Source organism: Methylobacterium oryzae (assembly GCF_036441375.1).
GTDB lineage: Bacteria > Pseudomonadota > Alphaproteobacteria > Rhizobiales > Beijerinckiaceae > Methylobacterium > Methylobacterium oryzae_A.
Genome location: NZ_MLCA01000001.1, coordinates 295,140 through 350,408 on the forward strand (window position 1 = coordinate 295,140; position 55,269 = coordinate 350,408).

Here is a 55,269-nt window from a genome sequence, read left to right on the forward strand (position 1 = left end):
CTGCTCTGGCTCAACATCCTGGCCGCCACCGGCGAGCGCGCCGACGCGCTGGTGCGGGCGCATTGGCGCGCCTACGGGCGCGACTACTACGCCCGCCACGATTACGAGGAGGTCGATTCGGACGCCGCCAACGGCCTGATGGACGCCCTGCGCGAAAAACTCGCCGGGCTGCCGGGCACGCGGATCGGCGACCTCACGGTGTCGACGGCCGACGAGTTCGCCTACCGCGACCCGGTCGACGGCTCGCTGACCGAGCGCCAGGGCATCCGGATCGGCTTCGCCGAGGACGCGCGGGCGGTGTTCCGCCTCTCGGGCACCGGCACCGCCGGCGCGACGCTGCGGGTCTACCTGGAGCGCTACGAGAGCGCGCCGGACCGGCTCGACTTGGCCGTGGCCGAGGTGCTGGCCCCGGTCGCGGCCGCGGCCCGCGCGATCGCCGAGATCGAGCCCCGCACCGGAAGGCCTGAGCCGAGCGTGGTGACCTGAGGGAGCGGGGCGACGCCCCGTCTTTGCGAGCGCAGCGAAGCGATCCAGAGGCGCCAGACTCTGCGGCGGCGCGCCACCCTGGGTCGCTTCGCTGCGCTCGCGATGACGGCAGGGCCGGCGCCGATGCCTCAAACCAGGTCCTTCACCATGTGCACGGTCACGTCGTCGTCGCGGGTCCGGCCCGGCCCGTCGTAGAGCGCCTCCCGCTCCACCCGGTAGCCGAGCGCGCCGTAGAGGCGCAGGTTCGCGACGTACTTCTTGTTGGTGTAGAGGCGCAGCCGCGCGAGCCCGGCCTCGGCCGCGACGGCGTCGGCCCGTCCCATCAGCCGGCTGCCGAAGCCCCGGCCCTGGAAGGCCGGGTGCACCGCGACGTTGACGACCAGCAGGTGGTCGGCCTCGGCCCGCGTCTCGATCAGCCCGGCGAGATCCGGGCCGGCCAGCAGCAGGTCGAAGCGGTGGTCCCGCACCGCCCGCGCGTAATCCGCCTGCATGGGAATGGGCAGGCGGCCGATCACCGGGATCCACTTGGTGTAGGCCGCCGCGACCAGCACCCGGATCGCCTCCGCGTCCGCGGGCCCACCGCGCCGGACCGCCACTGACTCGTCCATCTGACCTCTCACGGTTGACCGCGGCGGCTCCGTCCCCTAAAGACCCGCCCGTCGATGGGGCTCCGAGCGGGGCCCCGTCGCGTTTTCACACGCACCCGTGGGCGGGATCCTCCCGCCCTGTCGTCCCGGACCGCGAAGGGCCGGGAAAAGGAGGGCGCGTTCCTCATTCTCGTCACGAGAGGACGCGAAAGATATGTCGAAGCGGATTCAGGCGAAGCACAAGCTCGACCGCCGCATGGGCCAGAACATCTGGGGCCGCCCGAAGAGCCCCGTCAACCGCCGCGAGTACGGCCCCGGCCAGCACGGCCAGCGCCGCAAGGGCAAGATGAGCGACTTCGGCACGCAGCTGCGCGCCAAGCAGAAGCTCAAGGGCTACTACGGCAACATCACCGAGAAGCAGTTCCGCCGCTACTACGCCGAGGCGATCCGCCTGCGCGGCGATTCCGGCGAGAACCTCGTCGGCCTGCTCGAGCGCCGCCTCGACGCCGTGGTCTACCGGGCGAAGTTCGTCGCGACCCCGTTCGCCGCGCGCCAGTTCGTCAACCACGGCCACGTCAAGGTGAACGGCGTCCGCGTCAACATCCCGAGCTACCAGGTGAAGGCCGGCGACCTGATCGAGGTCAAGGAGTCGTCCCGCCAGCTCGAGATCGTCATCGTGGCGACCCAGCTCTCCGAGCGCGACGTGCCGGACTACATCGAGGCCGACCACGCCAAGATGACCGCCCGCGTCACCCGCATCCCCAGCCTGTCCGAGGTGCCCTACCCGGTGCAGATGGAGCCGAACCTCGTCATCGAGTTCTACTCCCGCTGATCCTGTCGCCCCGGCGACCGGTGGAGGGGCTGCCCGTTCGGGCGGCCCCTTCGCGTTTCGAGAGCCCCGTCGCGAAGGCCGGTCTCCGGCGCCCGGGTCGGGGCAGGCCTCAGCAGCCGTGGCAGATCGAGCCCATCGTGTGCCGCATCTTGCTGTCCCAGGCCTTCGAGCGGGCCTCGGCGGCCTTCTGAGCCTTGATCATCTCGGCTTGGTTCACGGGCTGCGGCAAGCCGGTGACCGCGGCGTTGCCCGGCGCCTTGGTCTGGCCCATGGGGGTCACCCGGCGGCCGCCCACGATGGGACCGGTCGGGGCGGCCGCAGGGCCGGGGCCCGCGCCCGGAGCCGGGCTCTGGGCGAGCGCCGGTGCCGCCCCGAGCAGGAGGCCGAGAAGCAGCGCGGGACGAAGAATTGCCATGGACCTGAGCTCCCCGGCGGAGGATCCTGTGCCGGCCCCGCCTCATCTGGCGGCGATCCTATCCGATCACACCTTTAAAATCATGCCGTCGGCAGATCCCCGGTGAGCGCCGGTCCCCCCCTGAACCGCCGGGAGGCGGTGGCCGCGGCCCTGGCCCGCCTCGCCCCGCGCCTGCCGGACTTCGAGGCGGAGGCCACGCTCGACCGGGCCCTGGCCAGCCCGGGCCTGCGCCGGGCCGCCCCCGAGACGGCGGCCCGCCTCGCCCTCGTGACCTACGCGCGCCACGTCTTCACGGATTACGACGAGCTCCTGGCCGACGGGTACGACCGGGACAGCGCCCGGCACTTCGTCCTCGACGACCTCAACGCCGCGCTCGCCGCCTGGGGCGCCGCGCCGGTCCCCGAGGACGAGCCCGGCGAGCCGCAGGCCGAGCCGCGCTGAGGTGGTCGCGCGGGGCTCCGCCATGCTGTAGGAGACCGGACCGGGCCGCCCCGCGGCCCGTTCCGGGGCCGCTCTTGGAGATTGGCAGCAGACCATGAAGATCAGCGCGCGCAACGTTCTCAAGGGTACGGTCGTCTCGGTGGAGAAGGGGGCGACCACCTCCCACGTGAAGATCGAGATCAGCCCCGGCCAGATGGTCACCGCCTCGATCACCAACGAGGCCGTCGAATCGCTCAAGCTCGTCGCCGGCGGTCCCGCCTACGCGGTGGTCAAGGCGTCCGACGTCATGGTCGCCGTCGACTGAGGGCGCGTCGGCGCGCCGTCCGGGGACGGAGGGCGGCGCGCATCCACCACGCTCCGAGCCCGGGCGGGGGCCGGCCGCCTTCGCGCCGCCGCCGGATAGGATGAGTCCGGACAAGGAGTTCCGCGCGTGCAGAAGACCGTGCTCGGCATCGAGACCACCTGCGATGAGACCGCCGCCGCGGTGGTGTCGATCGACGAGGAGGGTGTCGGCCAGATCCGCGCCAACGAGGTGCTCAGTCAGATCGCCGAGCACGCGGCCTATGGCGGCGTCGTGCCGGAGATCGCCGCCCGCGCCCACGTGGAGGTGCTCGACCGGCTGATCGCCCGCGCCCTCGACCGGGCCGGGACCGGCTTCCGGGACCTCGACGGCATCGCGGTGGCGGCCGGACCGGGGCTGATCGGCGGCGTGCTGGTCGGCCTCGTCACCGCCAAGACCCTGGCGCTCGTGACCCGCAAGCCGCTGCTCGCCGTCAACCATCTGGAGGCCCACGCCCTCACGGCGCGGCTCACCGACGGCATCGCCTTCCCCTACCTGCTGCTCCTGGCCTCGGGCGGCCACACCCAGCTCGTGGCCGTGCGCGGCGTCGGCGACTACGTCCGCCTCGGCTCCACCGTCGACGACGCCATCGGCGAGGCCTTCGACAAGGTCGCCAAGCTCCTGGGTCTCGGCTATCCCGGCGGCCCCGAGGTCGAGCGCGTGGCCGAGGCCGGAGATCCCGAGCGCTTCGCCCTGCCCCGGCCGATGCTCGGCCGCCGCGAGGCCGACTTCTCCCTCTCGGGCCTCAAGACCGCCGTGCGGATCGAGGCCGAGCGGATCGCCCCGCTGGCCGAGCGCGACGTCGCCGATCTCTGCGCGAGCTTCCAGGCGGCCGTGGTCGACGTGGTGGTGGACCGCGCCCGGGTCGCCCTGCGCGCCTTCTCGGACGTGGCCGGGCGGCCCACCGCCCTGGTGGCCGCGGGGGGCGTGGCCGCCAACGGCGCCGTCCGGCGGGCGCTGGCGTNCGTCGTGGCCTTCACGGCGGCCGGCAACGGCCGCTCCCGCGCCGTGATGGAGCGCCTCGGGATGCGCATGGCCGGGACATTCCCGCATCCGGCTGTGCCGGAGGGGCTGCTGCGCGACCACGTGCTCTACCGGCTGGATCGCGCGGACAGGGAGAAAGCGGCATGAGCGCCGAGACCCCGATCAACGTCGTCGGCGGCGGGGCCTGGGGCACGGCGCTGGCCAACGCCGCCGCCGGGGCCGGCCACCCCGTCACCCTCTGGCTGCGCGACGCGGCGGCCGCCGCCGCCCTCCAGGCCCAGCGGGAGAATCCGCGCTACCTGCCGGGCGTGCCGCTCCACCCGGCGATCCGGGCGACCGGCGAGGCCGCCGCCCTCGCGGGCGCCCGGGCGACGCTCCTGGTCGTGCCAGCCCAGACCGTGCGCGGCGTTCTGGAATCCCTGCGCGGACCCCTGGCGACGGCCGGGCCGGTCATCCTCTGCGCCAAGGGGATCGAGCGCGGCAGCGACAGCTTCATGAGCGCGGTGGCCGAGCAGGTCCTGCCGCCCGGAGCGGCCGTGGCGGTCCTGTCGGGCCCGAGCTTCGCCATCGACGTCGCCCGCGGCCTGCCCACAGCCGTGACCCTGGCGGCGTCCGATGCCGGCCGCGCCGCCGCCCTGAGCGCCCTGCTCTCGGGGCCGAGCTTCCGCCTCTACCACACCGACGACGTGCGCGGCGTCGAGATCGGCGGCGCCGGCAAGAACGTGCTGGCCATCGCCTGCGGGATCGTGGCGGGGCGCGGGCTCGGCGAGAGCGCCCGGGCGGCGCTGATCGCCCGGGCCTTCGCCGAGCTCATGCGCTTCGCCCGCACCTTCGGCGGGCGGCCCGAGACGCTGATGGGGCTGTCGGGCCTCGGCGACCTCGTGCTCACCGCCTCCTCGCCGCAATCGCGCAATTTCGCCTTCGGCCAGCGCCTCGGCGCCGGGGCGAGCCCGGCCGAAGCCGCGGGCGGGAAGCTCGCCGAGGGGGCGTTCACGGCCGCGGCGCTCGCCGGGCTGGCCGCCGCCAAGGGCATCGAGATGCCGGTGGCCGAGGCCGTCGCCGCCATCGTGGCGGGCACGGCCAGCGTCGACGACGTGATCGCGGGGCTGCTCGCCCGGCCGCTGCGCGGGGAGANGGTCCCGGCGCGATGAGCCTCACGCCACCGCGGCCGCCGGCGCGGCGCCGTGGGTGTGGGCGGCGAAGCGCGCGATCGGCGCCGGCCGGCCCAGCAGGTAGCCCTGGGCGATGTGGCACTGCTCGTCGGCCAGGAAGGACAGCTCCTCGGCGGTCTCCACGCCCTCCGCCACCACGGCGAGCCCGAGGCCGCGCCCCAGCCCCAGGACGGAGCGCACGATCGCGGCCCCCTGCGGGTTGCTGTGGACCGCCTTGATGAACGAGCCGTCGATCTTGATCCGGTCGAACGGGAAGGAGCGCAGGTTCGACAGCGACGAGTAGCCGGTGCCGAAATCGTCCATGGCGATCCGCACGCCCAGGGCCTTGAGCTGGCGCAGCGTGAGGAGCGCCCGGGCCGGATCCCGGATCAGCGCCGTCTCGGTGATCTCGAGCTCGAGGCGCTCCGCCTTCAAGCCGGATTCGTACAGGGTCCCGTGGACGAACTGGACGAAGAGCGGGTTGTGCAGCTGCACCGCCGAGACGTTGACCGCGATCGCCAGCGGGTTCGGCCAGCCGGCCGCCGCCCGGCAGGCTTCCCGCAGCACCCAGGCGCCGATCTCCAGGATCGCCCCGGTCTCCTCGGCGATCGGCACGAACACGGCCGGGGAGATGCTGCCCCGTTCGGGATGGCGCCAGCGCAGCAGCGCCTCGAAACCCGTGATCGTGCCGGACTCGATCTGAGTCTGCGGCTGGTAGACGAGTTCCAGCTCGCCTCTCGCCACCGCGTGGCGGAGGTCGTGCTCGAGCTGGCGCCGGTCGCGGATCTGCGCGCCCATGCTGGCGTCGTAGCGCCGGCAGGTGCCGCGCCCCTCGTTCTTGGCCCGGTACAGGGCGGCGTCGGCGTGACTCAGGAGCGCGCGCTGGTCCGCGGCGTCGTCGGGATAGACCGCGATGCCGATGCTGGTGGCGACCACCGGTCCGGAGGCGGCCGGCACCGCCGCCAGGGTGGCGAGGATCCGCTCGGCCAGCCGCTCGGCGGAGCCCTCCGCCTGCGGCGTCAGGATGGCGAACTCGTCGCCGCCGAGCCGCGCCATCAGCTGCTTGGGATGGAGGAGGCCGCCGACCCGGAGCGCGAGGTCGCGCAGCATCGCGTCGCCGGCCGCGTGCCCGAACAGGTCGTTGACCTCCTTGAAGCGGTCGAGGTCGAGGCACAGCACCGCGAGCCGGCCGCCCTGGGCATCCGCGGCGCGCATCTCGCGCTCGAGCCGCGCGTGGAAGCTCGTGCGGTTGGCGAGGCCGGTGAGCGCGTCGTGGTGGGCGAGGTAGTGGATCTCGCTCTCGGCCCGGCGCCGGGCGCGCAGGTCGCGCACCGCCACGGCGTGGTGTGGGACCCGCCCGTACTCGGCGACAGGCCGCATGATCACCTCGACCGGAAGGGGTGCGCCCCCCGCCGGGACGAGTTCGGTCTCCAGGGGCTGGTCGGCCGTCCCGGTGCCGGGCACGAGGTCCGGCAGGTAGGCGCTCAGGCTCCGGCCGGTCAGGAGGGGCGCCTCCAGGCCCACGAGCCGGGCGAAGGCCTCGTTGGCGCTGACGATCTCGCCGCCGCGGCAGACGACGAGGCCCTCCACGGCCGCGTTGGCGAGGCTGCGCAGGCGCTCGCGCTCGAGATCGGCGCGGCGGCGCTCCCGGAGGTCGACCATCAGGGCGGCGCCGGCGAGCAGCAGGATGAAGCAGCTCGCCACCGCCACGGCCGCGGCGAGCCACCCGGTCCGGATCGCGCCCGAGGGGATCGCCACGGTGGGATCGGGCAGGAGGGTCACCGCCCCCATGCCGGTGAAGTGGTGGGCGCAGATCGCCAGGATCAGCAGCGCGACGCCGCCGTACCGACCCCGGAACGTGGTGGCCGACAGGCCGACCACCAGGGCGGCGGCGCCCAGCCCCGCGCCGAGGCCGACCGAGACGACGACCAGCGCGGGATTCCAGACGAGATGCCCCGCCACCTGATAGGCGGCCATCCCGGTGTAGTGCATCGTCGCGATGCCGCCGCCGACCACGGCGCCGCCGAGGCCCGCCTGGACCGCCCGGCCGGACGCGGCCAGGGCGAAGCCGAGCCCCGTGATCGCCACGGCGTCCACGTAGGAGAGGAGCGTCAGCCCGACGCCGTAGCCCGACGGCAGCCCCGGCTCGAAGGCGAGCATCGCCAGAAAATGCGTCGCCCAGATCCCCGATCCGCCGGCGGCGGCCGCCACCGCCAGCCAGACGTAGCGGCTGCGGCCGCCGGCCCGGGTGGCATGGGTGAGCAGCTCGATCGCGGTGGCGCTCGCCAGCGTGCAGACCAGGGCCGCGAGGGCCACCAGCCACAGGTTGTGTTCCCCGACGAAACAACCGACGACAGCGAGCATATATGCAACCGAGAATGGGTTGGTTGATGAGTTGTTCAGCTATTGGCATGAAGAATTTAATATTTACCCAAGAAATATGATAGAAGAACTGCGGCGTTTCACGCAGGCTCTGCTTGGCCGGCGGTGCCGCGCCCGGCCGGAGCCGGGCCGGCCTGTCCCCGAGGGGCGAGGCTGGGCTATGGCGAGGCGTGCTGCCCCGCCGGGCGGTCGACGGGGACTTCAGCGATGGCGTACTGGCTGTTCAAATCCGAGCCCGCGACCTGGTCGTGGGATCAGCAGGTCGCGGCCGGAGAGGCCGGCACGTACTGGAACGGCGTGCGCAACCACCTCGCCAAGAAGCAGCTGATGGCCATGCAGGTCGGCGAGCAGGGCTTCTTCTACCACTCGAACGAGGGCAAGGCGGTGGTCGGCATCGTGGCGGTGAGCCGCGCCTACTATCCCGACCACACGGACGAGACCGGCCACTTCGGCATGGTCGACGTCAAGGCCGTGCGGGCGATGCCGAGCCCGGTGACGCTCGAGGCGATCAAGGCCGACCCGGCGCTCGCCGCCATGGTGCTGGTCAACAATTCCCGCCTGTCGGTGCAGCCGGTGACCGAGGCCGAGTGGGCCCGGGTCTGCGCGCTCGGCGGTCTCGGCTGAGACGGGGCGCGCCGCCCGGCGGCCGGCTCAGGCCGCGCGGTTGAGCGGGCCGCGCACGGGGCCCACGAATTCCGGCTCGACCTCGACCGGCGCCAGCGTGTCCATGACCCGTGTGGCCGGCAGGGTCACGACCACCTCGGTGCCCTCACGGGGCTTGGAGGACAGCTGGAACTGCCCGCCGTGCAGCTCCACCAAGCCCTTCACGATCGGCAGGCCCAGGCCGGAGCCCTGCTCGGCGGTCTTGATCGCGAGCGAGCCGCGCCCGAACGAGGACAGGACCGTGCCCAGCTCGTCCTCGGGAATGCCCGGGCCGCTGTCCTGGACCGACACGTACTGCCCGCCCGAGGCGGTCCAGCCGACCTTCAGCCAGATCTCGCCGCCCGGGGGCGTGAACTTCACGGCGTTCGACAGGAGGTTCAGGACGATCTGCCGGAGCGCCCGCTCGTCGGCCCAGAGCCGCGGCAGCGAGCCGTCGACGAGATCGTGGAAGGTCTGGTTCTTCGCCTTGGCCCGCAGGCCCATCATGTGGCGGCACTCCTCCACCACGTGGGCGAGCTGCACCGGCTCCTCGTTGAGCTCGTAGCGCCCCGCCTCGATCCGCGACAGGTCGAGGATCTCGTTGATCAGGTTGAGGAGGTGCATCCCGCTGTCGTGGATGTCGTGCGAGTACTCACGGTAGGACGGCGCCGTGTGGGTGCCGAACACCTCGTTCTTCATCACCTCCGAGAAGCCCAGGATGGCGTTGAGCGGCGTGCGCAGCTCGTGGCTCATCGTGGCGAGGAAGCGCGACTTGGCGAGGTTGGCCTCCTCGGCCCGGCGGCGGGCCTCGTCCGAATTGGCCTTGGCCTGCTCCAATTCGCCGAACACCGCGTCCTTCTCGGCGCGGGAGCGCAGGGCGCCCACCGTCGAGGTGTAGAGGCGGCGGGACAGGCCGAGGAAGAAGATCTGCGCGCCGCCGGCCATCACCACCAGCATCAGCAGGTCCATCCCGCGGGAGAAGGCGGCGAGCGACGCGGTGGCGAGCGCGAGCGGCACCAGGGCGGCGATGGCGGCGAGCGGCACCGTCGCGGCCAGCATGGTGGTGACCGCGGAGGCGATGACGAGGCCGAACAGCGCGAAGGTCCAGCCGCCGGTGGTGCCGAGCCCGATCATCGCGGCCCACGACAGGCTCTGCAGCACCTCGCCGATCAGGAAGCGGCGGCGCCAGCGGGCGAGCGGGATCGTCGCCGGGTCGGCGCGGAGGAAGCGCCGGCTCAACGTCGTGTTGAGCGTGATCATCAGGAAGACGCCGAGCGCCCAGGCCACCGCCACCGCCGGCGCGATCCAGAAGGTCGCCGCCGCGGCCAGCGCCGCCGCGAACCCCGCCAGCGGGATGCCCGCCCCGGCCCGGTACTGGGCGTAGTGGCGCAGGAGCTCGTAGTCGAAGGCCCGCTCCAGGCCGGTCTGCGAGGTCAGCTTCTCGCGGGCCGACCGGATCTCGCGGGCAACCCCGAGGCGGCGCGCCGCCTCCTCCGTCGAGGGGCCGCGACCGCGCTGGACCATCTCGACGGTGAGATCGGACATGCGCGTCTTGAAACTCGGCTCGAATGCGCGGACGGGCGGCGGTGGCTGGGAAGCACTCCGTGAGAATGATGCGGATGTGTTAAGAAGCGGCTGCCGGGATCCCTCCAATCTTAAGCACCGCGGGCTGTATCGAGACTGTCGTGCCGCCGGATCGAAGTGCGGTGCCGCACATCGTGTCCGGGCCTGCGCTCGCTATTCTGACGCGCGGACCCGCTTGCCCGAGCGTGGCGGGACGCCGCGATCCGGGAGGCCCGGACACGCGCGCCGAGAGAGGTCGCCGACCATGCCGAATCTCACCGTCAACGGCGTCACGCACGCGATCGATGCCGATCCGGACATGCCGCTGCTCTGGGTGCTGCGCGACCGGCTCGACGCCACCGGCACCAAGTACGGTTGCGGCATCGCGCAGTGCGGTGCCTGCACGGTCCACCTCGACGGCCAGCCGGTCCGCGCCTGCCAGACCCGTCTGGGCGATGTCGGCAGCGCGCAGGTCACGACCATCGAGGGCGTGTCGGGCCGGGTGGCCGAGGCCGTCCAGGCGGCGTGGCGCAAGCTCGACGTGGTCCAGTGCGGCTACTGCCAGTCCGGCCAGATCATGTCGGCCATCGGCCTGCTCTCGGGCAACGCCAAGCCCACCGACGCCGACATCGACGGCGCCATGGACGGCAACATCTGCCGCTGCGGCACCTATCAGCGCATCCGCGCGGCGATTCACGAAGCCGCGCGCAGCCTCGCCTGATCGGCCTCAGGTCTCACTTTCCCGCCTCACACACCCCGCGGTCCCGACCGGAGCCTCGCCCCCATGCTGAACGCCCGTCGACCGAATCCCCTGCCCGCCCGTCCCAGCCGCCGCGGCCTGCTCGCCGGCGCCGGCGCCTTCGTGGTCGCCTTCCGGCTCGACCCGAAACCCGCCCGCGCCGCCGCCGGCCCGAACCTCGCCGACGTCAAGGCGCAGCCCAACGCCTTCGTGCGGATCGGCGCGGACGACACCGTCACGGTGGTGATCAAGCACCTCGACATGGGCCAGGGGAACACGACAGGGCTCGCCACGATCCTGGCCGACGAGCTCGGCGCCGACTGGTCGAAGGTCCGCACCGAGTTCGCCCCCGCCGACGCGACGCTCTACAACAACAGCCTGATGGGCCCGATCCAGGGGACCGGCGGCTCCACGGCGGTCGCCAATTCCTGGTTCCAGCTGCGCAAGGCGGGCGCCGCCGCCCGCGAGATGCTGATGGCCGAGGCCGCCTTCCGCTGGAAGGTGCCGGTCTCCGAGATCACGGTCGCCGACAATCTCGTGCGCCACGCGCCCTCCGGCCGGCAGGCCCGGTTCGGGGAGCTCGCGGCCTCGGCGGCCTCGCTGCCGGTGCCCTCCGAGCCGCGGCTCAAGGATCCGAGCGAGTGGACGCTGATCGGCCAGAAGGTCCCGCGCCTCGATTCGGTCGCCAAGACCGACGGCACGGCGGTCTACTCCCTCGACATCCGCCGCCCGAACCAGGTCACCGCCGTGGTCGCCCGCGCGCCGCGCTTCGGCGCCACCGTGAAGAGCTTCGACGCGGCCGCCGCCCGCAAGGTCGCGGGCGTGCTCGACGTGGTGCAGGTGCCGACCGGCGTGGCGGTGATCGCCCGCGACACGTGGTCGGCCATGAAGGGCCGCGAGGCCCTCACCGTCGCCTGGGACGACAGCACCGCCGAGACCCGCTCGTCCGACGCGATCCTCGCCGAGTACCGGGAGCGGGCCAAGGGCCCGGGCCTGACGGCGTCCGAGCGCGGCGACCCGCAGGCGGCGCTGAGAGGGGCCGCCAAGGTCGTGGAGGCCGAGTTCACCTTCCCCTACCTCGCCCACGCGGCGATGGAGCCCCTGAACGCCACGATCGAGAAGGGGGCCGACGGCGGCTACGACGTCTACGCGGGCTTCCAGTTCCAGACCGTCGAGCAGGCCACCATGGCGGCGATCCTCGGCGTGACGGCCGACCGGGTCCGGCTGCACAGCAACTGGGCCGGCGGCTCGTTCGGGCGCCGGGCGACGCCCACCGCCGACTACCTCGCGGAAGCCGCCACCGTCTTCAAGGCGTCCGGCGAGAAGGCCCCCCTCCACCTCGTCTGGACCCGCGAGGACGACATGGCCGGCGGCTATTACCGCCCGACCGTGCTGCACAGGGTCCGGGCCGGCATCGACGGCAAGGGCGCGGTGGTCGGCTGGGACCACGTGATGGTCGGCAAGTCGATCATGATCGGCTCGCCCTTCGAGGCGATGATCGTCAAGAACGGCATCGACGCCACCACCGTGGAGGGCGCCTCCGACACCGCCTACGCGCTGCCGGCCTACCGGTTCGGCGTCCATAACGGCCGCGAGGGCGTGCCGGTCCTGTGGTGGCGCTCGGTCGGCCACACCCACACGGCCCACGTGATGGAGGTGATGATCGACGAGCTGGCCCGCGCCGCCAACGTCGATCCGGTGGCGTACCGGCTCTCCCTCCTGACCCAGGCGCCGCGGCTGTCCGGCGTGCTCAAGCTCGCCGCCGAGAAGGCCGGCTGGAGCGCTAAGCCGCAGGATCCGGGCCGCGGCCTCGGCGTGGCGGTCCACGAATCCTTCGGCTCCTACGTCGCCATGGTGGCCGACGTCACGGCGCACGACGCCGCGATCCGCGTCAACCGGATCGTGGCGGCAGTGGATGTCGGCGTTCCGGTCAACCCGGACGTGATCCGCGCGCAGGTCGAGGGCGCGGTCGGCTTCGCCCTGTCGGCGGTGCTGCGGAACCGCATCACCCTCAAGGACGGACAGGTGCAGGAGCACAATTTCGACGCCTACGAGCCGACCCGGATGAGCGAGATGCCGAAGGTGGAGGTGCACATCGTGCCGAGCCAGGTGGCGCCCACCGGGATCGGCGAGCCGGGCGTGCCCGTGCTCGGGCCGTCGATCGCCAACGCGGTCTTCGCCGCGACCGGCCGGCGCCTGCGCTCGCTGCCCCTCGACCTCTCGGGCGTGAAGGGCGCGTGAGGAAACGCACGTTCCGCCCGCCCGGATCGGCGTAGGAAGGACGGGCCTTCCCCCCAAGGCAAGAGACCCGACTGACGACGGCGCGGCGCGACACCGCGCCGTTTCTTTTTCGCGCCCCGCGACGCCATCTCCGGGCCATGCCCGCCTTCGACGACACCGCCGCGCGCCTCCGCGCCTGCCGCCTCTGCCGCGACAGCCCGCTCTACGGCCCGCCCCTGCCCCAGGAGCCCCGGCCGATCGTCCAGGGCTCGGCCACGGCCCGCCTGTGCATCGCCAGCCAGGCGCCCGGCACCCGCGCTCACCGCACCGGACAGCCCTTCACCGACCCGTCGGGCGTGCGGCTGCGCGCCTGGCTCGGCCTCGACGAGGCGCAGTTCTACGACGCAGCCCGGGTGGCCATCGTGCCGATGGGGTCGTGCTTCCCCGGCCTCGACGCCAAGGGCGGCGACCGGCCGCCGCGCCGGGAATGCGCCGAGCGCTGGCGGGCGGAGCTGTTCTCCGGCCTGCCGGATCTCGATCTGATCCTGGTGATCGGCCAGTACGCACAGGGCTGGCATCTCGGGCGGATGGAGGGCGGCCTCACCGGCACGGTGCGGCGCTGGCGCGAGATCCTCGCCGAGCCCCGGCGCCCCCGGGTGCTCCCCCTGCCCCACCCGTCCTGGCGCAACAACGGCTGGCTGAAGCGCGAGCCCTGGTTCGAGGCGGAGCTGCTGCCGGTGCTGCGCGCCGCGGTGGCGCGGGTGATGGCGGGGTGAGGCGGCCGTGCCGGCATTGACCTCGCAGGCGTTCCGCGGGATCGCTGCCGCGACTCCGAAGGACAGCCGATGACCGAGATTGCCGACCCCCGCGACCGCCTGATCGTGGCCCTCGACCTGCCGAGCGTGCAGGCGGCCGAGGCGCTGATCGACCGGATCGGCGACGCCGCGACCTTCTACAAGATCGGCTACCAGCTCGGCTACGCGGGCGGCCTGGCGCTCGCCGAGCGGCTGGCGGGCCGCGGCCTCAAGGTCTTCCTCGACCTGAAGCTCCACGACATCGGCAACACCGTCGAGGAGGGCGTGCGCTCGGCCTCGGGCTCCGGCGCCACCTTCCTCACCGTCCACGCCTACCCGCAGACCATGCGGGCGGCGGTCCGCGGCCGGGGCGCGGGTCTGAAGATCCTCGCCGTCACGGTGCTCACCTCCTACGACGATGCCGACGCCGCGGAGGCCGGCTACGGCCTGCCGGTGGCGGAGCTCGTCGCCAAGCGCGCCGCCCAGGCCGCCGCGATCGGCATCGACGGCCTCGTCTGCTCGGCCGCCGAGGCGGGCTCGGTCCGGCGCGTCGTCGGTCCGGACCGGCTGATCGTCACCCCGGGGATCCGCCCGGCGGGCGCCGAGGCCGGCGACCAGAAGCGGGTCATGACCCCCGGCGATGCCCGCAGGGCCGGGATCGACCACGTGGTGGTCGGGCGCCCGATCACCGGCGCCGCCGATCCCCGGACGGTGGCGCAGGCGATCGTGGCGGATCTCGCCTGATCCGGACAGGGATTGCCTTCGCGCGGACCGGATCCACTTCGCACCGCAGGGCAGGAGACGCAGCATGACGAAGGGCTACTGGATCGCGCGGGTCGATGTCCGCGACGCGGAGGCCTACAAGGACTACGTGGCGGCCAACGGGGCGGCCTTCGCCAAGTTCGGCGGCCGGTTCCTCGTGCGCGGCGGCGCCCACGAGGCGGTGATGGGCCCGGCCCGGTCCCGCAACGTGGTGATCGAGTTCCCGAGCTACGCCGACGCCCTCGCCTGCTGGAACTCCGACCTCTACCAGGCCGCCAAGGCCAAGCAGCGCGGCGGCGTCGAGGCCGAGATCCTGGTGATCGAGGGCTATGACGGCCCGCAGCCCAGCACCTCCGAGCCGGCGCCGGACGCGGGGCCGGCCTCCGAATAGGCAGCGACGGAGGCGCGCGGACCCCGCGAGGGGGCCGGCCCCGGCGCGCTACGACGGGGGCCGGCGCGGCGCGAGGCTCCGCAGCAGGAACGCGGTCATCGCCGCCATGGGCGGCACCGGCTGAAGGGTGGCGCAGCCCACCAGCAGCGGGTGGGTGTAGCGGGCGATGGCGACGTGGATGCAGGCGGCCGCCTCGGCGGGATCGGCCGCCTCGAACTCGCCCCGCGCCACCCCGTCGCGGATGATCCGCTCGAAGCCTGCGGTGATCCGGGCCACGTGGTGGCGGCAGACGTCCCAGCTCTCCGCCATCGCCGCCTCGATCATCTCGTGCAGGCGGGGAAACGTCTCGCAGCGCCGGGTGCAGTCGCGATGCAGGGCCTCGATCGCTGCGGCGAGCCGCGCGGTGGCGTCGAGGCCGGGCCGGTCGGCGATGCCGAGGATCACCGCCTCGCTCTCCCCGATCAGCCGCTCCAGCACCGCCTCGTTGATCGCCTTCTTCGACTCGAAGAAGCGGTAGACGTTGGCCGGGCTCATCTTCAGCGTCCGGGCGATGTCGGCCACGGTCGTCTTCTGGTAGCCGATCTCCCGGAAATACGCGTCCGCCGTCGCGAGGATGCGGCTCCGCGTGTCGGGCGCGCACTCCTCCGCGATCGAGGGGGTCGTATCTTCCAGGGACATGCGTCCTCACTAGGCCATGCGGCGGCGGGGCGTCAAAGACGCCAACTCGGATCGGGTTCCCCTGCGGCCGGTGCGCGCGCCCGGAACCGGCCCCGGCGGCACCCATTGCCCAGGCACCCGGCCGCGACCGCGGCGCCAGCGAGAGATCCGCGATGAGCTTCACCGACACCCGCGCCCTGGTCACCGGGGCCGATTCCGGCATCGGGCAGGCGACCGCGGAGATGCTCGCCCGCGCGGGCGCCGACGTGGCCATCACCTATCACAGCGATGCGGACGGCATCCGCGAGACCGCCGCGCGGGTCGAGGCCGCGGGCCGGCGGGCGCTGGTGCTCCAGCTCGATGTCGGCGACCCGGCGCCGGTCACGGCGGCCTTCGACCGCATCGGCAGCGAGTTCGGCACCCTCGACATCCTCGTGGCCAATGCCGGGCAGGCCATGAGCGGCATGCCGGTCGCCGAGATGGACGACGCGGTGCTGGAGCGGATCCTGCGGGTGAACTTGATGGGGCCGCTGTTCTGCGCCCGCCCCTTCATCAAGATGCGCCGGGCACAGGGCGGGAACGGCAAGATCGTGTTCGTCTCCTCCGTGGCCCAGCACCTCCCGACACCGGAGAGCGCCCCCTACGGCATGTCGAAGGCCGGGCTCGGCTCCCTCTGCCGGTCCCTGTCGCGGGAACTCGCCGAGGACCGGATCAACGTCAACAACGTCGCCCCGGGCCTGATCGAGACGCCGATGACCGCGGACCGGTTCGAGAAGCCGGAGGTTCTGGATCAGTCGCTGGAGCGGATCCCGTGGCACCGGGCCGGCCAACCGGAGGAGATCGCCCGGGCGATCCTCTACCTGGCGTCGGATGCCGCGGCCTACGTCACCGGCCACACCCTGGTGGTCGATGGCGGCCTGACGATGCAGTGGGGCGGCGCCTGAACGAAGACGAGCGGCGCCGGAGTCTCTCCCGGCGCCGCCTCGGCCTATCTTCGATCGGTGGCTGGGGGCGCGCCGCCGGGTCTCAGGACCCGAATTGCGAGCCCAGCCGCTCGAGGTACTCGGCCAGATCGACACCTCCGACGCGCTTGCCGTAGTCGAAGCGCATGCCCTGGCGGATATCGACGCTGGCGTCCCGCGTGGTCAGGGTGAAGGGACGGACGCAGACCCAGGCCCCGTCGCGGCGGTGCTCGAAGTAGCCGAGGATCTCGTGCTTGGCCATAACCTTTCCTCCGGAACCGTGTTCAGCAACATAACGGTCACACCGGCCGTCGGTTCGCGCGGCGCGACTGATTTTCGCGTGCGCAGGCGCGGGGATCGAGTGTTCGTGAGCGGGGAAGCCGCCGGGCACCCCGCGGAGATCTCGCCTGAGCTTGGCTATTACAGGGGGAATGTTCGGGCCCGTCGCGCGGGCTCGCGGCGGGCGCAGTGCCAGCGGTCGAGGATCTCGGCGGTCGTCGTCGTCTCGACCCGGTGGCCATAGCGCGTCCGGTACATCAGCGGGAGGGCGTCGTGCGCCGCGTCGCGGGCGCTGCGCAGGGCGCCGGTGGACGGCACGGTCCGGGAGCCGGATCGACCCCGCCGAGGATGGCGGCCAGCACGCAGACATCCGTCTCGGCAGCGGTGACGGTCAGCGTGCCGACCTCCCGCGCCCGCAGGCGCGCGTCGAGACCCGTCTCGAGCCAGGGCGAGTAGACGGTCTCGTCGGTGAACTCGGCGGTCGGAGCCGGCCGGGCGAGGTCCGGCGTTGCTCGGGACGGCAGCGCGGGGCCGTCCCCGCCCCGCCTCGGGGCCGGGACGGCGGGACCTCAGCGATCGGCCTTGGCGCCGGACACCGTCAGGGAGAGGTAGCGCTCGGTGGTCGGACGGATCAGCCTGCGCACCGCCTCCGCCATGGCCTGCTCCTCCTTCAGCGACTGCTCGAAGGCCGTCCGGTGGCCCTGCTGGCCGGCGGCGTCGCCGATGGTGAGCAGCGACTCGTAGGCGGCGATCTCGAAATTCTCGAAGGCGTGGTTGGCGTAGGTGTTCTTCAGGATCTCGTCCTGGGCCGGCGTGTGGCCCAGCGCCATCATGTTGCCGACGAAGCCCAGGAAGCCCTCCTTGAGGGCCGAGGGGCTGTCGCCCAGGCTCTGGAGCGCTTCCTCCAGCCGCTGGCGCTGACCGTGCGTCTCCTCGATGTGGCGGCGCAGGGCCTGCTCCATCTCGGGGTAGCGCTGCAGGCGCTCGACCTGCCGTTCCATGATCTGCAGCGCCTGCATCTCCACAGCATGGGTGTTCTTCAGGGCCGTGACGTAGATCTCGCGGGCGTCCATGGTCATGGTGTTCACCTCATAGCGGTTGCGAGCTCGGGGGCTCATTCAACCAGCAAACGCGGGAGTCGTGCGGCCAAGTTCCGGTCGGATGGTCGCACCGGCCGCCCGGTCCCGCGCTGAGGACGACGCGTCTAATCCATGTGCGTGCGCCAGAAGGCCGCAATCCCGACGGTGGCGCAACGGCGCTCCATTCGGGAGGCCGGGCCGCGACCGCGTGCCCGGATCCGGGATCGGGGTGAAGGTCCGTCACGCGAGCGTCGCATGCCCCAGTCCACAAACCCGGTCTCCGAACGCGATCCGGCCCCGCGGATCGGCCACCCTCTGGGGGACGCCCCGATGCCGCGCCCGACGCGCCCGAGAAGCCTCGCGATCGCCGCGGCTTGCGGCTTCGGCCTGAGCACCGCGCTCGGCACCGCGCCGGCCCGGGCCCAGAGCGTTGCCGAGATGGCCGCCCGGATGGACGCGATGCAGCGCCAGATGCAGGCCATGCAGCAGGAGCTCGCCGCAATGCGCCGGCAGTCCGGCGCCCAGCGGGCGGCGATCGCCGGCGAGGCCCGGGAGCGCCGGGCGCTGTCGCGGGAGCAGGCCCGCCTCGCCGCCCGGACCGAGCACCAGCAGCGCTCGGCCCAGGTGGGCGGACCCGGCGGGGCGCGGCCGGCGATGGGCGCGCACACGCCGATCATCCTCGCCAACGACCTCGCCTGCAACGCCGGCAGCTACGCCCTCGGGCCGGCGGTCTGCTTCACCCCGGGCGGCTTCGTGGAACTGGCGGGCATCGCCCGCCATCCCAACCTCGTCTCGGATGTCGGCACCGATTTCGGCGGCATCCCGTTCCGCAACGATCCCCGCTCGCGGGAGAACGAGCTCCGCTTCTCGGCCCGGCAGAGTCGCCTGAGCGGCCTGTTCACCGCGAAGGTCGAGCCCACGCTCCAGGTCTCGGGCTATTACGAGATCGACTTCCTCGGCGCCGGGGTCAACTCGAACTCGCGCGAGAGCAACAGCTACACGCCGCGCATCCGGCAGATCTTCGCCACCTTGGACGCCCTCGATTCCGGCTGGCACGTGCTGGCCGGCCAGGCCTGGAGCCTGCTCACCACCGACTTATCTGGGATCACCCCGCTCAAGGAGCAGATCCCGCTCACCATCGACGTGCAGTACGTGCCGGGCTTCAACTGGACCCGGAACCCGCAGCTGCGCGTGGTCAAGGACATCGCCCCCGGCCTCTGGGCCGGCCTGTCGGCGGAATCGCCGCAGAGCGTGCTGCCGCCGAGCCCCTTCGCGGCACCCGGCATCGTCAACCTCGGCAATGCCGGCGACGCGGTCGGCCAGCTCAACACCACCACCACCTACTCGAACAACAGCATCCCCGACGTCGTCGGCAAGCTCGCCCTCGAGCCGGGCTTCGGGCATTTCGAGCTGAAGGGTCTGGTGCGCTTCTTCGACGACCGGCTGAGCGCCACCAACCTGACCGCCACGACCCGCCTGCCCGGCCATTCCGAGACCGCGATGGGCTACGGCATCGGCGGCGCCGCGACCCTGCCGGTGATCGACAAGCGCCTCGACCTCCAGGTCAGCGGCCTCGTCGGCCAGGGTATCGGCCGCTACGGCTCGGCGCAGCTGCCCGACTTCGCCCTGAAGGCCGACGGCTCGATCGCGCCGATCCCGGCCTTCCAGCTGCTGGCCGGGGCGGTCGCCCACGTCCGGCCGGGCACCGACGTCTACGTCTACGCCGGCTGGGAGCACGCCGCCCGGGCCGGCGCGCTGAACGCAACGGGGTACGGCTCGCCGACCCTGGTGGTGACGGGTTGCGACGTCGAGGGCGCCGCGAGCGGGACCTGCCAGGCGGAGAGCCGCGACATCCGCCAGATCACCGGCGGCTTCTGGCACGACCTGTACAAGGGCGGTTTCGGCCGGGTCGTGGCGGGGGCGCAGGTCTCCTACACGGAGCGCGACGCCTTCCGCGGCACCCTCGGGATCCAGCCCTCCACCCACCTCGTCACCGGCCTGACCTCGCTCCGCTACTACCCGTTCTGAGCGTCGGGACCGGCGGCGCGGATCCCCGGGCCGCCCCGCGAGGTTCCCCTCGGGAGCCGTGCCCGACCTGCGCGGCGGTTCACCCGTCGCGACGCGGTCGCAGACCTGGAGAGGCCGATGGATCAGGATCGGGAGATGTCGAAGGAGCCGCCGATCTCGGACGGGCCGAGCTACCGCCCGCGCGACGAGACGATCGCGCAGACGGGCCGCGGCCTGCCGAACGATACCGGTCGGCCGGTGGAGATCGACGAGGACGAGGCGGCGCGCATCGAGCAGAAGATCCGCGACCTCTAGCGCCCGTCCCGGTCAGTGCAGGGCGCCACCGCGCCCGGCGCGCTGGCGCTCCGCGAGGCGCTTGCCGGTCTCGAGGAGCAGCGTCTCGGTCAGGGCCACCAGGGCGGTGTCGCCCACCTGCGAGACCGTGTTGTGCAGCGAGAGGCACAGATCGGCGGTGCGGTTGAGGGCATCGTCGATCGTGTCCCCGTCGCGCTCCGCGAAGGCCGCGCCGGCCGACTTGCTGTCCGAGATCTCGACGATCACGCCCCGTCCGGTGGTCGGCCGGCCCTCCTGGTCCAGGTAGAAGTGCCCGCGGGTGAACAGCCACCGCAGCCGCCCCGCCGACGAGCAGACGCGGTACTCGGCCGTGTAGGAGCCGCCGGCCCGGACGCAGTCCAGGATGACCTGCGAGATATGGGGCTGATCGTCCGGATGGACGGCCTTCAAGAGTTCGGCGAGGCCGACCCCGGCCCGCGACCGGGCCGGGCTGATGTTGAACAGCAGGGCGCTCACCGGATCGGCCCGCGCCTCGTCCCGGAGGATGTCCCACATCCAGAAGCCGACGCCGCCGGAGGCTTCGAGCGCCGCGACCAGCGCCGCCTCGGATACGACGTCATCCGCGTGGTCCATCCGAGACATCCCCGATCTCGCCGCAACCAGAGGCGATGATGCGCCACGATTAGGGTCCTACGGGGATCTTTTTAGCGTACTATAAGTGTTCGTAAAGATCCTATATTCAAATATATGTGCGGTCTCTCCGGTCCCGGTTCGCCTGCCTTCGGCTTGCCTCAGCCTTGCGCGGAGGGGCGGAAAAGAATTTCTTTCTGTTCGGCGCGGTGACGCGCCGTCCCATCCACTGGCCGGTGACTGAATTACGGCGGCGGGGCGGGGGTGCCGTCGCTGGACCCGATGCCGGCGCGCGGGGACCCGGACGGTCCTGCGGCTCGACGATCCTTCGGAGGCCCGGTCCGGCCGGATCGCTCGCGCGCCGCGGACGTCCGCGCGAACGCTGAACGCGGTTCGTCAGCGCATCAAATGACGGCGACCGGCGAACGGGCCGACGCGATCAAGGACAGGTTGGTTCTGCCGACCTCCACGTCCGCTGCCTGGTGGGCCCCACATCTTGTCGGGACGCGGACGTGGATGCAGGGAGGCCCTCGGGGCCGGGCCCCGCGGCGACCTGACGTCCCGCCCGGTCGGCGAGCCGAAGACCGGCGCGGCGCGCTCCGGCAGGTTCCTTCGGTCTGCGCGGCCTCGGCGCGGATCCACCCGCCACGCCAATGGGCCCCCGCACTCCGGCTGCCTGTGCAGTAATGGCGCGAAGTACGCCATTCTATGCAGCTATTTGCGTCGCTTAACGATTGACGAGTCCGCCGGTGTCGGCTCAAATTGTACTTCTGGTGGCGTTTGGACCGGCTCTCAAGTGTCGTCTGGCTCGCTTCAGCAAGGTTCGGTCCCATGAGCTACATGTTCAAGGCCCCCTCCGGACCCGTGGCGGGGGCGATCGCACAGCAGATCACGGCGCGTGGCTACGCGGTTCTTGAGGATTACGTGAGCCCGGAGGACCTGCGTGGCGCTCAGGATTTCGTCGCCCGGGCGGTCTGCGCGAACGGCGGCGAGTACGCGGGCTTTACCGGGACGAAGGATCTCGGCGGCACGTTCCTGGCCGGCCTGCCGGACGACCCGAACTTCATCGCCCTGTGCCGGGGCATCTACGAGAGCGCCGTGGGGCGGCCCGCGCCGGAGGTCGGCTTCTACCAGATCCTGCGCTGTCTGGCGGGCGGCGGCGCCAGGACGCACTCGATGCGGTTCCACTTCGACTCCTACGTCCTGACGGCCCTCATCCCCATCACGATGCCGGACCACGGGTCTCCGGGGCGCCTGATCATCCACCCGAACACCCGCGCGCTGCGTCGGAGCTATCTCGTCAACCTCGTGGACAAGGTGCTGGTCGACAATCCGCTCGCGCAGAAACTCCTGACTCGCGCCTACAACCGCGGCAGCCGCCGCGTGATCCGCCTGTCGCTGAAGCCGGGAAGCCTCTACTTCTTCTGGGGTTACCGCTCGCTGCACACGAACGAGCCCTGTGATAGCGACGCGATCCGCGCCACCGCCCTGCTGCACTACGTCGACCCGCATGCGGGCAGCCGGTTCAAACAGGTGCTGCGGCGGCGCTAGCCCGGCCGGGCGCGGCGGATCTAGTGTTTCCCCCTCCAGGGCACCAGCACGCGTTCCAGGCACCGCATCCCGAGTTCGAACAGGCCCGCGAACAGGCCGATCACCAGGATGCCCATCAGCACCACGTCGGTGCGCAGGAAGTTCGATGCGTTGAGGACGAGCTGGCCGAGCCCGGCCTGGGCGGCCACCATCTCGGCGGCCACCAGGGTGGTCCAGCCCACACCCATGCCGATCCGCAGGCCGATCAGGATCTCCGGCAGCGCCGCCGGGAAGACCACGTGGCGCAGGACCTGCCAGCGGTTCGCCCCGAGGGCGCGCGCGGCGTTGATCTGGTCGATCGAGGCGGAGCGCACCCCCGCCCGCGCGGCGAGCGCCACCGGGGCGAGGCAGGCGAGGAAGATCAGCAGCACCTTCGACAGCTCGCCGATCCCGAACCAGATGATCATCAGCGGCAGGTAGGCGAGCGGCGGCAGGGGCCGGTAGAACTCGATCGGCGGGTCGAGGACGCCCCGGGCGATCCGGCTCGTGCCCATGGCGAGCCCGGCGGGGATCCCCACCAGGGCGGCGAGGCCGAAGGCGCCGAGGACGCGCAGGAGGCTGTCACCGATGTGGAGCCAGAGCGGGGCGCCGTCGATCTCCCCGCGCCAGGCCTGACCGAAGGCCGACAGGACCGCCTCCGGCGGCGGCAGGAACAGCGGCTTCACCCAGCCGGCCCGGGTAGCGACGACCCAGAGGCCGAGGGCTGCGAGAACGGTGGCGGTGCTGACCGCCGGCACCAGGATCCCGCCGCGGCGCCGGGCTCCGGGGCGTGCCCGCGGAGCCGCCGCCGAGTCCGGGGTCGCCGCCGGCGCGGCGCGAGTCAGCCCGCTCATCGGACGGCCTCGGGCCGGGCGCCGGCGCCGTGGCGGATCCGCGCGAGCACGCGCTCGCGCACGGCGATGAAGGCGGGATCCGACTTCACGGCCCGCGTGTCGCGGCCGCCGACCGCCGCCCGGGAGAAGGGCAGCTCCAGCGTCTCGACGATCCGGCCGGGCCGCGGACTCATGATCACCAGCCGGGTGGCGAGGAACACCGCTTCCTCGACGTCGTGGGTGATGAAGAAGGCCATCTTGCCGGTCCGGTGCCAGATCCGGAGGATCAGCTCCTGGATCTGCTCGCGGGTGAAGGCGTCCAGCGCGCCGAGCGGCTCGTCCATCAGCAGGGCGCGCGGGTCTCCGGCGAGCGCCCGGGCGAGGCCGACCCGCTGCTGCATGCCGCCCGAGAGCTCGTAGACCTTCCGGTCGGCGCAGTCGGACAGGCCCACGAGGTCGAGCATCGCGAGGGCGATCCGCCGCCGCTCCGCCCGGGGCACGCCCCGCATCTTCGGGCCGAAGGCCACGTTCTCGGCCACGTCCAGCCAGGGCATCAGCGCGTGGCGCTGGAACACCACGCCCCGCTCGGCCCCCGGAGCGCGGATCGGCACCCCGTCGAGGAGGACGCGACCCTCGGTGGGCGCCAGGAACCCCGCGACCGCCGACAGCAGGGTGGTCTTGCCGCAGCCCGAAGCGCCGAGCGCCACCACGAACTCCCCGGGACCGATGGTCAGGTCGATCCCCGACAGCGCGGCGACCGCGTCGGCGCCCGCCCCGTAGCGGACGCTCAGGTTGCGGATCTCGATCATGGGCCCTCCGGTCCGCGGACAGGCTATTTCCGGGCCGCGGCCACGTACTCCGCCGTGACGAACCGGGCGTAATCCGGCGCCAGCGCCTGCACGCGCCCCTGCGCCTTCAGGAACGCGGCGGTCTCGGTCAGGGCCTTGGCGGCCCCGCCGCCGAGCCAGGCCGGGGAGGCCTGCGCCTCCAGGGTCGGGAACCGGTAGGCCGCGAGGCTCGCCGGCACCTCCGCGGGCGTCGAGCCGGTGATCCTGGCCACCGCCGCCACTTCCGGCGCGTCGGCGCCCCAGGGCTTGGCGGCGTGGGCCGCGTCCTGGGCGGCGATCAGCGTGACGAGCGTCACCAGGAAGTCCCGGTTCCGCGATGCCCAGGCCCGGTCGACCACGAGGCCGTCGAAGGTCGCCTTGCCCCGGCGGGCGAGGTCGCCGGCCGAGACCACCACCGTGCCGGACTTCTTCACCCGGGCCAGAACCGGATCCCAGACGAAGGTCGCGTCGATGTCGCCGCGCTCCCAGGCGGCGGCGATCTCGGGCGGGCGCATGTTGAGGATGCGGACATCGGCTTGGCCCAGCCCGACCTCCGCCAGGGCGGCGATCAGCTGGTAGTGCGCGGTCGACACGAACGGCACCGCGATCGTCTTGCCGCGCAGGTCGGCCACGCGCGTGACGCCGCTGCCGGCGCGGGCCACGAGCTGCTCGGCATCGGCGATCTCGTCGAGGATCCAGAAGAGCTGAATGTCCAGCCCCTGCGAGGCGGCCGCCGCGATCGGGCTCGACCCCGCCTCGCCGATCTGGACGCTGCCCGAGGCCATGGCGCGGATCACGTCGCCGCCGCCGCCGAACTTGCGCCAGCGGATCGTGTAGCCGGTCGCCTTCTCGAGGGCGCCCGACTCCATCAGGGCGCGGAACGGGACCACCATGTCCTGATGGGCGAAGGTGACCTCCCGGTCGGCCGCGCGGGCGGCGCCGGGCGCCTGCGCGCCGAGAACCAGGGCGGACAGGGCGGCGAGCGCGACGGCGCGACGGTGCGGACCGGCTGATGTCATGAGATGTCCCCCTCTCCGGCCGGCCCGACGCGGGTGCGACTCGGGCGGCCGGGGCCAGGGTCGGCCAAGCTGGGCTTCGAAGGCAAGGGTCCGGGCGGACATCCCGCGCCGCGGCACCCGCGCGCGCGCGGGTCGCGCTCCGTCCGAGCCGCGCCCGGGATCTGCGCCGCGGCACGGCCCCCCGCGGTGGAGTGCGGGTCGGGGACCGGCACACCCGTTCGCGCGCGGAGCTCGCGCGTCGGGATTTTCATCTCCTCGAGGCGCGAGAGGTCAGATTCCGGTCTCCGGAGCGACCCGATCGGAGATGCCGCTCCTCGTCAGGCCGGGGGGCTCGGAGCGGCGGCGCGAGGCGGACACGCCGCCAGGCCGGGTCGATGCAGGGTCGATGCCGCGCCTGGCCCGGCACGGTCCGGCGTTCCGGACCTGTGGCCGGGGTCATCGCTCCTGATCGTCGCGCGCGGGAGAAGAAAATTTCGGCGTGCAAAACCCTCGTCCCGGTCCCGCGGAGGACCGCGCCCGATGCTCAGGCGGCGCGGACCGTGGCGAGGAAGCGCCCGACCTCGGCGGCGAGGTGTTCGGACTGGCGCGACAGCGCCGAGGCCGCGCCGAGCACCTGGTCCGCCGCCGCGCCCGTCTCCCCGGCCGCGCCCGCCACGCGCGCGATCGTGCCGGTCACGGCCCCGGTCCCGTGCGCAGCCTCGCCGACATTGCGCACGATCTCCTGCGTCGCCGCGCCCTGCTGCTCCACGGCGGCCGCGATCGACGTCGCCACGGCGTCGATGTCGCGGATCCGCGCCGTGATCGCGTCGACCGCGCCGACCGCCTGCCCGGTCACGCCCTGAACCCGCGCGATCTGGCCGGAGATCTCCGCCGTCGCCCGTGCGGTCTGCTCGGCCAGCGCCTTCACCTCGGAGGCCACGACCGCGAAGCCGCGCCCGGCGGTGCCGGCGCGGGCCGCCTCGATGGTGGCGTTGAGCGCCAGCAGGTTGGTCTGGCCGGCGATCGCGGCGATCAGCCCGGCGACGTCGCCGATCCGGGTCACCGCCGCGCTGAGCTCCTGGACCAGCGCGCCGGTCCGGTCGGCCTCGCCGACCGCCGCCTGGGCGAGGCCGGCCGAGCCCTGCACCTGCCGGCCGATCTCCTGCACCGACGCGCCCAGCTCCTCGGCCGCCGCCGCGACCGTGCTGACGTTCGTGGCCGCTTCCTCGGCCGCGGCCGCGACCGTGCGGGACTGGATCGAGGTCTCTCCGGCCAGGCCCGACATGGAGCCGGCGGTGGCCTGCAGCTCGGTGGCGGCGGCCGAGACCTGACCGATGATGCCGCCGACCGCGGCCTCGAAACCGTCCGCCATCTGGCGCATGCCGGCGCGGCGCTGCGCCTCGGCCGAGGCGCGGGCCCGCGCCGTCTCCGCCTCGAGCTGCCGGGTGCGGATCAGGTTGTCCTTGAACACCTGCACGGCGGCGGCCATCCGGCCGATCTCCTCGGCGCCCCCGGAGCGGGGCACCGCCCGCTCGAGATCCCCCGCGGCGAGGCCGTCCATCGTGTCGGTCAGCGCCCGGATCGGGCGGGCGACGCCCCGGCCGATCAGCGTCGCCAAGCCGGCGATGACCAGCGCGGCGAGGACGGCGCCGGCGAGGAGGCGCTGGAGGGCCGGGCGCAGCTGGTCCGCGGTGTCGTCCGCGTAGATCCCGGTGCCGATGATCCAGCCCCAGGGCGCGAACCCCTTCACGTAGGAGATCTTGGGCACGGGCCGGTCGAGACCCGGCTTGGGCCAGCTATAGGCGACGAAGCCCTCCCCCGCCCGGCGAACCTGCTCGACCACCGCGACGAAGAGGTGCTTGCCGGCCGGGTCGGCGAGGCCGCCGACATCCTGGCCGATCAGCGCGTCCTTCGGATGCAGCAGCATCCGCGGCTGCATGTCCTGGATCCAGAAATACTCGCTGCCGGCGTAGTGCAGGCCGCGGATCTCCGCGATCGCGGAGGCCTGGGCGGTCGCGCGGCTCATCCGCCCCGCCCGCTCCTCGCCCTCGAAATAGGCCAGCACCCCGTGCGCCGTCTCGACGAGGTTGCGGGTCTGCAGTTCGCGCGCGTCGCCGATCACCCGGGACAGGTCCCAGGCCGCCAGCCCGATCAGCACCGCCATGCCGAGCAGGGCCATCGCGGTGATCAGCTGGAGACGGGTGCCGATGCGCAGGGTCATGGGAGTCCAGGCGTCGTGGCGCAGGGCCGCCGCGTCTGCCGCGGGGCGCCTGCGCGAAAAGGGGGGGGCGTCGTGGAGGCTATAAGAGGCTGGAGGGCGCGAAGTTCGGCCGGCAAAGACGGCTTATGACATCACGGATAATAAGAAGTTATGGCAGAATAGGCCAGATTTTGGCGCTAATAGTATGCGTATATAGGGGCAGTACCGGGAAAGGGTGGGCTCCAGGCCGGAGGCCCACACGCGGCCCGGCCGGGCGGAGGGGGCGATCGCTCCCGACGCCGTCGGCCTCGCTTCGGGGCCGTTCCCGAGGCGCGAGAGGCGCGGGCCCCGCCCCGCCCCGCCTGCGGCATCGCGGGCGCGGCGAGATCTTCGTGGAGGAGCGCGTGAGCAGCTCGACCGGCGATTGCGGGTCGGTGAAGCGCTCCAGCCCGCGCACGCGCAGCGGGTTGAAGGTGATGATCTGCGCCCCCCGGCGCCGCGCCTCCTGGAGCGGGTGCAGCATCCGCGGCGCGTTCGACCCGACATTCTGGCCGAAGNGGTCAACCTCGGATGGCACCCGAAGGCCGAGGAGCTGCTCTGGCGGCCGGACATCCAGGAGGCGAAGGTCTCGGAGGGCGGGGGCGCCAACCTGCGCTACCGCGCCGGCTGGAAGGGAAGGTGGCTCGCCCGGTTCAAGGCCCTGCTCGCCGAGACGATGCCCTACTGCACTGATCGGCGGCCCAGGCCTCGGGCAGGAACAGCCGCCTGTCGATCAGCGCCTGGCCGTAGCGGCTGGCATAGGCCACGAACACACCGACCTGACAGTTGTCGATGCGCCCGGCCGTTCCGGAGTACTGCCGCGCCACGCCGACGGAGTGCGCGCCCTTCTTCAGAAAGCCGGTCTCGTCGACCACCAGCACCGCGTCAGGGTCGGCCAGAGCCTCGGCTGCATAGGTCCGCACGAGATCGCGCGCCGCGTCCGCGTCCCATCGCCCCCGTCCCAGGACGGCCTGTAACCGATGCGGCCGCGCGTCACCCGCGCGCTCGGCCAGTAGCCAGCCTGTCTTGCGTTCGACGCCGGATAGGAGCCCGTCGAGATAGTGCCCGATCGACGTTCGCAACTCGCGCCGCCGCACGCACAGCCCAACGCGATCCTTCAACGATGCGAGCTCCCGCTCCCAGGCCAACAGCGAACCAGACCAAGACGCCACCGACATCGCCAAGCCTCCGCTCTCGCAGACGGCCAGCGGACCACATCACGCCTTGATACGCAACTGTAGTACTAAGAGGGGGGCGGTGATGTGGGGCGGGCGAGGCTCCCTGCGCGGCTCAGCGAGTCGCTGCGGCAGCCCGGAGCCTCACGGCCGGCATTCGCGGCGTCGAAGATGCGTCCCGATCAACGGTGGCGATCCGATCGCCGTCACCTGCACCGTGCCGCCGGGGAGACGGACTCGGCCCTGCGCCGTCCCGGAATGGCTCAGCCCGGGATGGTGGAGCGCGCCGCCTCGAGCAGTTCGTCGGCCAGCGCCTCGTCGTCGACGCCTCGCGCCAGCACGACCGCCCCCACCATGGTCGCCAGTGCGATCAGGGAGCGCTGCCTGCGGCGCTCTTTCGACGCTCTGGGCAACCTGTCCGCGACGACGCCGGCGAGCCCCTTGACCGCCTGCGTGAACCGCGCCCGCAGGACGCTCCCGGGAGGTTCACGCCCGACGTCGTTCACCAGTGCCGCGACGGGGCAGCCTCGCCCCGGCGTCCGGACGTGCCCCAGAGAGAGATAGTTCTCGAGGAAAGCGTCGAGGTTCGCTCGGTATTCGGCGCTGATCGCGGCGTCGAACGCCTCCGCGGCGAGGGCATCCTTGCTGGCGAACTGACCGTAGAAGCCGCCATGGGTCAGGCCGGCGGCCGCCATGATGTCGACGACGCCGATGCCGTGCAGGCCGCGCTCCCGAAACAGGGCCGACGCGACCTCGACCACGCGCTGGCGATTCAGCTTGGCTTGCTCCTGCGAGACCCTTGGCATCGTACCGTCCTTCGCTCCGCCAGCTCACATAGATGCGAAATGTCATTTATTGAAGGGACGGCAAGCCTCGGAGTTTCGCGGCGCGGCGGGTGGCGATGTCGGGCTCGCGTCACGGCTGCCGGTCAGAGCTGTCGACCGGTCCGCGCGAGGGGGCGAAGCGCAGACCGGCCGATGCACCGCGCGTTCAGGATCCGAACGCGCGATCTCGGGATGCCCCGGAACGCGGGGCACCGGTGCGGCTGATGCCGGGGTCAGGGCTCGGCCGGCACGGGCACCGGCTCGGAGCCGGATGCGGTCTGCCGCGCGGGCGCGTCCCGCGCCACCCGGAACCAGAGCGCGTAGAGGGCGGGCAGGAACAGCAGTGTCAGGAGCGTCCCGATCCCGACGCCGCCGATCAGCACGTAGGCCAGCGCCCCCCAGAACACCGAGTGGGTCAGCGGGATGAAGGCGAGCATCGCGGCCGCCGCCGTCAGGATCACCGGACGGGCCCGCCGCACCGTCGATTCCACGATGGCCTCGTAGTCCGACAGCCCGGCCGCGCGGTCGTGGTGGATCTGGTCCACCAGGATCAGCGTGTTGCGCATCAGGATGCCCGACAGCGCGATCAGCCCGAGGATCGCGTTGAAGCCGAAGGGCTGGTGAAAGACCAGCAGCGTCGGGACGGCGCCGACGAGGCCGAGCGGTGCGGTCGCGAACACCATGACCATCGTGGTGAACGACCGGACCTGCAGCATGATGACGGTCAGCGTCACGATCAGCATCGGCGGGAAGACCGCCACCAGCGCCGTCATCGCCTTCTCGCTCTCCTCGACCGAGCCGGCCGTGTCGATGCGGTAGCCCGGCGGCAGCTTCGCCTTGATCGCGGCGAGTTCGGGAAAGATCTGCGCGTGGATGTCCGGCGGCTGCTTGCCGTCGAGTACGTCGCCCTGCACGCGGATGTAGGTCTCGCGGTTGTAGCGCTTGAGCACCGCGTCCTCGGTGCGGCTCTCCAGATGCGCGACCTGGGAGAGCGGCACCTGCCGCCCGTCCCGGGTGGCCAGCGTCAGGTCGCCGATGTCGCCGAGCGAGCGGCGCTCGGGGCCGGGGCTGCGCAGGAGCACGTCCACGGCGCGCAGGTTCTCGCGGACCTGGGTCGCCGGCGTCCCGGTGAGGTAGCTCTGCAGCTGCTGGCCGGCCTCCTTCGGCGTCAGGCCGATCAGGCGCAGGCGCTCCTGGTCGAGCGCGAGGTGCAGGCTCGGCGTCCGGTCGCCCCAATCGAGATGGACGAGGCGCATGTTGGGGTTGGCCATCATGACGTCGCGCACCTCCGCGGCGATGCCCCGGATGATGTCGAGGTCGGGCCCGACCACCCGGAAGGCGACGGGGAAGCGCACCGGCGGCCCGAACACGATCTGCAGCACCCGCACCCGCGCCTCGGGGAAGCGGCCCTCGTCGACGAGTTGGCGCACCTTGCCGCGCAACACGTCGCGGGCGGGGGCGTCGGCGGTCTGCACGACGATCTGCGCGAAGGCGGGATCGGGCAGCTCCGGATCGAAGGACAGCACGAAGCGCGGCATGCCCTGGCCGATATAGCTCGTGATCTCGCCCGCCTCGGGGAGCGCGCGCACGGCCGCCTCGACCTTCCTGACGCTCGCCTCCGTGGTCGCGAAGGCGGAGCCGGTCGGCAGCGTCACCTCGACGATGAGCTCGGAGCGCTCCGAGTTCGGGAAGAACTGCTTCTCGACCCTGCCCATGCCGACGACGGCGAGGGCGAACAGCGCCACGGTGATGCCGGCGGCCATCCACTTGCGATCGACCGAGAGCCGCACGACACGGCGCAGGCGCTCGTAGTTCCGGGTGGCGTAGATCGCCGCGTGCCCGCCTTCCACCGTCCTGATGTCCGGCAGGAGCTTGACCCCGAGATAGGGCGTGAAGGTCACGGCCACGATCCACGAGACGATCAGCGCGAACGCCACCACCCAGAAGATGTTGCCGGCATACTCGCCCGCCGTGGAGGCCGCGAAGCCCACGGGGAGAAAGCCCGCGATGGTGACGAGCGTGCCGGTGAGCATCGGCGCGGCCGTTGTGCTCCAGGCATAGGTCGCCGCCGAGATGCGGTCGGCGCCCTCCTCCATGCGCACCACCATCATCTCGATGGCGATGATGGCGTCGTCGACGAGGAGACCGAGCGAGATGATCAGGGCCCCGAGCGTGATCCGGTCGAAGTCGCGGCCGGTGACCATCATGACCACGAACACGGCCGAGAGGGTCAGCGGCACCGCCAGCGCGACCACGATGCCGACCCGGAAGCCCAGCGCCGCGAGGCTGACGAGGATCACCACCGCGAGCGCGGTGAAGAACTTGACCATGAACTCGTGGATGGCGTCGTCGATCACCTTCGCCTGGTCGGTGATCTTGGTGAAGGTCACGCCGGTCGGGAGCGCGTGACGGATCGCGACCTCTTCGGCGTTGAGCGCCTCGCCGAGGCTGAGGCCGTTGAAGCCCGGCTTCATCACGAGGCCGAGCACCAGGGCCGGCTCGCCGTCGTTGCGGATCGCGAAGACCTTCGGGTCCTCGTAGCCGCGCTTCACCGCGGCGATGTCGCCGAGCTTGAGGCTGCGGCCGCCGGCCGCCACCGGAAGGTTGCGGATCGCGTCGAGGCCGTCGATGGCGCCGTCGAGCCGCAGGTACACGCGCGGTCCGTCGGCCTCGACGAAGCCGGCCGGCGTCACGTCGTTCTGGTTGGCCAAGGCGGCCAGGAGCTGCTGTCCGGTGATGCCCAGAGTCGCGAGGCGCTGGTAGGAGACTTCGACGAAGATCTTCTGCGCCTGCTCGCCGAGGATGTTGATCTTCTCGACGCCGGGCACGCGCAGCAGCCGCTGGCGCAGATCCTCGGCGCGCAGCACGAGGGCCCGGTGCGGCAGCCCCTGCGCCTGGAGCGCGTAGAGGGCGAAGTAGACGTCCGAGAACTCGTCGTTGAACAGCGGGCCCAGCACGCCCCGCGGGAGGCTGGCGGCCTGGTCGGAGAGCTTCTTGCGCGCCTGGTAGAACTCCGACTGCAGCCTGGCCGGCGGCATGTTGTCCTTGAAAAAGACCTTCATCAGCATCAGGCCGGGACGGACGGTCGTCTCGACGCGGTCGTAGTAGACGAGTTCCTGGAGCCGCTTCTCGAGCGGGTCGGCGACCTGCCGCTGCATCTCGTCCGCGGTCGCGCCGGGCCACGCGGCCGAGACCGCCATGGTCTTGACCGTGAAGGTCGGGTCCTCGGCGCGTCCGAGCTTCTCGAACGCGAAGATGCCGGCCGCGGTGACCGCGAGCAGGAGGAACAGCGTGACGGCGCGCTCGCGCACCGCCAGGGCCGAGAGATTGAAGCTGGAGGGGTTCATCGGCCGGCCTCCGCCAGGCCCGCGGTCGCCGGCCGGACCTTCTGGCCGGCCCTGAGCAGGTGGGCGCCGAGCGAGACGATGCAGTCGCCGGGGTTCAGGCCGGAGGCGACCTCGGCGCTCTCCTCCGACAGGTGCGCGACGGTGACCGGCTGCGCCGCGACGGTCTGGGTCTCGGCGTCGTAGCGCCAGACGGCCGGGCCGCGGCCCTGGTCGAACAGGGCCCCGAGGGGGACGGACACCGGAGCCTCGGCCGGGGCCCGGGCGGGCACCAGCTGGAGCGTGACGGTCGCCCCGAGGGGCGCGGTCTCGCCGCCGCCCGAGAGGATGTAGCGGGCGCGGTAGGTGCGGGTCGCCGGGTCGGCCGTCGCCGACAATTCCCGGAGCCTGGCCGGATAGGTGGTCTCGCCCTCGGCGTAGAGGGTCGCCGACGCCGTGCCCTTCGCCAGCTGCCGGCTCCCCTCCGGCAGGAACACCTCCGCCTCGCGGGCGCCGTCGCGGGCGAGCTTCACCACCGTCTGCCCGGCAGCGACGACCTGCCCGGGCTCGCTCGGCACCTCCATCACGACCCCGTCGGCATCGGCCTGAAGCTCGGAATAGCCGGCCTGATTGGCGATCTGGCTCGCCTGAGCCTCGGCGTTGGCAAAGTGGGCGATGGCCGCATCCGCCGCGGCCTTGTTCTGGTCGTAGGTCTGCTTCGACGTCCATCCGTCGCCGACGAGTTTGCGGCTGCGCTCCTCGTCGGCCCTGGCCTTGATCATCTGCGCGCGGGCCGCTTCGACCGAGGCGCGGGCCGCGTTGAGCGCCAGGGTGAAGTCGGTCCGGTCGAGCCGCATCAGGGGCTGCCCGAGGCGCACGGGGTCGCCCGGATCGACGAGGCGCTCGAAGATCTTGCCGCCGACCCGGAAGCCGAGGTTGCTCTCGGTGCGAGCCCGGATCACGCCGGTGTAGCGCGCGGCTTTCCCGGTGGCGGGCGCGACCGCGATGGTCTGCACCAGCGGCGGCTCCGGCGTGACGGCGGTCTCGGCCGGCGAGCAGGCCGTGAGGGCCAAGCCGGCGAGCCCGATCACCCATCTCGCGTCCATCGCCGTACCCCGTGATCAGCCGCGCCATAAAAATTATGTTCATCATTTATTATGGCGCGGCACCGTCGTCAACGGCGCCCGCGGCGTTCGGTCTGCGGGGTCGTTTCGACGAGGACGAGGATCTCCGGCCGATCGGAGAAGCCTGAGTGAATCTCGAGCCGACGCGCCGACTCTGCGCATGGCCGATGGCGAGGATCGGTGCGCGTCGAGGACAGCTCTCCGTGAGCGGAAGATCAGGATCTGTCTCCTGTTCCGAACAACCGGGATCGGCGGCTCGCAGGAAACGGTACGCCGCTTCTCAGACGCGTATTCTGAACTGGCGCGTCAGGGACGGCTCATCGATGTCTCATTTCGGCGGGTCTCCGGCGTCCGCCGGTCTCCCCGGCCCAGGGACAGGACGACCGGGTCTCTGACAGCGCCAACAGCCGCATGACGGTGCGGGCCCGTGACGTGTTGGCGTTCCCGCGGCCGCACACGCGTTCGCGGCCCGCGACCACGGCTTCGCGACGGGCCGGCCGAACAGGCCGAGCGCGGCGTGGCCGACCCTGTGCGCGGCGTGGCTGCACGGCGCCGGGGTTCCGGCCTTAGCGGGCCTGCGGGCAGCCATCCTCCCGAAGCCGAGCCGCGATCGCGGAGACGAGCGATGAACGGAGAACGTCGCGCGCCTCGATCGCCCTCGCCCCGGTCCTCCCGAAGGGGCGGGGAATGGCCGCGGCGCCGCCCTGGCGCCGCGGCACCGGGCCGCCGGCGTGCCGGGTTAGCCAAACCTCCCCTGTCTGCGCGGAATGGCCCTGGGTGAGGGTTCGCAGACCTTGCACGCGACGTTCGGCACCCCTTCAGTGGAGAGCCAGGGATACTTCCCGTTCGCGGTGTGCCGTATGAGCAGCGCAGTCGTCTTCGGAGCCTCGGGCGGCATCGGCCAGGCGCTCGTCGCAGCCCTCGCAGAGGGCGGAACTTACGCGCGCATCTTCGCCCTCTCGCGCTCGCGGGCGTCCCAGCCCGAGTCCGTCCAGTCCTTGTCCGTCGATATCACGGACGAGGCTTCGATCGCGGCGGCGGCCGAGGCTGTCGGCGCGGCGGGACCGGTCGGGCTGGTCCTCGTCGCCAGCGGTCTGCTGCACGGGTCGGGCATCGCGCCGGAGAAGGCGATCCGCGCGCTCGATCCGGCCGCGATGACCGCGGTGTTCGCCGTCAACACCGTCGGTCCCGCCCTCGTGGCCAAGCATTTCATCCCGTTGATGCCGCGTGACGGGCGCGGCGTTTTCGCCGCTCTTTCGGCGCGCGTCGGGTCGATCGGCGACAATCGCCTGGGTGGATGGTACGCCTACAGAGCCTCGAAGGCGGCGCTGAACCAGATCCTCCGCACGCTCGCCGTCGAGACGGCGCGCACTCATCCGGAGCTGATCGTCGTCGGTCTTCATCCCGGAACCGTGCGCACGGCCTTGTCGCGACCGTTTCGCCCGATTGCCGGGACACCCGGCGTGTTCTCGCCGGATGAGTGTGCGGCTCGGCTGCTGCAGGTCGTGTCGGGGCTGCAGATCAACGATTCCGGTCACGTCTGGGCGTGGGATGGGCAGTTAATTCCACCTTGATCCAGGCCCGGTCCGACGCCCAGAGGCGGCATGGTTCGTGGCCGTAGGCGCGTACGTCCCGCCGCCGTGCGGCCCTCGATCCGTCCCGCCGCCATTCAGCGCCGGTCACGATCCCGGCGTCCGTGCCGGCGCGACCGGCGGCTGCGCCGAGTGATGGTGTGGCAGCGCACCTGGCGGGCTGAGCGACGCCGCCCAGGCGCGCGGCCCAACCTCCGCGCGGTTGTCCCCGGCGCGGCTCGTGCCCAGATCGTCAGCGCGGGGTCGCGACGGCGTCGCGGTCTCGCAGCCCTCCACGAGGGCGTTTCCTCCCAAGACTTCGGGCCGCTCCACAGGGGCGGCCTTTTTTCTGCCTGCGCGCCTGCGACCGCAACGCTTGCCTTGGCCCGGTGCCCGAGGCGGTCGCGCCGCCGCGAGACGCGGTCACGGGCGGAAACGCGATGACAGGCCGATGAGGGGCCGCGAGCGGCATGTCCGTCGGCGGATGGGTCTCCGTGACGATCCGCGGGCGTCCAGGGCAGATCACTCGACGTCACTCTCCGGCATCGAGCCCGTCGCACGTGAAGCCACGGCCCCGTGCCCGCTGAGGACGACGACCCGCGTGCCCACCGGGACGCGCCGGTGCAGATCGATGACGTCTTGGTTCAGCATGCGGATGCAGCCCGACGACACGGCTTCGCCGATGCTCCAAGGCTCCGTCGTACCGTGAATGCGGTAGAGCGTGTCGTGGCCGTCCTTGTACAGGTACAGCGCGCGCGCGCCGAGCGGATTGCCCGCGCCGCCCGGCATGCCGCCGGCCCAGCGTCCGTTGCGCTCGGGCTCGCGCCGCAGCATGTCCGGCGTGGGCGTCCACCGGGGCCAGTTGGCCTTCCGCCCGACCGTCGCGCTGCCGGTGAACTCCAACCCGGCTTTGCCCACGCCAACCCCGTAGCGCATGGCTTTGCCGCCCTCCATCACGAGGTAGAGGAAGCGGTTGTGGGGATCGACAATCAGGGTGCCTGGCTGCTCCCGCGTCGGGTAGTCGACGACGCGGCGCACGTAGTTCACCTTGAGGTCGGTCGGGCTGATCGCCGCGACCGAGAAGGGCTCGTCGGTGAGGGCCGCATATTGGCGGAGCACGTCCGGGCTGAATTGTTGGGCCAACGTCGCGACCTCGGGCCGCGCGCCCGTCGAGGCGTTGCAGGCGCCGAGGACCGATGCCACAGCCAGGATCGCGGCGAGGCGCAGCACGCTCCCGCGCGCGGCGGGGGACCGCTCCTCGCCCGCAGCACCGCTGGCTGTCCCCCGATCCCGGCCCGGCATGGATGCGCCGCGGCGCGGGTCACGGCGGCGAGCGGGCGATGTATGAGCGGAGTGCGGCATGGCGGAGGCGCGGTCGGTTCTGCGATCAGGTCGCGGCTGGTCCGAAACGCAGCTTAAGCCAGGCTTAAGGTGGCGCCCTATGGTGCTCCCCGGCCCAGGAGACACCCGTGCGCCTGCTCGTCGTCGAGGATGATCCTATTCTATCGGACGGTCTGAAGGTCGGGCTCGGCCTGTCGGGCTCGACCGTGGACTGCGTCGGCACCTGCGAGGACGCGGTGTCTGCCCTCATCGCCACCGATTTCTCCGCGATCGTGCTCGACCTCATGCTGCCGGACGGCTCGGGGCTCGATGTGCTGCGCACCCTCCGCGCGCGCGGCGACCGAACTCCGGTCGTGCTGCTGACGGCGCGCGACGGGGTCGCCGACCGTATCGCAGGCCTCGACGGCGGTGCCGACGACTATGTCGGCAAGCCCTTCGACCTCGACGAACTCTCCGCCCGGATCAGGGCGGTGGTCCGCCGGGCGGCCGGGCGGGCTTCGGCGACTCTGGTGCACGGTGCGATCCGGCTCGACCCGGGCCGTTTCGCCGTGACCGTCGATCACAGACCCGTTCCGGTGTCGCGACGGGAATTCATGGTGCTGGCCGCCCTGATGGAGCGTCCGAGTGTCCTGCACTCCAAGTCGGATTTGGAGGAGCAGCTTTACGGTTGGCAGGAAGAGGTCGAGAGCAACGCCGTGGAAGTCCACATCCACAACCTGCGTGCCAAGATCGGACGGCACGCGATCGAGACGGTGCGCGGTCTCGGCTACCGGATGAGGGCCATCGCGTGAGCGCACTTCGCACGAGACTCTTCGTCGTCCTGCTCGTCGCCACCGGCTTGATCTGGCTCAGCGCCGTCCTGTGGATCTACGTCAGCTCGAAGCGGGAGGTGGAGCACTTCGTCGACACGCAGCTGCAGGAGGCCGCCCGCATGGTGATCTCGGTCGCCGACCGGGTCGGGGCCAGTCCGGTCCCGGGGGGGCAGGAGACGCCCATCCCCGCGCTGGACTACGCGCATCAGCTCACCTGCCAGATCTGGTCGCTGTCGGGGAGCATGCTGGCGCGCTCGAGCGGCGCGCCCGAGCACCGCATGACGGACGCGTCTTCGGGGTTCTCGGAGCGCGCCATCAACGGTGATACGTGGCGCGTCTTCACGCTCGAGGATCCGCGCAAGGGCATTCGCGTCATGGTCGGTGATCGGCTCGGCATGCGCGAGCGCTTGGCCAACGACCTCGTCCGCAGCTTCGTGATGCCGGTGCTCCTCGTCGTGCCCCTGCTCGCCCTCCTGATCTGGGTCAGTCTCGGACGCGGCCTGCGCCCGCTGCGGCGCATGGCCCGGGACATCGCGGCGCGCGATGCCGACGACATGCGCGCCATCGATGCCGGGCGGGCGCCGGACGAGGTGCGGCCGCTCGCCGACGCCCTGAACGCCCTGTTCCTCAAGGTGGAGACGGCCCGCCGCCATGAGAGAACGGTGACCGCCTTCGCCGCCCATGAGCTGCGCACACCGCTCGCCGGGCTGAAGACCCAGGCGCAGGTCGCGATGGCCAGCACGGATCCGAGCGTCGTGAAGGCGGCCCTGCGGCAGATCCTGACGGCCGTCGACCAGACCACACGGCTCGTGCGCCAGCTGCTCGATGCCGCCAGACTCGATGCCGAGACGGACGAGCGCCCGTTGATCGACGTCGAGGTGGGTGCCCTGATCGCCGAGACGATCGACGGGATGCGGGTCGACGAGCGCATCCGCACGCTCGTCGATCCGCGCCTGCGCGACCTCAAGATGCGGGGCGATCCGGAGAGCTTGCGGCTGGCCATCCGCAATCTCCACGAGAACGCCGTCCAGCACATGGGGGCCGGCACGATCGAGTGGGGCCTGAATGCGACCGGCACCGGCTTCTTCGTGCGCGACCAGGGACCGGGCATTCCCGAGGAGGAGCTGCCGCATGTGACGACGCGCTTCTTCCGCGGCCGTCACAAGAGTGCGTCGGGGAGCGGGCTCGGCCTCGCGATCACAGAGATGGCGGCACGGCGAAGCCGGCTCGCACTCCTCTTGCGCAATCGCCAGGACGGCTCCGGGCTGCAGGTCGATCTCGAAGCCGCGTGAGCCACGCGCGGGCCTCGTCCTGCGCGGGGCGCAGTATCCGCGGCTGCGTCCTCGGCCGATGGCACCGGCCGCGACGAACGCATCATCTGCGGCGTCCCGCACCCTCTGCGCGCCGGTCCCTCCGGGCGCAGGGACCTTCGGCGATGAGCTGCCGCGCACTTAAGGCAGCCTTAAGCTGAGGAGGACGGGTGCTCGCCGCCGACCGCGACGGGTCGGCGGAGCGAGATACCCGCGTGACACAGGACGACACCACTTCAGCGTCGGTTCCGAGCCGCCGCCGCTTCCTGGCGGCGGCATCGGCGGGAGGGCTGGGCCTGCTCACCCGCCGAGCCCGGGGCGAGACGGTCGATTTCCGCGTCTCCGGCGGCCCGAGCACGCGGCCGATGACGACCACCTACCCCGAGAAGGGGCGCATGATCGTCCAGCGCACGCGGCCGCCGTGGCTGGAGACGCCCTTCGACGTCTTCGATCGCGGCGTGTTCACGCCCAACGATCAGCACTTCGTGAGCTGGCACTGGGCGACGTTTCCGACCCATGTCGACGTCGACACCTTCGCCCTCAGGGTGCACGGGCTGGTCGAGCGTCCACTCTTCCTCTCGTTGAAGGACTTGATGCACGATCTGCCCCGGTTCGAGATCGCCGCGGTCAGCCAATGCGCCGGCAACTCGCGCCTCTACGCCAACCCCCGCGTGGCCGGCGCCCAGTGGGCGAACGGCTCGATGAGCAACGCCGTCTATACCGGCGTGCGCCTCCGGGATGTTCTCGACCGCGCGGGCGTGAAGGCCGGCGCCGGCCATGTCCGGTTCGGCGGCCTCGACGGGCCGATGCTGCCGGACGCTCCGAAATTCGTGAAATCCCTGACCGTCGATCACGCGCGGGACGGCGAGGTGATGCTCGCCTTCGCCATGAACGGCGAGCAATTGCCGATGCTGAACGGCTTCCCGCTGAAGCTGATCGTCCCCGGGTGGTCCGCCGTCTACTGGATCAAGATGCTCAACGACGTCGAGGTCATGGACAAGCCCGATCCCAGTGTGTGGACGACGCGCAGTTACCGCGTTCCCGACACGGCCAATCACACGGTCGAGCCGGGTCAGACAGGCTACGACCTGATCCCGATCACGCGGAACGTCCCGCGCGCGTTCGTGACCAACCTCAGGCCGGGCGACACCGTCCCGGCTGGCGCACCGCAGCCCGTCCGCGGCATCGCCTTCGGGGGCGACAGCGGCGTCGCGGTGGTGGACCTGTCGCTCGACGGCGGCAGAACCTGGCGGTCGACGACACTCGGTCGGGATGAGGGTACCTACAGCTTCCGCCAATGGCAGACCACGGTGACCCTTCAAGGCAGAGGGGCGCACGGGCTGATGGCCCGGTGCACGAACACAGGGGGAGCGGTCCAACCGATGCGACGGGTTTGGAACCCCGGCGGCTACCTGACCAACCAGGTCGAGACCCTCGATATCCGTGCCGCCTGAGGGAGAGCTGCGCCATGTTTCGACACACCCGCATCGCCCTGCTGGCCGCATCGCTTGCCACCTTCCCGGCCGGCCTGCCGGCGGCGACCGCGACGCCGCTCGAACTTCACCCGAAGCCCGAGGTCGACCTGCCCGTCGGCGACGATGTCGGCTTCCCGGAGGGGCCGGGGTCGGATGTCATCGCGTCCAACTGCACCGCCTGCCACTCTGCCGACCACACGCTCAATCAGCCGGCTCTGTCCCGTGACGAGTGGCGCAAGGTCGTGGACAAGATGATCGCCGCCTACAAGGCCCCGATCACCTCCGAGGACGCGCGCACGATCGTCGACTACTTGGACCGGGTCAAAGGCGAGCGATAGCCGCTGAGGGCGATCCTGAGGCTGAAGTCGCGCCACGCCGTCAGGTCCGGCAGGCCGTCTCGGCCTCAGGCCGCAGCGGGCCGCCGCTCCACACGCGGACCCCGACGCGATCCCGGGAGCGGGCCGCAGCGGATCGACGGCCCTTTTGGTTCGGTCGCAGATCTTCGTGGACGGGCGATCGAGCTTCTGGATCGCCGCCCTGCACGGGACGTCCTCGAGGCGTGGCACGCCGTCGGAGAGGCGCGCAGACACAGATCTGTGTGTCGGGCCGGAGCCGTGTTCCGCCGAGGTCCCGACACGCCGCGCTGTCCCGAGCATCACCGCAACGCTCGGTCGCGGCGGGTGCCTCTGCTTACGCGTCGTCCGGCCACGCGCCCCGGCCGCGCTCTTCGCCCGGGCCCGGTGGTGGGCGCGATGCCGGGACCGCGTCATCCTCCAGCCGGGCAGGGGCCGCCGGGTCCGACTGCTCGGGCCGGCCGCAGGCGACGTAGGTGAACCGGCGGTGTTCGGACCCGCTGCGGGACAGGTGCTCCAGGCCGTCGCGGGCGTCCCGCTCGCCCGCCGCCCAGCGGTCACGGATCGAGGAAGGCGAGAAGTCGAAGCTCTTGGCGGCGAGCTGGTCCGCGCCTGCTTGGTAGACGAGGTGCAGCAGTGTCACCGCCGGACCGGCCGGATCGAGCTCCTGTCTCAGGTCGTACTCCCGCTTCAGGCTGGCGATGGCCCGGCGCGACGAACTGCCGAAGATGAGGTCGTTGGCGCGCTCCAGCACCGCGTCGAGGGAGGCCGGCCGCGGCGCCCGCGGGCTGAACAGGTCCGAGGCGATGCAGAGCAGGTCCCGCTCGGGCTCGGTCGCGAAGACCGGGTCCAGGGGCAGATTGATCGTGTAGCCGGCGTCACACAGGACGCGCCCGTCCACCTCGACCGGCGGGAAGGCGGGGAGGATGGCGGTGCTGGCCAGGATGTGCTCGGGCCGGATCGTCTCGCGAGCCGAGTCGAAGTAAACCTCCTCACCGCTCTCGATATCGACGCAGGCGACCGTCAGGCGCGTGTCCCCCCGGTTCAGGCGCTCGAAGTCGATGAGGCGGGTCATGGTCTGGAGGAGCGGCGCGTTGTCGAACAGGGCGACGTCGTTCGGCACCCAGGGCAGCGCCGACCACGCGCCGGGTAGCCGATGGCGGAAAATGTTCGGCCGGCCCCAGACGAGGGCCATGAGAGCGTGCAGGCCGTTGTAGACCTGGCGCGGCTTCAGCAGTCCGGCCGGGCTCAGCACTGCGCCGAGCGTCGCCTCCTCCCAGAAGCGGCGGAGCTGGGCGACCCTGTCCTCGGCGGCATTGCCCGCGATGATCGCGGCGGTCACGGCGCCGATGGACGCGCCCACGACCCAATTCGGCCGGAGCCCGCGGCTGTGGAGCGCCTCGTAGGCCCCGGCATGGTAGGCCCCGACAGCGTTGCCGCCGGCCAGGACCAGGGCGAGATCGCGCGCGCGTTCCGTCATCCCGACTTTCGCTTTCCGAGGGTCTCGAAGGCCGTAATCGGACCGACACGGATGAGTTCCGTCACCGCCTCCGGCGGCGGGGAGCGCCGCGGGCGGGATCATGCGCCCGGTTTCGCCGCGCCGCCGTCCACCTCCTCCTCGGTGGGGAGTTCGCAGCGATTGTGGATGTCGGTGGCTGCCACCGCACCGTGGCCCATGGCGACCACGATCTGGTCGAGGCCGCGCACGACCCCGCCGGCCGCGTACAGACCCGGCACCGTCGTGCGGTTGTGCTCGTCGACGTTCAGCGCCCCCGTCCCGTCATGGTCGGCCCCGAGCGCGACCGCGAGCTCCGAGCGGATCTTCAATCCCAGGGCCGAGTAGAGCACCTCGAAGCGGTGCTCGGCGCCGCAGGCCGTGCGCAGCACGGAGATCCGGTCCGCCTCGACGTCGAGATCGATGACCGGGTCGCGGACGATCTTGATGCCGTGCTTCGCGACGCGCGCGGAGCCGTCCGCGTCGAGATCCAGATCGCGGCCGAGGGTCAACAAGGTCACGTCGCGGGAGTAGGTGCGCGCGACGAAGACCGCCTCGCCCAGGCCTCTGTCGCCGTGGCCGATGACCCCGATGCGTCGGCCTCGGGCCTCGTATCCGTCGCAGATCGGGCAGTAGCGCACCAGTCCGCGCCGGACGGCGTCGGGCAGGTCGGGAAAGTTGGGTTCGACGTCGTCTGCGCCCGTCGCGAGCAGCACCCGACGCGCCCGGACCTCGATCGGGACGTTGGCGTCGGCGCGCGTTATCCTGGCGACGAAGCTGCCCTCCGCCTTGTGCAGGGCCGTGACGGTCCCGTGCACGACGCGGCCGCCGTAGCGGGCGACGTGTTCCCGCTGGCGAGCGAGGATCTCCTTGCCGGAGACACCCTCGGCGAAGACCGGGACGTTGTGGCTCGTCGGGATCCAGGAGGCGCGCGAATCCCCCGCATCCGCGATCATGAACCGGCGTTCGAAGCGCGCGAGGTAGAGCGCGGCCGTCAGGCCCGCCGGGCCGCCGCCGACGATCAGGCAGTCGAGCGGCACATCCGCGGGCGTGGACCAGAGATCGGTCATCGATCCACCTTCACCAGAGCCGTCTCGCAGCACGGCCCGAACCGCGCGATCGATGATCCCGCTCCCTGCAACGAAGCGCTCACCCTCCGGAACACTGGTCACCCGCGGCCGGTTCACGGCTCCGCCGCCGTCCGCGGCCCCCGGCGCCCAGCCCACTCCGACGCGCCCTCGATTCACGCCCACGCGGTCGACAGCCTGCCGACGGAAGCGGGCAAGTGTAAGTCACTGGTTCGAGGCTGCAAGCAGGCGTTGGCAAAACCCGCTCGTGACGGAGCTCGTGACTGAGGAAGAGGCAGGTGCGGTGGGGGTCGGGGGCAGACCGGCAGGCTGGAGGATCGTGAAGACCATTGCGTGCTGCTACGGTGCGGCCTGATGGCGAAGGTAGACCGAGGCGAGGGGGGCCATGACGCGGGCTGGGGACGTGGAACGACTGTCGCTCGACTATGTGTCCGTCGAGGATCTGAATGCCGCGCTCTGCGTGTTCCGCCGATTGCCGCTGGAGCTGCTGGGCTTCCTGATCCTGATGCCGATCGTCGTCATCGGTCTCTCCCGGCTCGGGACGGCCCTCGCGCCCTCCTACGGCCTCTACATCTTCGGGCAATCCTTCGTGACCTGGGGCCTGCTTCTGATGCTCGCCCTGCTGTTCGCGCTGCTCCGGTCGCGCCGGCCGTGAGTCGGCGTCGAACCCAGCATCCTGGAGACGGGCGCCCCGCAGAGGTCTGTGGTGTTCGGAGGAGGGATCGACATGACGGGCGAACCGGACCTGGCAGGGCGCTGCGTGCTGGTGGTGGAGGATGATTACGACGTTGCCACCGGCGCGGCGCGGGTCCTGCGCGGCGCGGGCGCGTAGGTTGTCGATATCGATCCCGGTCCGGACCCGTCGTTCAAGCTGGCCGAGATGCCGAAGGATCGCGGCGAATCTCGAGTTCTCGTTCGGATCCGGCAGGCCGGACGTTTGTTCTGCGCACGGATTCTATCGGGCGCCTGACAGGCCTCGTGCACATCGGGGCGGCTTCGGAGACCGAGCGGCCGGCTCGCTTCGGAGCAGACGCGTCGCGATGGGGACAGTCCCCGGCCGACTTATGCCAGCTGCGCGGACGTCGGCGGTGCTCGGAAAGAAACTTGCGTTACAAACTGGGGTTGTCGGGTCGTGAAGCCCTCCCGGCAGGACCCATGCCCATCTACTTCATCGACACGAACAACGACGACACGTTCGTTGAGGATGACCAGGGTCAAGATCTCCCGGATGCTGAGGCGGCTCGAGAGGCCGCCTTGGCCGCGCTGCCGGATATGGCGCGAGACAAGTTGCCGGACGGCGATCACCGGACCTTCTGCGCCAGCGTGCGCGATCAGACCGGCGTTGTGATCTACGAGGCATCGCTGACGCTCGTCGGCACGTGGAAGGCAGGCGGCTCAGCACCGTAGAGGCCGGCGCGTGCGCGCCTGTGCAGAAACCTGATCGCGTCCCCGGCATTCAGCCAGCAGAGAGATGGTCCTCTCGCCCGGACGGAAGCGAGATGATGGCGTTACCTGACCGATCCGGCCGGCATCCCTTTGTCCGCAAGGTGGAGAGCATCGCGCTCACTCCGATAACCCGGGACGAGCGGGCCGCCCTTCTCGCCTTGCCGATGCAGGTCGCCCAGTTCGACGCCGCTCAGGATATCGTGCGCGAGGGGGACCGGCCCAGCCGCTGCTTCGCCTTGCTCGAAGGGTTCGCGTGCGCCTCCAAAACCTCTCAGGCGGGCAAGCGTCAGGTGATGGCCTATTACGTCGCCGGCGACATCCCCGACCTCCAGAGTCTGCACCTGAGGGTGCTCGACAACAGTGTCTCGACGGTCAGCCCCTGCCGGGTTGGCTTCGTCCAGCATGAGGCGCTGCGGACGCTGTTCCGCGCGCATCCGGGTCTTGTCGAGGCATTCTGGCGCTCGACGCTGATCGATGCTGCCGTGGTGCGCGAGGGGATGCTGAACATCGGCCGACGCGAAGCCTACGCGCGCATGGCCCACCTATTCTGCGAGCTCGTCACCCGCCTCGACGCGGTCGGCCTGGTGTTGGACCGAACCTGCGAGTTGCCCATGACGCAGTCCGAACTGGCGGATGCCCTCGGCATCACGCCGGTGCACGTCAACCGCACGTTGCGGGATCTGAAGGCTGCGGAACTGGTGACGCTCAGCGGTCGCCGCCTGTCCGTGCTCGACTGGGACGGCCTGAAGACCGCCGCGGAGTTTGACCCGGCCTACCTGCATCTTGCCCGCTTCGACCGTGCTTGAACTGCCGCGAGGTCGGACCGGCGGAGATCCGTTCCGAGTGGTCATCCTGGGGGCGGCCCAGCCCGGCCGCAGACAGCGGTCAGAGGATCCCGGAAGCGGCCATAGGCCGACGCACCGAGGCGGATAAGGCTGGCCCGAGATGCTGCACGCGGAAGACCTTGAAGCACCGCGGCTCCATGTCGGGTGGTTTGATCCGGACGTTTCGGACGCCGGCCTTGTCCCATCCCATCGCAAGGACGATCGCGCTGGCCGGCGATGCCCGGGTCGCCGAACGGGGACCGGAGGGATCAGTGCCTGTGATGACGAAGGGCATAGCTTCCCTCCCCGCGTGCAAGCGGGAGCACGCGCCTCTCCGTGCCGTCAGCGCCCGCGGGCCCGGGTGCCGACGACGTGGGGCAACGCCGTGGCGTGTGGACTGTTGCACGTCCGGAACCGGCCGCGGATCTTCCCGGGGTACCGCAAGGGCCGGAAGCGCGCGGCCCGGCGCCGTCCGCTCGGATACGTTGTCGCTCACACGCCGAGGGTCACGCATCGTCCCGGGCGGCCCCGCCACATCCGGCCTGTGCTGGCCGCGGAGCCTGCCCACCGCCGCGACGCGTGCCAGCCGACACCCTCGACTTGCCCGAGCCTCGGACGTGGCCGCCGAGACATCCGACGGACGTGTCCGACGCACCCCGGGTCGTCGCGGTCCGGAGCTATGCGGCGCGGTCAGTCAGATCGCGGGCGGGGTTGAGACGTTCACGACTTCGCTGATCGAGTTGCGCATCGAACAAGCACCACGTTCCGCGTCCCATCGCCTTCGAGCGATAGAGCGCGAGATCCGCATCCCGGAACAGGCGCGCGACGCTCTGGTCTGCACCGTTGGCGCGGGCGATACCGACACTCGTGCCGATCGATACGGTGATGCCATCGATCGTGAAGGGGTCTTGCAGCGCGACGACGATCCGCGCCGCCAGGGCGATCGCCGCCATCGGCTGCGGCTGCGCCGCGGCCGACGCGTCGGCGCCGCAGACGAGGGCGAACTCGTCCCCGCCGAGCCGGGCCAGGAGATCTCCTTCATCGGTCAGCCGGCGCAGACGGTCGGCCACCGCTCTCAGCAGAGCGTCGCCGAGGGGGTGGCCGTGGACGTCGTTGACCTGCTTGAACCCGTCCAGATCGAGCAGGAGCAGCGCTCCCTGCCGATCCCGCTCGGGCGAGGCCAGCAGGCGCCGCGCGGCCTCGTCGAGACGCAGCCGGTTCGGCAGCCCGGTCAGGGCGTCATGGTGCGCCATGTGCGAAATGAGCGCCTCGGCCCGCCGCCGCTCGGTCTCGTCCTCGAACGTGCACACGAGGTCGCCGGCAGCCACCGGCTCGACCGCGACGCCCAGGATGCGTCCGTCCGCGAGCGGGCAGGTCAGCGTCGCGGGCGCGCGCGCCGTCGCCGCCGCGCGGAGTTCCGCCACGAAGAGGGCGACCGGCTGCTGGGGGGCACCGCCGCGGATATGTGTCAGGAGATCGTCGAGGGTTGCGCCCCCGTGCCGGAACGCATCGGGCAGGTCGAAGAGGGCGGCCATGCGCGCGTTGAGGAACAGGACCCGTTCCGCGGCGTCGAAGACGCAGAGCCCCTGGCCCATGCCGTCGAGCGCAGTCCCGAAACGGGCATACTCGTTCTTCAGCCGACGGTCCCCCTCGGCCTCCGCTTCCGCCGCCCTCCGCGCCGCTTCGGATCGGGCCAGCAGGGCCCGGTCGCGGATCTGTCGCGCGTTTGTCCTGAGCAGCGCGAGCAGTGCTCCGGCCAGCATGAGCACGGCGACGCCGAGGGCCGCGGTCTGCCTTCGCCACGCGGTCAGGGTAGCCTCGACGGTGCGGCTCGCGCCGACGATCAGCGGATAGTGGTCGAGCGGCCGTATCGCGATGAAGCGGTCGCGCCCGTCGATCGGCGTGGTCATCCGGGCGACACCAGAGCCCTCGGGGTCGCCCGGCGACCGGCGGAGGCCCGGCACGGCGGGGACGACGCGGCCGATGGCGCCGGGTGGCAGGGGGTGACGAGCCAGCATGGTGCGGTCTTCGGACACCATCGAGATCACGTCCGCCTCGGTCGGCGACACGTTGGCGTAGAGGCGCTCGAAGTACCGCATGTCGACGGCAGCCAGGATGTAGCCCCGCGTCCCGCCCCCGGCGGTCGAGATCCTCATCGCGACGTACAGGGTCATCGACACGCCGTCGCGGGTCCGCACGGACTCGGTGGAGATCGCCCGGGTGCCTGCAGTCGCGGCGAGTTGGCGGAAGAAGGGACGGTCGGACACGTCCCTGTCCGAGACCGGCCAGCGGCGCGACGCATTCAGCAGCGTGCCCCGCCCGTCGACGATCGCGAGGGCGACGATCTGGGGAAGCGCGGACGCCCTCGCGTCCAGGCGCTCGCGGATGACGGCCGTCGTTGCGAGCGCGCTGAGTGCGTCCTCACGCTCGAGGCCCGTCCCTGCGAGACGGTCGCGGAGACCGTTCTCCGCGACCTCGACGGCCAGGAGAGTCCGGTCCGCCTGCTCCGCCAAGAGGGTCGTCAGGCTCCGGAGGTTCCGTTCCGTAGTCTGGACCGTGCTGTCGCGAAGGTCCTTCACGAGGAGACACGCGGCGATGACGACGCAGAGAGCGAGCAGCGAGCCGAGGACGGCAACCGATCGGGGTCCCCGCCAGGCGCGTCGACCGTTCACCGAGAACTGACGCGCCAAAACAACCGATCGCGTCAGGAACGACATGCATCAGCTCGAAACGAGGGAGTCCGCAACGGGCCGCGCGAAGTCGCCAGATAGGCCGTTCGCCGACGAGAGCCGTGAGCCACTATGGGGCCGGGTCGTTGAGAGGGGGTGAACCCGGGCCCTCCGCCGCCCGCGCCGGCCCGCGCACGCCACCCCGATCCCGGCCTCTTCACCCGCCTGGTCGGCTGCGCGCGGCCCTCGGCGGGCCCATCTAAGGCACGTCCGGCGCGCCAGACCCCTCGTCCGGACCGACCCCGCCGACATCCGGGCCGCCGCCGGCCGATCCTCCGGACCGGCCGTCTGCGTCAGTGCACCGGTGTCGGATCCGCGAATGCAGGCGGCGAAGCCGGGACCGGACCGGCGATCGGGCGCCGCCGGAATCGGCCTCGTCCTCACTCCCGGCGCGATCGCAGGCGTGCGACCTCGCTGGGCCCGATCTCGAGGTAGAAGCGGATCGCGTCGTCGACCAGCGCGTCGGGCGTGACACCCGCCGCCTTCGCGGCCCGGGTGACCTGGAGGCCGAGCGCGAGATCGACGCGCAGGTCCGCGCCCTGGCGCGGCGCGGCGGGTGCGGCGGCAGGGGCCGGTATGGGCGCAGCACTGTTCCGCGACTCGAGCTTGCCGAGCTTCGCTTCGCGACGGCCCTGGTGGACGAGCGCGTCGGCGCGCTCGTTGAGACGGTCGCCGGCATGTCCCCGGACCCAGGTCCATTTCACGTCGCGCGCCGCGTTCAGTTCGTCGAGGCGCTTCATCAGGTCGACGTTCTTCACGTCACCCGTCGTCGTGCGCCAGCCCTTGGCCTTCCAGCCGCGCATCCACTCGGTCACCGATTTGACCACGTACTGGCTGTCGCACCGCATCTCGATCGCGGCTCCGGCCGGGAAATGCTCGAGACCCTTGATGGCAGCCGTCAGCTCCATCCGGTTGTTGGTCGTGGTGCCGGGCTCCCCGCCGCACAGCTCGACCGTACCGTCGGGAGCCGCGATGACGACCCCCCAACCCCCTGGCCCGGGATTGGGGTCGCAACCTCCATCGGCGTAAACGATCGTTCGCATCGTGGCGTCAGCCCTTCGGTACGGGGTGGTCGGTGGCAGGCGGCCATCGATGCCCGAAATTGGCTGACAGATGGTATCCCCGATCCACGCCGCGACCGCCGGAGAGCGGCGCGCCGGGTGGCGCACCTGTCACCCGCGCCGCGGGCAGGGCGGGCGTGGCGCTCGTCAGCGGATCGAGGCGGCCGCGAACCGGCGGCTCCTGACGAGGCGGCCGCCCCCCCCCACGGCGCTCAGGCCGAGAGCCGATCGGTCCGGCAAGGCGGGGAACTGCTCGCGACCCGAGCCCGCCAAGACATCCGGAACGCGCTACGCCCGAAAGCAGACGTCAGACACAGGGCGGTCCGCCGCGATGTCACGCCTGAACGGACGCGCCCCGCGCGGAGACAGTGCGGGCTCCGCGCGGCTGCTTCCGACCGGCGAAACTTCCTCTCCGATCGGCCCGTAAGGGCCCGCGTCGCCCCGCCCACAGGGGTTCGGATGGAAGGAAACACGATGCGCACCCAGACCGCCGGCCGCCGCACGGCCAAGGCCCTCGCCCTGACCCTCGCGCTCGGTCTCACCGCGAGCGGCGCCGCCTACGCCAGGAACCCGATGGTCGGCGGCGCGCCGATGTACGCCCAGAAGACCATCGTCGAGAACGCCGTCAATTCGAAGGATCATACCACCCTGGTCGCCGCCGTGAAGGCCGCCGGCCTGGTCGACACGCTGAACGGTCCGGGCCCGTTCACCGTGTTCGCGCCCACCAATGCCGCCTTCGCCAAGCTGCCGCCGGGCACGGTCGAGAGCCTCGTGCAGCCGCAGAACAAGGCGACGCTCACGAAGATCCTGACCTATCACGTGGTCCCGGGCGTCTACACCGCCAAGGACCTGACGGCGTTGGCCAGGAAGGGCGGCGGACAGGGCGTGCTCACCACCGTCGAGGGCGAGCCGCTCGCCGTCGAAGTGCAGGGCAAGAAGGTTCTCGTGACCGACCAGAAGGGCAACACCGCCACGGTGACCGTCCCGAACGTCATGCAGTCGAATGGCGTCATCCACGTCATCAACGCCGTGCTGATGCCGTAAGGCGCGGCGCCCGCGGTCCGCGAGGGCCGCGGGCCTCGGCCGTGTCGCCCTCCGCCGGATCGAACGAGCGCCGGCGGGCGGACCCGCCGCGGCCGGTCAGTCGGCGATGAGCTTGCCGGTGTAGATCACCGGGCCCGTGGGTTGGCCGCTGGGAGACCCCCCGGGCGGCTCGACCGAGACGGCGATCACCCCGTCCGGTGCCGTGCCCTGCGGCAGCCTCACCTGACTGGGTGCCGCCCCGACCAGGCCGAGGGGCTTGGCGCCATCGGCGCCGACGTACCACAGTTCCAGGCTCCGCCCCGCGGGCGCATCGGCGCCGACCGGCCTGACCTGCGCGAGACCGGTCCGCGTGTCGACCCGCACGACCAGTGCCGGCAGCGCCCCGCCCGCCTGCACGACGGCGAAGTAGCGCCCGCCCGCCGGGCTCCGCGGCAGGCCGACCGCCACGAACAGCGCGAGGCCCGCCGCGAGCAGGCCCGATCCCGCCGCGGCCACCTGCCAGCGTCTCACCTGACGGCGCAGGTGGCGGAGCTGGTCCCGTCCCCCGCCGGAAGCGTCGGGCAGCGCGCGCAGCAGCGCCTCGCGGACTCGCGGAGGTGGCGTCACGGGCGGCACGGCCGCCATCAACGGCGCGAGCCGACACTCCCACGCGCGGATGCGACCGGCCGTACCGGGATCCAGGGCCGCCTCGCGCTCCAGCGCCGACCGCTCCTCCGCGTCGAGCGTCCCGAGGGCGTACTCGGCCGCACGCAGATCTTGCGTGGGCATCGGGTCCGTTCCGGCATCGCCGCCGCTGCTCACGAGACCGCCTCCAGGCAGGTCTTGAGGCCCGCGAGCGACCGGTGCAGCCAGGTCTTGATCGTGTTGACCGGGCGGTCGAAACGCCGGGCGAGCTCTTCCCGCGAGTGCCCCTCGCAGTAGGCCAGCACCACGCAGTCCCGGTGCACGGGATCGAGGCGGCCGAGACAGGCCAGGAGGGCGTCCCGGTCCATGAACTCCGCCGCCCCGTCCTGCGGATCGATCAGCCGCGCCACCCAATCCTCGCCGTTGTCCAGTTCCGGACCCTGATGCTCGACTTTCCGCCTCACGCTGTCGATTGCCCGGTTGCGGGCGATCGTGCAGAGCCACGGCAGCGCCGGGCCCGTCTCGGACGAGTAACGACCGGCGGCCTGCCAGATCCGCGTGTAGACGTCCTGAAGCACGTCCTCGGCCATCGCCCGGTCGCGCTGGATACGCAGGATCAGACCGTACAGTTTCGGGCTCGTGAGATCGTAGAGCTCGGCCAGCCGGTCGGCCTTCCCCTGGGCGATGTCGGCAAGCAGCCGGCGCAGCGCGGCGTCGTCGGCCAAGATGGCTCCCCACGAAATCCGAGGCGCCTTCGATCGGACGCCCACCCGAACGCTGCTTTAAACCAAGCCTCCCGACCGTGACGATAGCGTGCGCGCGATAGCCCCCGCTCCGAGCGGCCGGGCGCGGACGCGTTCAAGGTTCCGAGGCGGGGGGCAGCGGCCGGTCGCCGATCTGCCGATCGCCGGAACCGGGTTGAACCGAGTCGCTCGGTGGTGCCCTTTCACGGGATGGATGATCACGCGACCATCGCGGACCTCGAGCGGCGTCTCGCAGCCGCTGAGGCGGCCCTGCGCGAGAAGGCCGATGTCGAGGCCGCCCTGCGGCAGAGCGAAGAGCTTCGCCGCATCGCGGTCGAAGGCGGTCGGATGGGAACGTGGCGCTGGGACCTGCGCGACGCACTGATCTGGGGCGATGCCGCGTTCTTGGGCCTTTGGGGCTTTCCACCGTCGGACGATCCTCGCCCGCTGTCCGACTTCACGGTCCGGATGTCTCCGCAGGGCCGAGGGGAGATGGGTGAGATGGTCACGCGGGCCATCGCTGCGGGGCAGGAATTCGACGGTCAGCTCGCGGTCGTGGCCGGGCTGACCATCGGGCACTGGGTGCGCTGGCGCGGGCGTGCCGACCAGGAGCGGCCGTGGATCGTCAACGGTGTCAGCTTCGACGTCACGGATCAGCAGCTCAAGGGGGAGCGGCTGACCGAAAGCGAGGCTCGACACCGCCTCCTGATCGAGAGCTGGACGCAGGCCGTGTGGGAAACAGACGCCCACGGCGTCGTCACTGCCGACAGCCCGAGCTGGCGTGCCTATACCGGCCAGACCCTGGAGGCGTGGCTCGGCCACGGTTGGCTGGACGCGATCCATCCCTACGACCGGGCCTATGCCGAGCGGCAATGGCGGGAGGCCGTCGCGGCTCAGGGTCTCGTCAACGCCGAGTTCCGCCTTCGAGCGCCCGACGGAGGTTGGCGGTGGACCAATGTCCGCGCCGCCCCCGTGCGCGATGCGCGAGGACACGTCGAGAAATGGGTCGGGATGAACATCGACATCGACGCCCGCAAGCGCACCGAGACGGCTCTGCGCGACAGCGAGGCGCGGCTGTCGGCGGCATTCGCCAGCGTACCGGCCGGGATCGCGGTCATCGACATCGACGGCAAGGTCGTCATCGCCAACGACGAGTACCGCAGGTTTCTACCCAACGGCACGATGCCGTCCCGCGGCCCGGATCGCGGTGACCGCTGGCGGGCCTGGGACGACGGGCGCCTGATCGCGCCGCATGATTATCCGGGCTCGCGCGCGCTCCGGGGGGATCGCGTCGTTCCCGGACTGGAGATGCTCTTCGTCGACGATGGTGGCCGATCGTTCTGGACCAACGTCGCCACCGCCCCGACGTTCGACGCCGCCGGGCAGGTCACCGGCTTCGTCTCCGTCATCAGCGACATCACCGAGCGGAAAGAAGCTCGGGAGGCCGCGCGCCGGGCCGAGGAGGCTTACCGCGACGCGCTGGAACGCCAGGTTCACGTGCGGACCGTGGAACTGACGGCCAGCCGCGATCTGCTCCAGGCCACCATGGACAGCTCCATGGACATGATCCAGGTCTTCGCGGCGATCCGCGACGCCTCCGGGGAGATCGTCGACTTCCGCTGGCTTCTCAACAACCACACCTCCGAGAGCCGCTACGGCGACGTCCGCGGCCAGAGCCTGCTGGAGCGCAATCCCGGCGTGGTTCAGGAAGGGATCTTCGACGCCTTCAAGCGCGTCACCGAGACGGGCGTGCCGTCGAGCGCCGAGCGGCACTACGTGCACGAGCAGTTCGACGGCTGGTTCTTCCAGTCGGCCGTCAAGCTCGGCGACGGCGTGGCCACCACGACCAAGGAGATCACCGCCTGGAAGGCCGCCCAGGCCGAGGTGCTGCGCCTGCAGGAGGAGATGGCGCAGGCCAAGGTCCACGAGAGCGAGGAGCGCCTGCGGCAGTTCGGCGAGGCCTCGTCCGACGTCCTGTGGATGCGCGACGCCGAGACCCTGCAATGGATCTATTTCACGCCGGCCTTCGAGACGATCTACGGCCTCGACCGCGAGACGGCCCTGCGCGGCGACAACATGTCTGGCTGGCTGGACCTGATCGTCCCCGAGGATCGTCAGGCTGTTCTGGACAACATCCGGCAGGTGCGGGCCGGCGGGCCCGCGGCCTTCGAGTACCGGATCCGGCGGCGCGGTGACGGTGCCGTGCGCTGGATACGCGACACCGATTTCCCGATGTGCGACGCGGCCGGGAGGGTCCGCTGGCTCGGCGGCGTCGGGCGGGACATCACCGAGGAGAAGGCGGCCGCGCAGCGCCAAGCGATTCTGGTCAACGAGCTGCAGCACCGGGCGCGCAACCTGCTCGGGATCGTCGCCGCCCTCGCCGACCGGACGGTGAGACAGGGCGGCTCGGTCGAGGCCTTCGAGGAGCGGCTGCAGGCGCTCGGCCGGGCGCAGGGGCTGCTCAGCCAGGGCGGCAGCGATACCGTCGCGGTCGGGAGGCTGGTTCGGACCGAGCTGGCGGCGCACGTGGACGGCGCGGCGGACCGGGTCCGGGTGGCTGGCCCGGAGCTGTTGCTACGGGCCCGGCAGGTGCAGAACTTCGCACTGGCGCTGCACGAACTGACCACCAACGCGGTGAAGTACGGCGCGCTCAAGGCCGATACCGGTCGGCTGAGCGTCACCTGGGCCATCGTCATCGACGATCGCGGCGGCCGGAGGCTGACCCTGAATTGGGTGGAGGAGGGCGTCGCCATCGACCCCGACACCGTCATCCGTCGCGGCTACGGCACGGAGCTGATCCAGGAGGCCCTGGCCTACGCGCTGCGGGCCGAGGTGGACTACACCCTCGGCGCCGACGGTGTGCGCTGCAGGATCGACATGCCGGTCGCCTGAGCGCCGAGAGGCGGGCACTCTGCGGAGCGCAGACGGGTGGTGGGCAGGTGCGGCGGCGACGCCGCCTTCGATGCTTCGCCGTTCAGAGGCGGATCAGCAGAGATCCACCCTGAGCAGCCGTTCCGCAGGCGACCCGCGCCCGACCCGCGTTCGACCCGAGACCGCCTCGGTCTCGTCGGCGGATCGCCCGACCTGTGCCTCACCGCACAAGATCCCCGGCCACCCGACTCTGGACTTGGAGGGGTGGATCTGAGACGGCCCGCTTCCGCCCCCGTCGGGATCAGAAGCGGACGACCCGGCGGAGACCGTGCCCTTCCCCTTGTGCCGGAAATGCCGCGCTGAGGGTCAGGCGACGCGGACGGTGGCGAGGAAGCGGGCGACCTCGGCGCCGAGATGCTCGGATTGCCGCGACAGCTCGGAGGCCGCCGACAGGACCTGCCCGGCCGCCGCCCCCGTCTCCTCCGAGGCCTGCGCCACGCCGGCGATGTTGCCGGTCACCTCGTTGGTGCCGGTCGAGGCCTGCGCGACGTTGCGCACGATCTCCTGGGTCGCCGCGCCCTGCTGCTCCACGGCGGCCGCGATCGAGGTCGCCACGCCGCTGATCTCGCGGATCCGCGCGGTGATGCCCGCGATCGACGCGACCGCCTGCCCGCCGTGCCGATATGGATGTTGCCGTTGGCGTAGGGCGGGCCGTCGTGGAGCACGAATTTCGGCCGGCCCTGTCCGCGGGCGCGCAGCGTCCCGTACAGGTCCATCCGCTTCCAGCGCTCGATGAAGAGCGGCTCGCGCACCGGCAGGCCGGCGCGCATCGGGAACTCGGTCTGCGGCAGGAACAGGGTCTTGGAATCAAGTGCGTTCACAAGAGCAATGGCGTCGAAGTCCTGTTCAATGAGGTTGATATCGGCGAGCTGT

The 55,269-nt window shown here is 71.6% G+C and carries 50 protein-coding genes and 5 pseudogenes (2 of these 55 running past the window's edge); 28 read left to right on the forward strand and 27 right to left on the reverse strand.

Features of this window, described 5'->3' with window-relative positions; translation table 11 throughout:
• Nucleotides 1–486, forward strand: the 3' end of a protein-coding gene (locus MOTC310_RS01320) for an alpha-D-glucose phosphate-specific phosphoglucomutase (RefSeq protein WP_331300538.1). It extends 1,149 nt beyond the left edge of the window; 486 of the gene's 1,635 nt are visible here — the last part of the coding sequence; the start codon falls outside the window, past its left edge; it ends in the stop codon at nt 484–486.
• A 128-nt stretch (nt 487–614) separates the two neighbouring features.
• Here MOTC310_RS01320 and MOTC310_RS01325 read toward each other — a convergent pair whose 3' ends face one another.
• Complete coding sequence (locus MOTC310_RS01325; RefSeq protein WP_331300539.1) at nt 615–1,094, reverse strand: GNAT family N-acetyltransferase; 480 nt, start codon at nt 1,092–1,094, stop codon at nt 615–617.
• 193 nt (nt 1,095–1,287) lie between these two features.
• On the opposite strand from MOTC310_RS01325, the gene rpsD reads away from it, so the two are divergent.
• Nucleotides 1,288–1,905, forward strand: a complete 618-nt coding sequence (gene rpsD / locus MOTC310_RS01330) for a 30S ribosomal protein S4 (RefSeq protein WP_010686187.1) — start codon at nt 1,288–1,290, stop codon at nt 1,903–1,905.
• Between the two features lie 109 nt (nt 1,906–2,014).
• Here the strand turns inward: rpsD and MOTC310_RS01335 are convergent, their stop codons facing one another.
• Nucleotides 2,015–2,320, reverse strand: a complete 306-nt coding sequence (locus MOTC310_RS01335) for a hypothetical protein (protein WP_331294286.1) — start codon at nt 2,318–2,320, stop codon at nt 2,015–2,017.
• Nucleotides 2,321–2,422: 102 nt separating this feature from the next.
• Here MOTC310_RS01335 and MOTC310_RS01340 point away from each other — a divergent pair, with 102 nt between their 5' ends.
• The 4 genes from MOTC310_RS01340 (at nt 2,423) to MOTC310_RS01355 (ending at nt 5,236) form a co-directional block, all read left to right on the forward strand.
• The gene (locus MOTC310_RS01340; RefSeq protein WP_331294285.1) at nt 2,423–2,761 is read left to right on the forward strand and encodes a DUF2293 domain-containing protein; all 339 of its coding nucleotides are present in this window, start codon (nt 2,423–2,425) and stop codon (nt 2,759–2,761) included.
• Nucleotides 2,762–2,855: 94 nt separating this feature from the next.
• Complete coding sequence (locus MOTC310_RS01345) at nt 2,856–3,065, forward strand: TOBE domain-containing protein (RefSeq protein WP_331294284.1); 210 nt, start codon at nt 2,856–2,858, stop codon at nt 3,063–3,065.
• Between the two features lie 126 nt (nt 3,066–3,191).
• A complete protein-coding gene (tsaD, locus tag MOTC310_RS01350; RefSeq protein WP_419539840.1) occupies nt 3,192–4,232 on the forward strand; it encodes a tRNA (adenosine(37)-N6)-threonylcarbamoyltransferase complex transferase subunit TsaD in 1,041 nt (346 codons plus the stop codon).
• Nucleotides 4,229–5,236 (forward strand): NAD(P)H-dependent glycerol-3-phosphate dehydrogenase, encoded by a 1,008-nt coding sequence (locus MOTC310_RS01355; RefSeq protein ID WP_331300540.1) that lies wholly within the window; start codon nt 4,229–4,231, stop codon nt 5,234–5,236. Before tsaD ends, MOTC310_RS01355 begins: the two co-directional genes overlap by 4 nt.
• 3 nt (nt 5,237–5,239) lie before the next feature.
• Here the strand turns inward: MOTC310_RS01355 and MOTC310_RS01360 are convergent, their stop codons facing one another.
• A complete protein-coding gene (locus MOTC310_RS01360; protein ID WP_331300541.1) occupies nt 5,240–7,600 on the reverse strand; it encodes a bifunctional diguanylate cyclase/phosphodiesterase in 2,361 nt (786 codons plus the stop codon).
• 225 nt (nt 7,601–7,825) lie between these two features.
• Here MOTC310_RS01360 and MOTC310_RS01365 point away from each other — a divergent pair, with 225 nt between their 5' ends.
• Nucleotides 7,826–8,242: an EVE domain-containing protein gene (locus tag MOTC310_RS01365; RefSeq protein ID WP_331300542.1), complete on the forward strand. Its 417-nt coding sequence runs from the start codon at nt 7,826–7,828 to the stop codon at nt 8,240–8,242.
• A 27-nt stretch (nt 8,243–8,269) separates the two neighbouring features.
• Here the strand turns inward: MOTC310_RS01365 and MOTC310_RS01370 are convergent, their stop codons facing one another.
• Complete coding sequence (locus MOTC310_RS01370; RefSeq protein WP_331300543.1) at nt 8,270–9,805, reverse strand: sensor histidine kinase; 1,536 nt, start codon at nt 9,803–9,805, stop codon at nt 8,270–8,272.
• Between the two features lie 283 nt (nt 9,806–10,088).
• On the opposite strand from MOTC310_RS01370, the gene MOTC310_RS01375 reads away from it, so the two are divergent.
• The 5 genes from MOTC310_RS01375 (at nt 10,089) to MOTC310_RS01395 (ending at nt 14,729) form a co-directional block, all read left to right on the forward strand.
• A complete protein-coding gene (locus tag MOTC310_RS01375; protein ID WP_331294280.1) occupies nt 10,089–10,544 on the forward strand; it encodes a (2Fe-2S)-binding protein in 456 nt (151 codons plus the stop codon).
• A 63-nt stretch (nt 10,545–10,607) separates the two neighbouring features.
• Entirely contained in the window at nt 10,608–12,803 is a 2,196-nt protein-coding gene (locus tag MOTC310_RS01380; RefSeq protein WP_331300544.1) for a xanthine dehydrogenase family protein molybdopterin-binding subunit, read from the forward strand.
• Between the two features lie 137 nt (nt 12,804–12,940).
• Nucleotides 12,941–13,558, forward strand: a complete 618-nt coding sequence (locus MOTC310_RS01385) for a uracil-DNA glycosylase family protein (RefSeq protein ID WP_331300545.1) — start codon at nt 12,941–12,943, stop codon at nt 13,556–13,558.
• A 69-nt stretch (nt 13,559–13,627) separates the two neighbouring features.
• Nucleotides 13,628–14,320, forward strand: a complete 693-nt coding sequence (gene pyrF / locus MOTC310_RS01390) for an orotidine-5'-phosphate decarboxylase (protein WP_331300546.1) — start codon at nt 13,628–13,630, stop codon at nt 14,318–14,320.
• 64 nt (nt 14,321–14,384) lie between these two features.
• Nucleotides 14,385–14,729, forward strand: a complete 345-nt coding sequence (locus MOTC310_RS01395; protein WP_331294276.1) for a DUF1330 domain-containing protein — start codon at nt 14,385–14,387, stop codon at nt 14,727–14,729.
• 48 nt (nt 14,730–14,777) lie between these two features.
• On the opposite strand, the gene MOTC310_RS01400 is transcribed toward MOTC310_RS01395, so the two are convergent.
• Nucleotides 14,778–15,407, reverse strand: a complete 630-nt coding sequence (locus MOTC310_RS01400) for a TetR/AcrR family transcriptional regulator (protein ID WP_331294275.1) — start codon at nt 15,405–15,407, stop codon at nt 14,778–14,780.
• 152 nt (nt 15,408–15,559) lie between these two features.
• Here MOTC310_RS01400 and MOTC310_RS01405 point away from each other — a divergent pair, with 152 nt between their 5' ends.
• Entirely contained in the window at nt 15,560–16,330 is a 771-nt protein-coding gene (locus MOTC310_RS01405; RefSeq protein WP_331300547.1) for an SDR family NAD(P)-dependent oxidoreductase, read from the forward strand.
• 82 nt (nt 16,331–16,412) lie between these two features.
• Here MOTC310_RS01405 and MOTC310_RS01410 read toward each other — a convergent pair whose 3' ends face one another.
• The 4 genes from MOTC310_RS01410 to MOTC310_RS01425 all read right to left on the reverse strand — a co-directional run bounded on the left by MOTC310_RS01410 (nt 16,413) and on the right by MOTC310_RS01425 (nt 17,706).
• A complete protein-coding gene (locus MOTC310_RS01410) occupies nt 16,413–16,610 on the reverse strand; it encodes a hypothetical protein (RefSeq protein WP_012318739.1) in 198 nt (65 codons plus the stop codon).
• Nucleotides 16,611–16,768: 158 nt separating this feature from the next.
• A complete protein-coding gene (locus MOTC310_RS01415; protein ID WP_331300548.1) occupies nt 16,769–16,945 on the reverse strand; it encodes a hypothetical protein in 177 nt (58 codons plus the stop codon).
• Complete coding sequence (locus tag MOTC310_RS01420; protein WP_331301445.1) at nt 16,885–17,151, reverse strand: isochorismatase family protein; 267 nt, start codon at nt 17,149–17,151, stop codon at nt 16,885–16,887. Before MOTC310_RS01420 ends, MOTC310_RS01415 begins: the two co-directional genes overlap by 61 nt.
• A gap of 45 nt (nt 17,152–17,196) precedes the next feature.
• Nucleotides 17,197–17,706, reverse strand: a complete 510-nt coding sequence (locus MOTC310_RS01425) for a ferritin-like domain-containing protein (protein ID WP_331300549.1) — start codon at nt 17,704–17,706, stop codon at nt 17,197–17,199.
• 255 nt (nt 17,707–17,961) lie between these two features.
• Here MOTC310_RS01425 and MOTC310_RS01430 point away from each other — a divergent pair, with 255 nt between their 5' ends.
• On the forward strand, nt 17,962–19,734 hold the full coding sequence (locus MOTC310_RS01430; protein WP_331300550.1) for a hypothetical protein: 1,773 nt from the start codon (nt 17,962–17,964) through the stop codon (nt 19,732–19,734).
• 117 nt (nt 19,735–19,851) lie between these two features.
• Nucleotides 19,852–20,028 (forward strand): hypothetical protein, encoded by a 177-nt coding sequence (locus tag MOTC310_RS01435; RefSeq protein WP_331289427.1) that lies wholly within the window; start codon nt 19,852–19,854, stop codon nt 20,026–20,028.
• A gap of 12 nt (nt 20,029–20,040) precedes the next feature.
• On the opposite strand, the gene MOTC310_RS01440 is transcribed toward MOTC310_RS01435, so the two are convergent.
• Entirely contained in the window at nt 20,041–20,640 is a 600-nt protein-coding gene (locus tag MOTC310_RS01440) for a PAS domain-containing protein (protein WP_331300551.1), read from the reverse strand.
• 828 nt (nt 20,641–21,468) lie between these two features.
• Here MOTC310_RS01440 and MOTC310_RS01445 point away from each other — a divergent pair.
• Complete coding sequence (locus tag MOTC310_RS01445; protein ID WP_331289425.1) at nt 21,469–22,188, forward strand: hypothetical protein; 720 nt, start codon at nt 21,469–21,471, stop codon at nt 22,186–22,188.
• Nucleotides 22,189–22,208: 20 nt separating this feature from the next.
• Here the strand turns inward: MOTC310_RS01445 and MOTC310_RS01450 are convergent, their stop codons facing one another.
• The 4 genes from MOTC310_RS01450 to MOTC310_RS01465 form a co-directional block, all read right to left on the reverse strand.
• The gene (locus MOTC310_RS01450; RefSeq protein ID WP_331300552.1) at nt 22,209–23,060 is read right to left on the reverse strand and encodes an ABC transporter permease subunit; all 852 of its coding nucleotides are present in this window, start codon (nt 23,058–23,060) and stop codon (nt 22,209–22,211) included.
• On the reverse strand, nt 23,057–23,848 hold the full coding sequence (locus tag MOTC310_RS01455) for a taurine ABC transporter ATP-binding protein (protein WP_331300553.1): 792 nt from the start codon (nt 23,846–23,848) through the stop codon (nt 23,057–23,059). Before MOTC310_RS01455 ends, MOTC310_RS01450 begins: the two co-directional genes overlap by 4 nt.
• Before the next feature lie 23 nt (nt 23,849–23,871).
• Nucleotides 23,872–24,885, reverse strand: a complete 1,014-nt coding sequence (tauA, locus tag MOTC310_RS01460) for a taurine ABC transporter substrate-binding protein (RefSeq protein ID WP_331289423.1) — start codon at nt 24,883–24,885, stop codon at nt 23,872–23,874.
• 523 nt (nt 24,886–25,408) lie between these two features.
• Complete coding sequence (locus MOTC310_RS01465; protein WP_331300554.1) at nt 25,409–27,085, reverse strand: methyl-accepting chemotaxis protein; 1,677 nt, start codon at nt 27,083–27,085, stop codon at nt 25,409–25,411.
• A 538-nt stretch (nt 27,086–27,623) separates the two neighbouring features.
• Between MOTC310_RS01465 and MOTC310_RS01470 the strand changes: the two are divergent.
• A pseudogene (locus MOTC310_RS01470) lies at nt 27,624–27,800 on the forward strand (spore photoproduct lyase family protein); the annotation flags it as partial.
• On the opposite strand, the pseudogene MOTC310_RS01475 reads toward MOTC310_RS01470, so the two are convergent.
• The 4 genes and pseudogenes from MOTC310_RS01475 to MOTC310_RS01490 all read right to left on the reverse strand — a co-directional run.
• Nucleotides 27,796–28,281 (reverse strand): annotated as a pseudogene (locus tag MOTC310_RS01475) (IS701 family transposase); the annotation flags it as partial. The pseudogenes MOTC310_RS01470 and MOTC310_RS01475 sit on opposite strands and share 5 nt — an antisense overlap.
• Nucleotides 28,282–28,541: 260 nt before the next feature.
• Nucleotides 28,542–29,084, reverse strand: coding sequence for a TetR/AcrR family transcriptional regulator (locus tag MOTC310_RS01480; RefSeq protein ID WP_331289472.1), 543 nt, complete (start codon nt 29,082–29,084; stop codon nt 28,542–28,544).
• Between the two features lie 251 nt (nt 29,085–29,335).
• Nucleotides 29,336–32,449 (reverse strand): efflux RND transporter permease subunit, encoded by a 3,114-nt coding sequence (locus MOTC310_RS01485; protein WP_331289471.1) that lies wholly within the window; start codon nt 32,447–32,449, stop codon nt 29,336–29,338.
• Nucleotides 32,446–33,531, reverse strand: coding sequence for an efflux RND transporter periplasmic adaptor subunit (locus MOTC310_RS01490; RefSeq protein ID WP_331300556.1), 1,086 nt, complete (start codon nt 33,529–33,531; stop codon nt 32,446–32,448). Before MOTC310_RS01490 ends, MOTC310_RS01485 begins: the two co-directional genes overlap by 4 nt.
• A gap of 878 nt (nt 33,532–34,409) precedes the next feature.
• Here MOTC310_RS01490 and MOTC310_RS01495 point away from each other — a divergent pair.
• Entirely contained in the window at nt 34,410–35,123 is a 714-nt protein-coding gene (locus tag MOTC310_RS01495; protein WP_331289556.1) for an SDR family NAD(P)-dependent oxidoreductase, read from the forward strand.
• A gap of 519 nt (nt 35,124–35,642) precedes the next feature.
• Here the strand turns inward: MOTC310_RS01495 and MOTC310_RS01500 are convergent.
• Nucleotides 35,643–36,350 carry a L,D-transpeptidase gene (locus MOTC310_RS01500; RefSeq protein WP_331289469.1) on the reverse strand — a complete coding sequence of 236 codons (708 nt, stop codon included), beginning with the start codon at nt 36,348–36,350 and terminating at the stop codon, nt 35,643–35,645.
• Between the two features lie 239 nt (nt 36,351–36,589).
• On the opposite strand from MOTC310_RS01500, the gene MOTC310_RS01505 reads away from it, so the two are divergent.
• The 4 genes from MOTC310_RS01505 (at nt 36,590) to MOTC310_RS01520 (ending at nt 40,396) form a co-directional block, all read left to right on the forward strand.
• A complete protein-coding gene (locus tag MOTC310_RS01505; protein ID WP_331300557.1) occupies nt 36,590–37,252 on the forward strand; it encodes a response regulator in 663 nt (220 codons plus the stop codon).
• A complete protein-coding gene (locus MOTC310_RS01510; protein WP_331289467.1) occupies nt 37,249–38,565 on the forward strand; it encodes an ATP-binding protein in 1,317 nt (438 codons plus the stop codon). The genes MOTC310_RS01505 and MOTC310_RS01510 overlap by 4 nt, the downstream gene beginning before the upstream one ends.
• Nucleotides 38,566–38,798: 233 nt before the next feature.
• Nucleotides 38,799–40,037 (forward strand): molybdopterin-dependent oxidoreductase, encoded by a 1,239-nt coding sequence (locus MOTC310_RS01515; protein ID WP_331289466.1) that lies wholly within the window; start codon nt 38,799–38,801, stop codon nt 40,035–40,037.
• A 14-nt stretch (nt 40,038–40,051) separates the two neighbouring features.
• Nucleotides 40,052–40,396: a cytochrome c gene (locus tag MOTC310_RS01520; protein WP_331289465.1), complete on the forward strand. Its 345-nt coding sequence runs from the start codon at nt 40,052–40,054 to the stop codon at nt 40,394–40,396.
• Between the two features lie 352 nt (nt 40,397–40,748).
• Here MOTC310_RS01520 and MOTC310_RS01525 read toward each other — a convergent pair whose 3' ends face one another.
• Nucleotides 40,749–41,891: a patatin-like phospholipase family protein gene (locus MOTC310_RS01525; RefSeq protein ID WP_331289464.1), complete on the reverse strand. Its 1,143-nt coding sequence runs from the start codon at nt 41,889–41,891 to the stop codon at nt 40,749–40,751.
• Between the two features lie 98 nt (nt 41,892–41,989).
• Nucleotides 41,990–42,976, reverse strand: coding sequence for an NAD(P)/FAD-dependent oxidoreductase (locus MOTC310_RS01530; protein WP_331289463.1), 987 nt, complete (start codon nt 42,974–42,976; stop codon nt 41,990–41,992).
• 403 nt (nt 42,977–43,379) lie between these two features.
• Between MOTC310_RS01530 and MOTC310_RS01535 the strand changes: the two genes are divergently transcribed.
• The 3 genes from MOTC310_RS01535 (at nt 43,380) to MOTC310_RS01545 (ending at nt 45,246) form a co-directional block, all read left to right on the forward strand.
• On the forward strand, nt 43,380–43,649 hold the full coding sequence (locus MOTC310_RS01535) for a hypothetical protein (protein ID WP_331300558.1): 270 nt from the start codon (nt 43,380–43,382) through the stop codon (nt 43,647–43,649).
• A 500-nt stretch (nt 43,650–44,149) separates the two neighbouring features.
• Nucleotides 44,150–44,401 (forward strand): DUF6894 family protein, encoded by a 252-nt coding sequence (locus tag MOTC310_RS01540; RefSeq protein WP_331289461.1) that lies wholly within the window; start codon nt 44,150–44,152, stop codon nt 44,399–44,401.
• Between the two features lie 92 nt (nt 44,402–44,493).
• Nucleotides 44,494–45,246 carry a Crp/Fnr family transcriptional regulator gene (locus MOTC310_RS01545; RefSeq protein ID WP_331289460.1) on the forward strand — a complete coding sequence of 251 codons (753 nt, stop codon included), beginning with the start codon at nt 44,494–44,496 and terminating at the stop codon, nt 45,244–45,246.
• Nucleotides 45,247–45,941: 695 nt separating this feature from the next.
• On the opposite strand, the gene MOTC310_RS01550 is transcribed toward MOTC310_RS01545, so the two are convergent.
• Together MOTC310_RS01550 and rnhA are read right to left on the reverse strand one after the other, a co-directional pair.
• Nucleotides 45,942–47,843: a sensor domain-containing diguanylate cyclase gene (locus tag MOTC310_RS01550; protein WP_331300559.1), complete on the reverse strand. Its 1,902-nt coding sequence runs from the start codon at nt 47,841–47,843 to the stop codon at nt 45,942–45,944.
• A 530-nt stretch (nt 47,844–48,373) separates the two neighbouring features.
• Nucleotides 48,374–49,036 (reverse strand): ribonuclease HI, encoded by a 663-nt coding sequence (gene rnhA / locus MOTC310_RS01555; protein WP_331289554.1) that lies wholly within the window; start codon nt 49,034–49,036, stop codon nt 48,374–48,376.
• 492 nt (nt 49,037–49,528) lie between these two features.
• On the opposite strand from rnhA, the gene MOTC310_RS01560 reads away from it, so the two are divergent.
• Nucleotides 49,529–50,098: a fasciclin domain-containing protein gene (locus MOTC310_RS01560; protein WP_331289459.1), complete on the forward strand. Its 570-nt coding sequence runs from the start codon at nt 49,529–49,531 to the stop codon at nt 50,096–50,098.
• A 96-nt stretch (nt 50,099–50,194) separates the two neighbouring features.
• Here the strand turns inward: MOTC310_RS01560 and MOTC310_RS01565 are convergent, their stop codons facing one another.
• Together MOTC310_RS01565 and MOTC310_RS01570 are read right to left on the reverse strand one after the other, a co-directional pair.
• A complete protein-coding gene (locus MOTC310_RS01565; RefSeq protein ID WP_331300561.1) occupies nt 50,195–50,866 on the reverse strand; it encodes an anti-sigma factor in 672 nt (223 codons plus the stop codon).
• 29 nt (nt 50,867–50,895) lie between these two features.
• Nucleotides 50,896–51,447, reverse strand: a complete 552-nt coding sequence (locus MOTC310_RS01570) for a sigma-70 family RNA polymerase sigma factor (RefSeq protein WP_331289457.1) — start codon at nt 51,445–51,447, stop codon at nt 50,896–50,898.
• 228 nt (nt 51,448–51,675) lie between these two features.
• On the opposite strand from MOTC310_RS01570, the gene MOTC310_RS01575 reads away from it, so the two are divergent.
• Nucleotides 51,676–54,357 carry a PAS domain-containing sensor histidine kinase gene (locus tag MOTC310_RS01575; RefSeq protein ID WP_331300562.1) on the forward strand — a complete coding sequence of 894 codons (2,682 nt, stop codon included), beginning with the start codon at nt 51,676–51,678 and terminating at the stop codon, nt 54,355–54,357.
• A 345-nt stretch (nt 54,358–54,702) separates the two neighbouring features.
• Here MOTC310_RS01575 and MOTC310_RS01580 read toward each other — a convergent pair.
• Nucleotides 54,703–55,005: pseudogene (locus MOTC310_RS01580) on the reverse strand (methyl-accepting chemotaxis protein); the annotation flags it as partial.
• A gap of 2 nt (nt 55,006–55,007) precedes the next feature.
• A pseudogene (locus tag MOTC310_RS01585) lies at nt 55,008–55,226 on the reverse strand (class I tRNA ligase family protein); the annotation flags it as partial.
• Here MOTC310_RS01585 and MOTC310_RS01590 point away from each other — a divergent pair.
• Nucleotides 55,149–55,269 (forward strand): annotated as a pseudogene (locus MOTC310_RS01590) (FkbM family methyltransferase); its annotated part runs 179 nt beyond the window's last position; the annotation flags it as partial. The pseudogenes MOTC310_RS01585 and MOTC310_RS01590 sit on opposite strands and share 78 nt — an antisense overlap.

Coding starts and splice junctions, on each gene's coding strand:
- MOTC310_RS01325 (WP_331300539.1), bottom strand. CDS start 1,094: ATGGACGAGTCAGTGGCGGTCCGGCGCGGTGGGCCCGCGGACGCGGAG.
- rpsD (WP_010686187.1), top strand. CDS start 1,288: ATGTCGAAGCGGATTCAGGCGAAGCACAAGCTCGACCGCCGCATGGGC.
- MOTC310_RS01335 (WP_331294286.1), bottom strand. CDS start 2,320: ATGGCAATTCTTCGTCCCGCGCTGCTTCTCGGCCTCCTGCTCGGGGCG.
- MOTC310_RS01345 (WP_331294284.1), top strand. CDS start 2,856: ATGAAGATCAGCGCGCGCAACGTTCTCAAGGGTACGGTCGTCTCGGTG.
- MOTC310_RS01360 (WP_331300541.1), bottom strand. CDS start 7,600: ATGCTCGCTGTCGTCGGTTGTTTCGTCGGGGAACACAACCTGTGGCTG.
- MOTC310_RS01365 (WP_331300542.1), top strand. CDS start 7,826: ATGGCGTACTGGCTGTTCAAATCCGAGCCCGCGACCTGGTCGTGGGAT.
- MOTC310_RS01370 (WP_331300543.1), bottom strand. CDS start 9,805: ATGTCCGATCTCACCGTCGAGATGGTCCAGCGCGGTCGCGGCCCCTCG.
- MOTC310_RS01375 (WP_331294280.1), top strand. CDS start 10,089: ATGCCGAATCTCACCGTCAACGGCGTCACGCACGCGATCGATGCCGAT.
- MOTC310_RS01380 (WP_331300544.1), top strand. CDS start 10,608: ATGCTGAACGCCCGTCGACCGAATCCCCTGCCCGCCCGTCCCAGCCGC.
- MOTC310_RS01385 (WP_331300545.1), top strand. CDS start 12,941: ATGCCCGCCTTCGACGACACCGCCGCGCGCCTCCGCGCCTGCCGCCTC.
- pyrF (WP_331300546.1), top strand. CDS start 13,628: ATGACCGAGATTGCCGACCCCCGCGACCGCCTGATCGTGGCCCTCGAC.
- MOTC310_RS01395 (WP_331294276.1), top strand. CDS start 14,385: ATGACGAAGGGCTACTGGATCGCGCGGGTCGATGTCCGCGACGCGGAG.
- MOTC310_RS01400 (WP_331294275.1), bottom strand. CDS start 15,407: ATGTCCCTGGAAGATACGACCCCCTCGATCGCGGAGGAGTGCGCGCCC.
- MOTC310_RS01405 (WP_331300547.1), top strand. CDS start 15,560: ATGAGCTTCACCGACACCCGCGCCCTGGTCACCGGGGCCGATTCCGGC.
- MOTC310_RS01410 (WP_012318739.1), bottom strand. CDS start 16,610: ATGGCCAAGCACGAGATCCTCGGCTACTTCGAGCACCGCCGCGACGGG.
- MOTC310_RS01425 (WP_331300549.1), bottom strand. CDS start 17,706: ATGACCATGGACGCCCGCGAGATCTACGTCACGGCCCTGAAGAACACC.
- MOTC310_RS01430 (WP_331300550.1), top strand. CDS start 17,962: ATGCCCCAGTCCACAAACCCGGTCTCCGAACGCGATCCGGCCCCGCGG.
- MOTC310_RS01435 (WP_331289427.1), top strand. CDS start 19,852: ATGGATCAGGATCGGGAGATGTCGAAGGAGCCGCCGATCTCGGACGGG.
- MOTC310_RS01440 (WP_331300551.1), bottom strand. CDS start 20,640: ATGGACCACGCGGATGACGTCGTATCCGAGGCGGCGCTGGTCGCGGCG.
- MOTC310_RS01445 (WP_331289425.1), top strand. CDS start 21,469: ATGAGCTACATGTTCAAGGCCCCCTCCGGACCCGTGGCGGGGGCGATC.
- MOTC310_RS01450 (WP_331300552.1), bottom strand. CDS start 23,060: ATGAGCGGGCTGACTCGCGCCGCGCCGGCGGCGACCCCGGACTCGGCG.
- MOTC310_RS01455 (WP_331300553.1), bottom strand. CDS start 23,848: ATGATCGAGATCCGCAACCTGAGCGTCCGCTACGGGGCGGGCGCCGAC.
- tauA (WP_331289423.1), bottom strand. CDS start 24,885: ATGACATCAGCCGGTCCGCACCGTCGCGCCGTCGCGCTCGCCGCCCTG.
- MOTC310_RS01465 (WP_331300554.1), bottom strand. CDS start 27,085: ATGACCCTGCGCATCGGCACCCGTCTCCAGCTGATCACCGCGATGGCC.
- MOTC310_RS01480 (WP_331289472.1), bottom strand. CDS start 29,084: ATGCCAAGGGTCTCGCAGGAGCAAGCCAAGCTGAATCGCCAGCGCGTG.
- MOTC310_RS01485 (WP_331289471.1), bottom strand. CDS start 32,449: ATGAACCCCTCCAGCTTCAATCTCTCGGCCCTGGCGGTGCGCGAGCGC.
- MOTC310_RS01490 (WP_331300556.1), bottom strand. CDS start 33,531: ATGGACGCGAGATGGGTGATCGGGCTCGCCGGCTTGGCCCTCACGGCC.
- MOTC310_RS01495 (WP_331289556.1), top strand. CDS start 34,410: ATGAGCAGCGCAGTCGTCTTCGGAGCCTCGGGCGGCATCGGCCAGGCG.
- MOTC310_RS01520 (WP_331289465.1), top strand. CDS start 40,052: ATGTTTCGACACACCCGCATCGCCCTGCTGGCCGCATCGCTTGCCACC.
- MOTC310_RS01525 (WP_331289464.1), bottom strand. CDS start 41,891: ATGACGGAACGCGCGCGCGATCTCGCCCTGGTCCTGGCCGGCGGCAAC.
- MOTC310_RS01530 (WP_331289463.1), bottom strand. CDS start 42,976: ATGACCGATCTCTGGTCCACGCCCGCGGATGTGCCGCTCGACTGCCTG.
- MOTC310_RS01535 (WP_331300558.1), top strand. CDS start 43,380: ATGACGCGGGCTGGGGACGTGGAACGACTGTCGCTCGACTATGTGTCC.
- MOTC310_RS01540 (WP_331289461.1), top strand. CDS start 44,150: ATGCCCATCTACTTCATCGACACGAACAACGACGACACGTTCGTTGAG.
- MOTC310_RS01545 (WP_331289460.1), top strand. CDS start 44,494: ATGATGGCGTTACCTGACCGATCCGGCCGGCATCCCTTTGTCCGCAAG.
- rnhA (WP_331289554.1), bottom strand. CDS start 49,036: ATGCGAACGATCGTTTACGCCGATGGAGGTTGCGACCCCAATCCCGGG.
- MOTC310_RS01560 (WP_331289459.1), top strand. CDS start 49,529: ATGCGCACCCAGACCGCCGGCCGCCGCACGGCCAAGGCCCTCGCCCTG.
- MOTC310_RS01565 (WP_331300561.1), bottom strand. CDS start 50,866: ATGCCCACGCAAGATCTGCGTGCGGCCGAGTACGCCCTCGGGACGCTC.
- MOTC310_RS01575 (WP_331300562.1), top strand. CDS start 51,676: ATGGATGATCACGCGACCATCGCGGACCTCGAGCGGCGTCTCGCAGCC.